Genomic DNA, 57,671 nt, shown 5'->3' on the forward strand with positions numbered 1-57,671 from the left:
TGATTGTATTTTAATTACAACCCCTAGCGGAATCAATATATTGGTTGATGGTGGGGGCACCGTTTCCTTTCGTAAGCCAAAGGATGCATGGAGGTCAAGAAAGGTTCCTTATGAGGTGGGTGAAAAAACCGTCGTTCCTTTGCTTAAGAAGCGAGGGATACATAAATTAGACATTGTGATTATGACCCATGCGGATCAAGACCATATTGGAGGTCTGCAAGCTGTGTTAACCCACTTTCCTGTACGAGCCCTAGTCAAGAATGGGAGTATAGCTCAGTCTAAAACGTTAACGAAGCTATTAGAAACAGCATTAGCTAAAGATATTCCTATTTATTCAGCATACCGAGGTATGGGTTTGGCTCTTGATCCTTTAACATCTATTGATTTTGTTTATCCTGAAGCTAAGCCCGATGGGAGTATACCTATCATTAAGGATCAAAATCATGAATCTATCGTTTTTTATTTAACGATGGATGGAGTGCGTTTCTTGTTTACTGGTGATATGGATATCGCTGCAGAGGATGCAATTATGAATTTAGAGAAATCTCCTAAGCGATTACAAGCTGAAGTCCTTAAAATAGCTCATCATGGTAGCAAAACTTCAACGTCCTTAGACTGGCTTAAGGCGATAAAACCGAAGCTTACGGTTATTCCTGTAGGTAGCCGTAACAGCTATGGTCATCCCCACCCAAATGTCTTACAGCACATTGATGAGCAAGGGATTCCAATCTATAGAACTGATCAAAATGGAGAAGTACAAATGAAGGTTGATGGTGGTCAATTGAGTTTTCGTACCTATTCCCATAAATATGATAAATAGAACATTTTTTATTGTTATGAGGAATGATGACGTTAGATGTTTTTTTTGGTATTCTTAATAGGGATTGAAGCAGTTTTATTACTATAAATATGAGATAAAACTAACAGATTTCATAAGTAAATAAAAGATTAAATAATTGTAACTCATATTGCAACATATTTCAGATTAACTACGTCTGTAAGGTTGCAAGGGAGGGGGAGCCTTTTGTGGTAGAGCAGGGACTCATCAGAGCCGCTCAAATGGGCGATCGCGACGCTCTAATCACCCTATTGCGGGATATTCAGGATCATGTATATCGCACGGCATATTATATTCTTAACAATGAACAGGATGCACATGATGCTGCTCAAGAAGCACTCATTCGGATTTATACTAAAATTGACTCTTATCAGGAAAAGGCTCAATTTAAGACATGGGTGCAGCGAATTGTTACGAACATCTGTATTGACAAGTTTAGAAAAGTAAAACCTGTCGTATCCATTGAAGAGCATGATTTAGTTTTTCAAGCGGGTGAAAATGTGGAGCGTGAAGTTATGTCAGGCTATATTGCAGAGGATATTAAAAATGCGATTGAACAGCTTCCTGAGCATCATCGTACGGTCATTACCTTAAGATATCTGCAAGGCTTTTCATACAATGAAATTTCTGATTGTTTGGAATTGCCTTTAAATACGGTAAAGTCCTATCTGTTTAGAGCGAGGCAACAGCTTCAACTTCTTCTACAAGATTATCAGAAAGGTGGTGTAACGTAGATGGGATGCCCAGAAGTGATAGAAGAGTGGATGAATCTGTATGTAGATCATGCATTGGAAGATGAAGAAGAGAAGCTTTTGCTACAGCATGTTCAGTCTTGTCCAGATTGTGCTGAGAAGTTCACATTACTCAAGGAATTGTCCGCTAGGCTGGAGCAGTTGCCTATGGCTACACCAAGCTATGATCTTGTAGATGCTATTTTGCCACAGCTTCAAGCGATAGATCAGAGACGTAATGAAGAAGCCAGTACAGTGATTCCTATGGTAAGAGATAAAGTAAAGCCTGCTTCAAAAAGAAATCGCATTTTTAGAAATGGAGTATTAGGAACCGCAGTAGCCGCAGTTATTTTTGGATTGTTTGTTTACAATCATGAAAATAAAAATATGCAGGATGCAGATGGTCAAATCGAGCAGCAAGTAGCATTTGTAGAGGAAAAGAGTAGTACCAATTCCAATTCTCAAGATCCTCAAAATCAACAACTAGGTGAAGGTGAGCAGAGTGATGCTAAGGTTTATTCTAATGAAGATAAACCTGCTGATACTAAGCAGTTAGAGGATCAATCAAAAGCTAATGATAAAGCAGTAACTAAAACCAATCCTGATCAACCTCAAAAGGATCAGGCTAAGAAGTCTACTAATTCAAATGTAGATAAGAACGATAAATCAGTTAATACAGATAAAAATTCTACTGAAAAAGCTGAAAAACAAAATAAGGATGTACAGTCTTCACCTAAAAATCAAGCTCCTTCTCGCGGAGCAGGAACTGGGGAAGCAGAGTCTAACAATCAAGATGAAGGTATAGTGACGCATGAAAATAATGACATGCCAGAAAAGCTGGATATTTTTAATGGTGATACATCCATAGGTATGGGAATTACTAGTAATATTACTCAGTGGATTTCTCCTGATGGCATGTATTCTGTAGAGCTAATTGATGCTCACGTTTATCTTTATAAGATTTCCAGTGAATCTAAGACGTTACTGATGGATCAAGCGTTAGAAGGTGCTTGGGTAGATGGAGCTTGGTCACAGGACTCTGAGAACAAGCTAACCTTCACGTATCGGACTGATATGGATGGTACAATAAAATCATCCCTCATTGACCCAAAGATGATTTCAGAAAAAAATAAATAAAATGATGCACCATTTTATGAGATATAGAATAGGTTAATATATAAACAGAATAAAGAGAAGGTAAAGCGTCGTGTATGACCGAGATAGAGATAGTTTCTAGAGCTATTTTCTATCTCGTTTATATAGATGTGACCAAGACAAAGGAATTTGGAGGCGAAATTAGTCCCTTCAGGTTCCTTTGTTGCGTAAATGAGCTTATACCAAGTATCATAGAGAAAGCGAACAATGGAACTATAAATAATTATTTTATTTTAAAAAGGTCGATGAAGAGGATGACTTTAATATGGATGTAAAAACAGCACTAAAGCAAGTACAGTCTGGAAAGGTTTTGCCAATCTATGTATGCTTTGGGACAGAAAAATATCAATTAAATCAATTTATTAAAAGGTTGCAGGATACGGTTGTTGATCAGGATGGACGTGACTTTGGTCTAGCTAATTATGATTTAGCTGAAACGCCAGTGGAGATGGTTATCGAGGAAGCGGAGATGCTGCCTTTTTTAGTGCCGCAGAAATTAATTGTAGTTAGGGATAGCAGTGTTTTTACGGCAGGAAAAGACAATCAAAAAATTGCGCATAATATAGATGCTTTAATTGCTTATATGAATAATCCTGCGCCACATAGTGTGATTGTGTTTGTGGTTAATGCTGAAAAACTGGATGAACGCAAAAAAATAGTAAAGCTTATGAAGGGGAATGACGCGGTTATTTCATTTATGCCACTTAGTGCTAATGATCTCATTACGTGGGTCGTAGCAGAGGCAAAGGCAAGAGGTTGTGTTATACGCCAAGAGGCGGCACAAGCCTTAATCCAGGCCAGTGGCGTGCACATGGGGGGACTTGCGTCTGAGCTGGACAAGCTGTGCTTATTTGTGGGACAAGGACAAGAGATTGAGGTGCAAGCGATTAATCAGCTCGTAGAGCGTAATACAGAGCAAAATGTTTTTGTAATGGTGGAGCATATTGCGAATCTCAAGTTGGATCAAGCATTGAACATATTTTATGAATTGTTAAAGCAACGTGAAGAACCAATAAAAATTGTTGCTCTAATTGCAAGGCAGTTTAGAATTATGCTACAGGTAAAAGAGCTTAGTGCTCAGAACTACTCTCAGCAGCAAATTGCCTCCCAGCTAAGTCTTCATCCCTATGGTGTAAAGGTAGCTGGAGAACAAGCACGACGGTTTGAAGCTTCTCGATTAAAGCAATTGCTCGCTAGACTGGCACAATTAGACTTTGAAATGAAAAGTGGGAAAATGGATAAGGTGCTCGGGCTAGAGTTGTTTTTATTGCACTTGGCGGCTTAGTTTGGAAGTTAACAATAATGAAGATGGCTGCTACAAAACAGAGGGTTCTTTCGATCGTTGTTAAAACCAGATTTCTATTATTAATGAGTAATTTATTGTAGCAATCTGGTTTTAAATACGAACGTTTCACTTCTCCAGAATCCCTCTGTTCCTTCGCTAGTTTAAGTGGGTTGTCAACCTCCAAAATGTAGCCTAAAGTGCATATTAAAATTAGGGACATAGGAAATTTTAAGTCCAAAAAGACCTGAACGAATTCGTTCAGGTCTTTGGGCTTAATTTATAAAAGCGACGCTTACGCTTGTGCAGTAAGGGCGTTCAATTTTTTAGTCAAGCGAGATTTTTTACGAGCAGCTGCATTTTTATGGATTAATCCTTTAGTTACAGCCTTGTCCAACTTCTTAGTAGCAACGATAAGAGCTTCTTTAGCAGCTTCTACTTCATTGCTCGCTAGAGCAGTATCAACAGTTTTAACAGCAGTACGCAAAGCAGACTTCTGAGAAGCGTTAAGCGCACGACGTTTGTCATTTGTTTTTACGCGTTTGATAGCGGATTTAATGTTAGGCATTGCATTCACCTCCTGTAAAGCATATAGTAACCCAGATGATTCACAACTTAAAATAGTTTATCATGTGGTGGCATAAAAAGCAATAAATTGATGTTAATCTTTTCAAACCTATCGTTTTTTGTATAAATGGCAGACATTTCTTGCACACTATAACCTAAGTAACTCAAATAAGGAGGTTATGGTCTGTATGACTCTTGATTTAAGCAAATATTCGGTACGCACAGATTTAGCGATAGAATCGAAAGCCTTTGCGGAAGAAACGTTAGGTGCACCCATCTCTGGATTAATGGAGGATATTGAGGAGCATGATGGAATTAAGGTAACACGCTTAGATATTCAAAATGAAGAAGCCTCCCAGAAAATTGGTAAAATAAAAGGGCATTATGTTACTTTTGAGGTTCCTGGTCTAAGAACTCAAGACACTGAACTACAGGACAAGGTTACACAATCATTTGCAAAGGAGTTCGCTCAATTTTTAAAAACAATTGGGATAAAATCTGAAGCTAAAGTATTAATTGTTGGTTTAGGCAATTGGAATGTGACTCCAGATGCATTAGGACCGTTAGTAGTTGAGAATATAATGGTGACAAGACATTTCTTTGAGTTAGTTCCCGATCAAGTTAATGAAGGATATCGTGAAGTGAGTGCCGTTGCCCCTGGTGTTTTAGGAATTACAGGCATTGAATCCAGTGAAATTGTCCAAGGCATCGTTGAGCGGACGAAACCCGATCTTATAATTGCGATCGATGCACTTGCGTCACGTTCCTTAGAGCGTGTCAATACAACGATACAGGTTGCTGATATTGGGATACATCCTGGTTCAGGGATTGGCAATAAACGTCGTGGGTTAACCTATGAGGTGCTAGGTGTGCCTTGTATTGCGATTGGTGTGCCTACCGTCTGCTATGCTTCAACGATTGTGAACAATGTATTTGATTTAATGAATCATCATTTTAGTGCTGAGACGGGTGGAAATCAGGCGCAAAGCAAACAAATTATGGGCCTTCTTACTGAACTATCTGAAAATGAGCGGTTAGGTTTAGTAAAGGAAGTGCTGGAACCGTTAGGGCATGATCTCATTGTTACGCCAAAGGAAATTGACAACTTCATTGAAGACATTGCCAATATTATCGCAAGTGGCCTAAATCAAGCATTACATCAAGCGATTAACGACGAAAATGTAGGAGCATATACACATTAAGAATACTCGACTATATGCCTAAATGTGTCAGTATCAACCAATTTAAAAAATTAAATATCATTAAAAAGAGTCGTTATTAAAAAAATAACGGCTTTTTGTTGTTGAGTCACTAAAATTTATTTCAACAGCGAGTGAAGCAACCCTCTTGAAGTAGCCACTCTCTGCACCGTAGCCTCCTACTCTATACTTTGTCAAGCACTGATTATTGTATTGAGCCTCTCTCTAATTCTCTATTTTCAGTTCTATATTTTGTGCTAGGTTCATAGATTTGAAATACAAAGACTTTAAAAGACTCACAAGTTTGATAAAGAACTAGTATTTGCACCATACCAAGGAGGCACAAATCTATGAAATTCCGCGCACTAAACATCGCCAAATTTAAAAGAAATGTTATGCATATATTAGCTATGGGACAAACCTTACTAGTATTATCGTTACTCTCTATTGTGTTTTTTGTATTGCTTGGAATAAGTGGTATTGCTGAAAAGCATTTGAATACATCTCCCGTTAGCTCTATGAAAGGACTAGCTAGCTCTCTATCAAGTCACTTTTTTATTAATATGATCGGGATGGAATTGCCTCATAGTACAACAAGTGAGGATGGCTCCGTTTTTGATGGCAAAAAAATTGCGAATGTCGTTTTTCAAATGTTAACGGATGTTAACCCCTCAGATCCTAAAAGCTTGCTAGCAAGAGAAATACCGGCGCTTGGTGCGGATAGTCCCATTTTATTACGTGCAGGCTCAGGTAATGATGGAACTTCAGCTCCAGAGGATTATCGTACAGATGAGACAGCACCACATGACATTGGACAGCAGTCAGAGGTAGACCCCTCAGATCCTACAAGTCCGACAGAACCAAAGGACCCACAGGGGAATTCGCAGCCCAACAAAGAGCCCAACACGTCCCCCCCTGGAAAAACCGACCCTACTTCACCAGAAAAAGATCCAAACCAACAAGAAGTTAAGCTTACAGGCAAAAATATAGTGATGATTTATCATTCTCACCCACAAGAATCATATAATCCATTAATAGGGAAGGAAAGTAAAAACCCTGGCTCCTCTGATCCTAAAAAAAATATCGCGGTGGTAGGAGACATGTTGAAAACAGAATTAGAGCGTAATGGTATCGACACGTTGCATAAAGTTCAAGATTACGCCTCAACGGTTAGTAATTATAACTATAACTATTCCTACAAATATTCACGAGAAACGGTCAAAAAAGCGATGGCTGAAAATGGACAGCTGGAGTATTTTATCGATATTCATCGGGATTCACAACGTCATGGTAAAACAACAACAACGATTAATGGTGAAAGCTATGCACAGGTTTATTTTATAATCGGGCATGGTAACAAAAATTGGCAGAAAAATGAACAGTTTGCTAGTTCTATTCACGAACGAATGGAAAAGGATTACCCTGGACTTTCGCGTGGAATTTGGGGTAAAACATCTAGCCAAGGTAACGGCGAATACAATCAATCCTTATCTGAAAATAGCATTTTAATTGAAATCGGTGGCATCGACAATAGCAAGGAGGAATTAGCGAGAACAACGAAAGTACTTGCAGATATTTTATCAAATATTTTTTGGGAAGCTCAAGATGCTAAGAAGGTTGATGGCAAAGGGAAATAACATTTTGAACCTGTTGAGGTTGGATGCTTAAATTTTAGACTTATAACTTTTTGGGGGTGGAAGGGATGTCAAACGACATAAAAAAATTGTTTTTGTATGGTGTGTTGCTGGTTGCAGGGGTTACCTTTGGCATGCAGCTAGCAGAGTCGGGAAATAAAGATACGTATGGTGCACCACAATATTACGTTCAGCAGGGTCAAGTTCAAACCCAGCAAAACCAGCAATCCGAGCAAACGGCTCAAAGTGGGCAACTAGGGCAAGTACAACAGGGTCAACAAGTACAGCAAGGACAACAAGGACAGCAACTGCAGGCTCAGTCACCACCTTCTACAGCACCAACAATAACAGCACCTGCAGATATTTTGCTACCACCAGCTACTAAGCCTTCAGTAGATAAGTTTGCCGATAAAACAGCTAATTTACTTCAAAAGTTGTCTAAGCAAGGTATACATTGGGTTGCTTCATTATTTGGGACTGCTGAATAATTAGCATGTTACATTGTCCCCGTTCGGTTTGATATAATAAGTGTTAGATTGTTTTAGATGAGATTGAGCCGAGCCGGAGGGAATATGAAGTGAAGAAGATTACAATGCAACAGATTGCGGATTATTTAGGCGTATCAAAATTTGTGGTGTCTAAGGCGTTATCTGGCAAGGAAGGTGTACATGAAGCTACACGTGCAAGAGTAATTGAAGCGGCAAGTCAATTAGGTTATTTTGCACAAAAAAATAGATATGCATCTGCCAAGCGATTGATGGAGGCAGAGAATTTAGAAGGTAAAAAGACTGTGCTTGTATTAATGCCTAATATTCGTTTTCAAAATAAGGATTCGTTATATTGGGGCAAAGTGCTGGAGGGGATCTCTCAGGAACTCGACAACCAAGGTCTAGGGATGATTATTATGTCTGAGTCTAAAGGAGAGCACATTATAAGTGCCTTGAATCCGCAAGGCTTATTAGGGATCATTGGTGTTGGGCAAATTGAAACCTCACTTTTACTTGAGGTGCGGGCATTGGACTTACCGATGGTATTCGTAGATCATGAAGATCAATTAATTCCATGTGACACGATATTCGCTAACAATATGGATGGAATGGCAATGCTAGTGAATCACCTTATCGGTTTAGGTCATCGCCAGTTGCACTTTTTAGGTAATTCATCCTTTTCAAGTAGCTTTCGCGATCGTTGGATCGGTTATCGACAGGTGCTAGAGGATCACGACCTTATTCCGCAGGATCGTCATGACCCCATGTTAAAGCTACGTGATATTGATAGTCGTGGATATGAAGAAGAGGTGACACTTTGGATTAAAAGACAAAAAGCCGCAGGAAAGCTTCCTACAGCCTTAATCTGTGCAAACGATCATATTGCGCTCACAGTGATACAGCTTTTAACTCAATTAGGTGTACAGGTTCCAGCGAAAATGACCGTCACTGGCTTTGATAATATTGCTGATGCTGCACTGTCTAAGCCAACCTTAACTACTGTAGATGTACCTAAAGAGCAGCTTGGTAAAGTCGCTGTCATCAAGCTGTTAAATCGTGTTGCAAATTCCTCGACAATCTTTGAAAAAACATTGTTATCCGTTGAGCTTGTCCCACGTGAATCAAGTCATGCCTTAGAGCAGATCACACAGGAGACATTATTTTAAACAAGACAAGGATATATTATTCTAAATGGCATTAGCACCTTCGAGTCTTATTGATTGTTGTGCAAGTAAGATAAATTTCTTTGAATAAAAGAGTTACGTTGCTCTACACAAGCAAAAGAGCGTAAGGCGTCTTGGGGTGTATTTTTTACGTAATCTAGCAGCTTTTTAATAGAGGTTGTCGCCACATGAATTTTTGTATCTGACGAAGCATAATAAATGTAGACCTCACCATTGTCCCTAGCGATAACTCCATTACAAAATACAACATTGGAAACGTCACCCACACGTTCCTCGTCTTCAGGTGCAAGGAGATACCCACCTGGAGCGTAAATGATACGCCACGGCTCATGCAAGTCCGTTAAAAACGAATATAACACATAACGCAAGCCAGCCGCGGTATTTCGTACCCCATGCGCAATATGAAGCCATCCCTCTGGTGTGCGGATTGGGGCAGGCCCTTGCCCATTTTTTACTTCCTTGATGGTATGATACTGACGTTCATCTATAATAATTTCTTTTTCAATAACTGCATGCTCAATGTTTTTTGCAAGTCCCCAGCCGATGCCCCCGCCTGATCCAGTACTAATAAAACCATCCTGTGGTCGTGTATAAAAAGCATATTGTCCATTTATAAATTCGGGGTGTAACACAACATTGCGCTGTTGTGGGGAAGGGGTGATCAAATCATCTAGCCGCTCCCATTCCTTTAAATCGGTTGTTCTTGCAATCCCACAAGCCGCAACCGCACTTGAAAGGTCACCACTAGGCGCATTTGGGTCTTTACGTTCTGTGCAAAACAGTCCATAAATATAGCCATCCTCATGTTTACATAAACGCATGTCATAAATGTTAATGTCAGGCTGATCGCACTCAGGCATTACAATAGGATAGTCCCAAAACCTAAAGCCCTCTGTAGGGGAACTGCTTTCAGCAATAGCAAAAAATGATTTGCGATCCACCCCTTCGACACGTACAGCTAATAAATAACGTCCGTCAATCTCAATTGCGCCAGGATTAAAAACAGCGTTAATGCCCATACGCTCCATAAAATAAGGGTTAGTGTCAGGATTAAAATCATATCTCCAAAATAAAGGGGTGTGGGCTGCAGTTAATATGGGATGCTCGTAACGTTGAAATACTCCGTTGCTAAGTGTCAGTGGGAGATTGGGACGTGATATAAGCTGTTCATAATGATTACTGAGTACATATTTACGTTGTTCAAATACAGTTGCCATCGAAGAACCTCCATTTTAAGAGTTTACTTTTTCTAAAATATAGAAAACTAGTTACTTACATCATCACATGAGATGGATAAGCGGCGCAACATCTCTATACACGCTCTACTGTTGTGATAGGGACATTTCCATGCGCTTAGTTTAGGTTCATTTGGCAACGGCTTGCCGCTTGGGTCAACACCCCATACCCATTCTCCATGTACAGGATCAACGATGTAATTTTGAATAAAATGCCATGAGTTTAGGGCAGCATCATAAAACCGTGGATCATCTGTAAGCTGAAAGGCATTATAGAATCCAACCATCGCTTCGGCTTGGGGCCACCAATCCTTGTTAGCATTTGTTATGCCGTGCTCGTTACCTTCATTCCAAATGCCACCGTCTTGGTCAACTCCTTCATGAAGTGTTGCATTCGCCATTGAAATGACAATACCTCTCACTTTGGCCAACAATTTTTCATTCCCAAGCACTTGAGCAGCTTCATATAATAGCCAGCTGCCCTCAATGTCATGGCCATATGAGATCGCATTGCTTTTGCTATTCCATTGCTCATCAAAAAATAGTAAAAAGTGATGATGATTTTGATTAATAATATGATGAAGCGTAATTTCTATTAATTCAGTTAACTTTTGCCCTAAAAGTGGAGATTTCCACACCCGATAAAGATGAGTGTAGGCTTCTAAAACATGCAGATGGGTGTTCATCGATTTTTTCTCATTCAGGTCCTTATCACTTAATGAAAAATGGTCCGTTACACTCCATTCCCTTGAGAATGCTTCAAAGTAACCTCTGTGCTCTGCATCATAGCTATGTTGTTCTAGCAAATGGAATAAAGCAATTCCGTTAACTAATGCAACCTCGCAACCCGTAGCTAAAAAATACTCTGTCAAAGCATAAATAACAAAGGCTTGCCCGTACACCTGTTTTTTGGCTTCTATTGGATTTCCTTTATAGTCGATTAGCCAATAAAAACCTCTATATTGTTCATCTGCAAATAACTCAAATAAGGAGGTATAGGCGTAGTGCGCCATGTTTAAATAGTCCTGTTTATCGGTAAAGCGATAGGCAGCGGAAAAGGTCCATAATATACGAGCAGCAAGGACGAGGCTTTTATTTGCGTCGTGAACAACGGTCATATCCTGATTGATTTGCCCAATAAAGCCGCCATGTTTAACATCTTTGGCGTGTGTTAACCAAAACGGTAAAATGTTAGCTTCAAGCTCCTTCTGTAAGGCTTGCTTCCAATTTTCAATATCGACATGCATAACAAGCTCACTCCTTTTATTGCTTGTTTGTTATTTTATTTTATTGTTGTTATATAACAATATAATTGAATTCACATTTCTTTATGACATAAAACTAATTTTTGTTAAAGGCTCAATATAGTGATCAGTGCTTGACAGTGTGATGCGAGAAGAAGATACGATGCAGAGAGTGGCTCCCCTCCGCTATGTTTGCTTATTGTCAAGTACTGATTTTAAGGCTTTTTATAAACTGATTAAAGAATTAATAATAATCTGAAATGGAGACGTTTAGCTAGATGAGAGAGCATACTTTAAATCAACAAAAACAAATGTGCACCAAATATAATGCTACCTTTTGTGAAGCTCCTAGTCATTTAAAAGTAGGAATATCTTTAAATGTAAAGGAGGGGATAATACCGATTCATGGCTTGCGTATTCAGCCTGAAAATAGTACAACGGGCTGGTATATATGGGCAGGAGAAGAGATGTCACAAGCTGATGATTTTTTTGTTCCTTTACATGTTGAACATGTTGAAGAGTGGGTGCCTGGTATTGAGAAGTATTTAGGTCTTAGTCCTGGCTGGCGATTTATAATTGCAGATGACTATGAAGATGTATGGTTTGACGAAGCGATTTTAAAATCTTAAAAAAGCATCCAACTAATTGTGATGTAAGCGATGCTTTTCCCCAGCTAGTTGGATGCTTATTCTTTTATTTATTGTAGCTATTATTGCTATTATGGCTAATGTTGCTTTCGTATTGGCTGTCGTTAGCGTATATGCTAAACCTATAAATTAGCTAACCTTGATTTTAACTTCGGAAACACGTTTAGTGCATTGGAGTAAAAAACTTCTTCCCAATGAGGTTCCGGAATTAAATTTTTAACAAATTCAATATAAGCTCCAACTGGAATCAATGGCCAATCTGTGCCAAACAATACTTTGTCATATCGCTCAGCAAAGACGAGCGCACGACGGAAATGATCGGTATATGTCTGCTCCTTCATCAGTCGCTGCACCTTAGCCGCATCGCCAACGATCCAGCCTGATAAATCTGCATATAGGTTTTCATTTTTTTCAAGCATTGCCGCTGTATCCATCACCCAAGGATCACCTAGATGACAAATCATAAACGTAATATCCCGATGCTTCATGATGGCTTCCTCCATCGCTAGTGGATGTGAGTATTTGAGTAAACCTTGATCAGAATAGGTCAATCCACCATGAATGACGATGGGAACATCATATTTTGCTGCTAGCTTATACACAGGATCATAGATGGGATCATGAACAGCGTAATGATAATATCCTGCGTATAGCTTAATTCCTACGACATGGCTCTGCTGTAGCGCTTGCTCTAACTGTACCAATTGGCCTTCCTCATGCAGTGTATGTGGATTAATGCCTACACAAGTAAAAACGTTAGCAGGGAGGGGGGCACTTAGATCAAGTCCCATCGGATTTTTGGCTGTTAGATCAGGGAAGCCACCTTCCTGTGTTTCTGTCACCCCCATACCAATCGCGGCGATCACCCCTGCCTGCTGGAATTCTGCCGCTAAGCCAGGGGCAGAATAATCAATGTGAGCTAACGATTTTGCAGTATCATGAAAGCTTGCTATATTTGAAAAATGAATATGAGCATCAATGATTTTCAAGTTGCCTTACCTCCAATATTGATTATGAGAGCGTAAATGTGATGTTTAATAAATCAGCGTAAGCTGCTTTTGATGCTTCTAGCTCATTTAGGACATAAAATTGTGGGTTGGTTAAAAAATGAGCGCCATGCTTGGCTTGATGCTCATGACCCGTAATTGAAGAAATCACTTGATTATCAATATAGCTATAGCAGTTTCCTTTATTAGGCTTGCTAACTAAAGTTAGCTTTTGCCCTCTTTCAGTGGAATAATAGTGGATCACATCATCAAAGGTAAACTCCATATCCGCTGTACCCACTTTATATTGGATATTGTCACCTTGGTCATTTTGATATAAAACTCGGCTATGACCTAGTTCCTCTGCTGTCTTAAAATAGCTCCATGTTAGCATACACAAAGGATGATAAGAAGTATTAGTCTGCTGCTCCACTTCAATGACGGTAGCCAAAACAGGAACACCTGGCAGCAATAAGAAATATTGATGATAAATAAGACCCTTATAAATCTCATTTTTTTCAATCGAAATCGTCATTTTAATGCCTGTCCACACATTCCCTTTGTTGTCATGAAGCTTAGCAAATTCAGCCCACCGTTTTTCTTCCATTAGTGAGAGGAGAGAAATATTGTTAGGTTGCGTGGAAATTCCACCAAGCCAAGGGTTCCACCACGCTTTTGGTTGTACTTTTGGAAAAGAAGCATCTAGCCATTCTTGCTCTTTATAGCGTAATGAGAACAAAGAAGGGGCATAATCGGAACTTGCTGAAATTGTAATGCTCCCATTACTTACAGTCAAAACTGGTTTTTCTTGCTCTATAATTTCTTGTTGTACAATCTCTTCCGTACCTATAGGGAAAATAACGGATTGCTTTTGTAATAGAAAGGTTTCAAAGTCCAAAGTGCTTTCTACGATATCCATTGTCATTCCCGTATCCCCATCAGAAGTTGAAGCACAAGCAATGTTCTGACGATTAGTAGAAAATTGGATCTCACTTGGATTGTTTTCAAGCTGAACAGGGTAGGTATGAGTAGCAATACTACCAAGCTTCGAGCTTATCGTAACAGCGCCAGTTAAGCTTGTTTTTTTATGTTCGTATAACTTTATTTGTAGGGTATCGCTTATAAACGGATTCCCATCATTTAAAATATACTCCATCGGTTTACTTAATGGTGGAGAAGGAGGCACTTGGGTTTTACGAACATAATCTCTAAATTCTCCCCATTCTGAAAATGTACCTACACTAAAAATGTAAGGGGCACTATCGGCATAACTACCTGCTTGTAGCGAACCTATCTTTTGATGAGTAGCATGTTGATAACCTTCCTTTTTCAAGCTACATTGCTCTGGCCAACTCATTCCATATCTTCCTGCATCCGTATACGTGAACATCCAGTTTTCTGTAAAGCGTTCAGCTTTGTAATAGTTTCTATCTTTTGCATAAGGAGGTTGTCTAAGATCAAGAAATTGATGATTATAAGGTAAAATTGAGTTCTCTATACTAAAATAAAACTTTTCCTTTAGCTCCAGCGCTTCTGAAATGGCCTGCTGAGATAAGTTATGAATTCGATAATAGAGCGTTGCGAGTCCATTATTATAAAGGCTTACATAAGCAATAAGCTGTACATTGTCATATCCTGCTAGCGCATAATGTGCTTCCAGAACAATGCTGTCACTCATTACGTTAAAGCTGACCTCAAGTGGAGGTTTTTGATCGTATTTATTGCTAAAGGGTGGACCTAGCTTGGCAAGAGGTAAACTTGCGACAACATGATTATGACGCACATCAATGATGGAGATTTCATTTTGATAGCGATTAAGGCTTGCTATGCGATTTCCGTTACCAATGACCCATTGATGGCTATTTTCACCAGAAAATACACCACTTCGCCCATAAACAAGTGTAGTTAACTCACTTTCTACCCTTGCTTGCTCATTTTCTAACTGAACTGTGATCTGAAGAGGTTCGGTATACAACCCATATTGAGTTACTAACCCTTGTACGGGAAGGCTATAACGTCCTTTGGCAGGAATCGTTAGCGTATACACTTGATCATCAAAAGCGATCAAATCATTAGTAGGTAAAGTAAAAGTAGTGACAACCTCCTCATCATAATGATTTTCTAACGTAAGCTGGAAGGTGACTTGCTGTCCTAAGTAAAATTCGCTTTGCTCTGAGCCCATCGTGAGCTTAATCGGAAAAACAGGATAAACCCCCGTTTTAAAGCTTGCTTGTAGACCGTTAATAAGAACATTTGTCTCGACAATAGGATGCGTACGCCATTTATTAATTTCCTGCTGGATTGGCTGTACCAAGAAATGCCCTTCGATCACGGTTTTATCTTGTACTTCTATCGTTTCGTTCAAATCAAACTGAATATTTTTATTAGAAATCCCTTCAAGGGATACTTGTAATGGTTTTCCGCTTTTATTGTGAATGGTATAGATGATAGGATAGCTTGTACCATAAGGTAATTTGTGCTGAGGAATATCAGCTTTAATTAAATAATCGTTAGTTTCGATTAAACGAATGCCCCGACCTGTACGCTCAAAATCCATTTTAAGCAGCTGCCCATCATGCTCCCAATGATAAGTGAAGTAATCAAACCCATTAATATGCTCCCCATCTGGCTGAACAGTAAGGTCACGTTTCCCATCTGCATACCAATCTGCAGTATCAAAATAAGCACGAACAGCCTCTGTCTGCAAAACGGTAGGAATGAAATTCATTAAATGGGTTGTCTCATCTCTTTTTTCCCAAAAGAAGCCACATTTCTTATACGTGGGTACTGCCTTCGTATTTCCTGGCCATGTGTACAAATCTACTCTTGGCCAACCAAGCTCGATTGTAGCCTTTACTGCTCTAAGTACAAGTGCCTTCCCAACCTTACGTCCATGAAAATCAGGTCTAACATTAAGTAAAGCAATATATAACGCGCCTTCATCTTCTTGATAGTAGTTAAAGCTACAGTAGCCAACAACCTCCTCACCTGCTAGTGCTAAAAAAACATGTAAATGCTTATTTTGCGCCTCGTCACGCTGAACGTCTTGCCCTGTACGTACTACATTTCCGCCACCCCAGCTCTCATTGCTTTGATTCCACATGTCTGCAATGGAGTCAGCATACTTAGGCTCATATTCTACAATCGTAATGTTTGCAGCTGTCATTCTTTACTTCGACCTCCTGTCGGATCAATAAGCATCTTATAGATTGGATGAATTTGTAATTCATTATCATCATAAACGATTTAATAGGCTAACCACAATTAACATTTACTTAACATTTTGAACAGAATCGCGGTGGATGATGTTGCCTTGCACTAACACACGTCCCAATTTAAGACTTGGGGAAGAGATCTTATCGATGATATATTTCACAGCGATACTCGACATCTGCTCAAAGTTCACTTCCATCGTAGTAAGATGAGGTGTTGCAATTGTGGCATATATATCATTGTCAAAACCAACAACGGAGCAATCCTTTGGCACAGCATAACCTTTGCTGTTAAGCTTTTGTATTAATAAGTAAGCGATTTGATCGCAGTTACACACAAATGCGGTTGGCATATTCTGAGGCGAATTAGGAAGATCAGAATTAGGCAACTCAAGCTCGATGTATTTTCCACGCTCATCTCGATCAGATATAACTAAGTTCTCATCTAACTTAATGTTATGTTCAAGCAATGATTTGTAATAACCAAGGTAACGATCCTGTATACTGCTAGTGGAATTAATATTTCCTACATAAGCAATTTTGGTATGACCTTGTGAAATTAAATAATTCGTTAGTTCGTAAGCTCCATAAAAGTTATCTGTCACAATCGCATCAATATCTGAATGCTCATCATAAAAATCAAGAAATACTTTTGGTAAATCCATTTCTTGTACGAGTTGAATGTAGCCTTTGCTGATTTGACCTAAAATGATAAGCCCATCTACCTTTTTTTCAGCATAGATTTTGGGGATTTGCAATTGCTCCTCGTCTTGATCACTTAAAATACTCAATATGCCAAAATAACCGGCTTGCTCAAGTAACAATGAAATTTGCTTATAAACGATCAGGTAAAAAGATTGAGCTAGTCCTGTGAAGCGTTCTGGAATAATGACGCCGATATTATGGGACAATCCTTCCTTCATCGCTTTTGCTGTTGTGTTGTAGCGATAACCCATTTGCGCCGCAAGCTGCTTTATTTTTAGTTTAAGCTCGTCACTTACCCCTTCTTTATCACTTAGTGCCTTGGAAACGGTAACCGTACTAACCCCTAGTTTGTTTGCAATATCACGCATCGTAATGTTATTTTTCATCATGTATCCTCCATTTATCCTATAGGTATGTGTAGTTGAATTAAGGATCTAACTAAAATTAGTGGTTGCCAATAATGGAGATGGAAGGCTACAAGACAGAGGGTTCTTCCGATCATTGTTAAAACCAGATTCCTTAGATTTTAATGATTACTTGATGGATGAAATCTGATTTTAAGAGATGAACGTTCCACTTCTCCAGAATCCCTCTGTCTCTTCGCAAAGTTAGGATGTTGTCAACCAATAATTTAAATGATGATCCATAATTCAAGGTTGAATTTAAGTAAATCTTAATGAGATGTGAACCTATATGTAATAAGTAGTATACAACATATTGACGTGTAAACGTATTCATTATATGATTAAATTGTAAGTTAACGATAACTTAATTTTAACCTAACTAATTACTTCACTGACAAAATTAAATTAACTTAAAGTTATAATTGGAGGTGATAAGAGATTCATAAACTTATTGTGAAGCATAAATTATTAATTGTTTTAAGCTTCATATATTCACTTATTTGGGTTCCAATTGGACTAATCACTTATTTGAATTTACTTTCATATATCCCTAGCCTTGCTGCTATTTCTGGAATTGCAGGAACTAAGTATGTTCTTTACTTTCTGTGGGGAGTCCCTTTGTTAGCTACTTTATTGGTATTGCTATTTAGCAAGAAGAGTGCGGTTAAGGTTTCTCTAGTGTCGTTTTCGATTGGAACTATCTTTTTCACAATGATGATTACCTTTCGCTAAAGGTTAATAATTACTTAACAAGGCTAGCTATTGTAATTTTTTAATATGAGGGGAGTTTTTATAATGTCAGAGGTACGAATTATTGGAGAAGCTTTAAAAAATATGCCATGGCAAGAAAAGCCAGCTGGAGCACAAGGCCCTGTATGGAGACATCAGCAAAATCCAGTGATTGAACGCAACCCTGTGGAAGGGATTTCTAGAATATTTAATAGCGCTGTAAATGTGTATGGGGATCAATTTGTTGGTGTGTTTCGTGCCGAGTCTCCTAACAGTCGTCCTCAGTTACACTTGGGCTGGAGTGAAGATGCTTTGGATTGGAACATTCACAAGGAGCCCATTGAATTTGTAAATGAGCAAGGGGAGTCTTTTAACCCCCGTTCTGCTTATGATCCTAGATTAGTTAAGGTGGAAGACGAGTATTACATCATTTGGTGTACGGATTTTTATGGTGCAGCGATTGGTATGGCAAGAACAAAAGATTTTAAAACGTTTGTACGTTTAGGAAATCCATTTCTACCATTTAATCGTAATGGTGTGTTGTTCCCACGTAAAATAAACGATAACTTCATTATGTTATCCCGCCCAAGTGATAGCGGTCATACCCCGTTTGGTGACATTTTTATAAGTGAGAGTCCTGACCTTGTGTATTGGGGTAAACATAAGCATGTGATGAGCAGAGGTGGTTATGGCTGGTGGCAAAACGTTAAAATTGGTGGTGGTCCTGCTCCCATTGAGACGACCGAAGGCTGGCTAATGTTTTATCATGGGGTAACTGGAACATGTAACGGGTTTGTGTATAGTATGGGTGTTGCTATTTTAGATATAAATGAACCTTCTAAAGTGAAGTATCGCTGTCAAAATTTTGTTTTGACTCCTGAAGAATGGTACGAAGAACGTGGGTTTGTAAATAATGTCGTGTTTCCATGTGCAACACTTCATGATGCGGAAACTGGAAAAATTGCGATTTATTATGGTGCGGCAGATACTTATGTTGGTGTAGCTTATACAACAGTACAGGAAATTGTGGAGTATTGTATTGCAAACCACGAGCAAGTGGGCGAGGATGCAGAGCTTGGATTGATTTAGTTCGGGAGGTTATTTTGTGATATGAATTTAGAAATGCCTTTAGAGCAATTATACCAATACAAGGGGAGTAGCCCAAAGCCAGATGATTATGACCAATATTGGGAGCGAGCCTTAACTGAGCTAGACGAACAATCGTTGGATTATGAGCTTGTGCCTGCGGAGTTTCAAAGCCCAATTGCAGAATGCTATCATTTATATTTTACAGGTGTAGGTGGTGCAAAAGTCCATGCTAAATATGTGAAGTCTACTCCTATGACAGGCGAAGGTGCTACTGCTAGTACAGATACCTGTTCTTCTGCTGGTGCTGGTGTAGTGCAGTTTCATGGTTACTCTGTCGATAGTGGAGATTGGTCTGATAAAGTGACTCTAGCAGCACATGGAATAACGGTGTTAGCGCTAGATTGTCGGGGCCAAGGTGGGCTTTCTCAGGATACTGTTTCCGTTCAAGGGATGACTTTGCGCGGCCATGTTGTACGTGGACTTGGGGATAGCGATCCAGATCGCTTATATTATCGAAACGTATTTTTAGATACAGTGCAATGTGTGCGTATATTAATGTCAATGGCACATGTGGATGAAAACAGAATTGGTGTGCAGGGCGTATCTCAAGGTGGAGCGCTTGCGGTAGCTTGTGCTGCATTAGAGCCACGAGTGAAGCTAGCGGTGTGCGTGTATCCATTTTTAAGTGATTATAAAAAGGTGTGGCAATCTAGCCTTACAGCCTCTGCTTATGAGGAACTAGCCTATTTTTTTCGGATATATGATCCCAATCATAAGCGAGAAGATGAGATATTTAACAAATTAGGTTACATTGATATTCAAAATCTTGCAGAACGTATTCGGGGAAAGGTTTTGTGGCTAATGGGCTTATCCGATCCAATCTGTCCACCTTCAACTCAATTCGCAGCATATAACAAAATTACGGCTGAAAAAGAACTTCTGTTATACCATGAATTTGGTCATGAATATTTACCAGGTCAAGGTGATCACATGCTGCAGTTTTTGTTGAAATTATAATTAAAGTAGGCTCAACATAATAAACAGTGCTTGACAATGTGATGCGAGAAGAGGCTACGGTACAGAGAGTGGCTTCAACCGCTGTTAAAGTGGTTTATGCTCTCCTCCGCTTCGTTTGCCTATTGTCAAGCACTGATTTTGAAAAACCAACTGTTACCTTGTTGTTTTACAGGGAATTAGCTGGTTTTTTATTTTGATTTTAATCTTTGTATCATTTTATCTAGCGCAAAGCCTATCAAAAACCAAAATAAGAGGGTTATGACATAAATTAAGGAAGTGGGAAAAGGGATCTTGCGTACAGCAGGAAAGTTTATGGCTAACCACATTACAGGGCTGGTCAAGGCTAGGAGGATATTGTAATCATCATGTTGAGTAAAATTAATAATAACGACGCTGACTGCCAAAAACGTAAGCCAGAAACGAAATGAATTTAACCATTTACGCATAAATCTAATCTCCAATCGAGAAAAGTTGTAAGTTTACAATAGCATAGAAGCTATTTGCTGCCTAATGAAGTGCTAATTTGTTCAGCCCTAACGCTTGGCATTGATGTGAATGACTGCAACTGCTATAATGAATTGATTGTACTTCTTATGATTTTTGGTGGGGGTAAGGAATGACTGATATTAGAGCAAGACAAGAAAAAATTCGTAATTTTTGTATCATCGCACATATAGATCATGGTAAATCAACATTAGCAGACCGTATTTTGGAATATACCGGCGCGTTAACGTCACGTGAAATGCAGGAACAGGTCCTCGATCACATGGACTTGGAGCGTGAACGCGGAATTACGATCAAGCTACAGGCGGTTCGCTTGACTTACCGTGCAGATGATGGTGAAGAGTATTTACTTAATTTAATTGATACCCCAGGGCATGTCGATTTTACGTATGAGGTTTCAAGAAGCTTAGCTGCTTGTGAAGGTGCTTTGCTTGTTGTAGATGCGGCACAAGGGATTGAGGCGCAAACATTAGCTAACGTCTATTTGGCGCTAGATAATGATCTTGAAATTTTGCCTGTCATTAATAAAATTGACTTACCCAGTGCGGACCCTGATCGTGTAAAACAAGAAATTGAAGATGTCATTGGCCTAGATACCAGTGATGCTGTCCATGCTTCTGCAAAAGCAGGAATTGGCATTAAGGAAATTTTGGAGCAAGTGGTGAAGCAAGTCCCAGCACCTACAGGTGATCCGGACAAGCCGCTTAAAGCACTTATTTTTGACTCGCATTATGACCCGTATAAGGGGGTTATCGTGTACGTTCGTGTTATTGACGGAAAAATAAAAGCAGGCTCTAAAATCAAAATGATGGCAACAAACAAAACGTTTGAGGTCATAGAGGTAGGGGCATTTAAACCTCGGATGACAATTGTCGATGAGCTTAATATTGGTGATGTAGGCTTTATCGTTGCGGGGATTAAAACTGTCGGTGATACGCGTGTCGGGGATACAGTTACAGACGCTAAAAACCCTACACCTGAGGCATTACCGGGTTATCGTAAAATTAATCCAATGGTGTATTGTGGACTCTACCCAATTGAGTCCTCTGACTACAATGATTTACGTGAAGCGCTTGAAAAGCTTCAATTAAATGATGCCTCTCTTAGCTTCGAACCTGAAACCTCAAGTGCACTTGGTTTTGGTTTCCGTTGCGGTTTCCTTGGACTATTGCATATGGACGTTATTCAAGAGCGGATTGAGCGTGAATTTAATATTCCATTGATTACTACTGCGCCAAGCGTTATTTATCATGTTACCTTAACAAATGGGGAAATGATTGTCATCGACAACCCTTCAAACTACCCTGAGGTTGGAAAGATTGACTTTGTTGAGGAGCCATTTGTGAAGGCAGCGATTATTGTACCAAACGATTATGTAGGAACAGTGATGGAGTTGTGCCAAAATAAACGTGGTGAGTTTGTAAACATGGAATATTTAGATACAACTCGTGTTACGATTACGTATCAAATTCCATTGTCTGAAATCGTATATGATTTCTTTGATCAGCTGAAGTCCGGAACAAAGGGCTATGCTTCATTTGACTATGAGCTATCTGGCTACAGACGTTCCAACTTAGTGAAAATGGACATCTTGCTTAATAGTGAGCAGGTTGATGCGTTGTCCTTTATCGTCCATAAGGATCGTGCTTATCAACGTGGACGCGTCATTTGTGAGAAGCTACGTGAGTTGATCCCACGTCAAATGTTTGAGGTTCCAATTCAAGCCTCTGTGGGCACAAAGGTTGTTGCGCGTGAAACGGTTAAAGCGATGCGTAAAAACGTACTTGCTAAATGTTATGGCGGTGACATTTCACGTAAACGTAAGCTATTAGAGAAGCAAAAGGAAGGTAAAAAACGGATGAAGCAGGTCGGCAGTGTAGAAGTTCCTCAGGAAGCATTTATGGCTGTGCTGAAGCTGGACGAGTAGCTTTAATCCTAACTCAATTTTTTATAATTCTAGATCCCTACTTGTTATGCTCATTTTTTATGAAATGGACATAGCAGGTGGGGATTTTTTAATTTTTTGAAAAGTTACGCCTTTCCCTATCATTTTTTTAGAATTATATATAGTTTGAAGCTAGTATTAACTGCAATGAATAGAATAGTATATTTAATAAGTACAACAGGATAGATACATGTATATTAAAATCAAAATTTATGCAATTACTCTTATTTAATATTTTATGTAAGCGTTTTAGTAGAACGGAGGTATTCATAGATGAAGCTTTGGTACGACAAACCTGCAGGAGCTTGGAACGAAGCCTTGCCACTTGGTAATGGAAAGTTAGGCGCCATGGTGTATGGCAGTGTCAATGTTGAGCAGGTTCAACTGAATGAGGATAGTGTGTGGTATGGAGGCCCAAGAGATCGAAACAATCCAGATACACTGACGCATTTGCCACAAATCCGTGACATGATTTTTAACGGGCAAATTAAAGAAGCCGAAAAGCTAGCTGCTTTTGCATTAACAGGTGTGCCAGAAGGACAACGTCATTATGAAACGTTAGGCAATTTATTTCTCTTTTTTGATGAAGAAGGAGAGGCGGAAAACTACCATAGAGCGCTTGATTTAGAGACAGCAACAGTAACCAGCTCATTTACTAAAAATGGGGTGACATATCATCGTGAAGCTTTTACAAGCTTTCCTGCTGGGGTATTTGTTTTACATTTAACTGCCGATCAATCCGGATGCTTATCTTTTCATACCCAACTTGCTAGAGGCAATTCAATCTGGAATCGTGATCCCTTTTCAAAATATACGTTTAAATATCAGGTTGGCTTTAATGCCTATGTGGATGAAAATAGAGCATTGTCACAGGACAGTGTATATATGAAGGGAAGATGTGGTGGGGAGGACGCGGTTTCCTTTGCAAGTGCGATGAAAATAAAGGTAACAGGTGGAACTGTACAAACGATTGGAAACTCGATTATCGTCGAAGGTGCAGATGAGGCAACTATTTATTTAGCGGCGGCTACGACGTATAGAGAATCTGATCCTTTAGGTTATGCCGTAAAAGTAATAGAGCATGCAGCTTTACAAGCTTATGATGAGCTGAAAAGGGAGCATATCGCAGATTATCAAGCTTTGTTTCAGCGTGTACAGTTTAAGCTAGGGACTTGTGGAAATAGTGAAGATGGTCGAAATGATCGAAACGATCTGGATCTGAATCAGTTACCAACAGATGCTCGTTTGGAACGTGTGCGAGCAGGAGAACGTGATGATGGTCTCATTCCATTATATTTTCAATATGGACGTTATTTGATGATTGCAGGGAGTCGTCCTGGTTCTTTGCCATTAACACTACAAGGCATCTGGAATCAAGATATGTTACCTGTGTGGGATAGCAAATATACGATTAATATCAACACACAAATGAACTATTGGCCTAGTGAAGCATGTAATCTAGCGGATTGCCATCTACCTTTATTTGATTTAATAGAAACAATGCGTGAGCCTGGAAGAGTAACAGCTAACAAAATGTATGGGTGCAACGGCTTTATGGCACATCATAATACAGATATATGGGGAGATACAGCGACACAGGATGTATGTCTAAGCTCTAGCATCTGGGTAATGGGGGCGGCATGGCTTTGTCTACATTTATGGGAGCATTATGAATATAGTCGGGATTTGGAGTTTTTAGCTCGTGCCTATGAGACGATGAAGGAAGCGGCCATTTTCCTTTCTGAATATCTGATCGAGGATCACGAAGGAAGATTGGTCATTTGCCCCACGATTTCTCCTGAAAATGAATATGTGTTACCTAATGGAAATGTTGGTGTATTGTGCTCAGGTGCATCAATGGATGCACAAATTGCTACAGCTTTATTTGAAAGCTGTATTGAAGCCGCAGAGGAGTTAAGCATCCAAGATGCATTTGTTTCTAAACTAAAGCAGCAGCTTCAAAAAATACCACAACCTCAAATTGGGCGTTATGGTCAAATTCAGGAGTGGGCGGATGATTATGAAGAGGTGGACCAAGGCCACCGACACATCTCCCATTTATTTGCTTTACACCCTGGGAAGCAGATTACAATGAAGAAAACCCCTCAGTTAGCACAGGCTGCGCGTGTCACGTTAGAGCGGCGGTTACAGCATGGCGGTGGGCATACAGGGTGGAGTCGCGCATGGATCGCAAATATGTGGGTGCGTCTACAAGATGGACAACTTGCTTATGAAAATATTGTGGCTTTGTTAGGGCATTCCACCTTACCTAATCTTTTTTGTGATCATCCTCCTTTTCAGATTGATGGAAACTTTGGGGGAACCGCGGCCATTACGGAAATGCTTATGCAAAGTCATGGAGGCGAAATTCATTTATTACCTGCGATTCCTTCTCATTGGACAGAGGGTAGTGCAAGTGGATTAAGGGCTAGAGGTGGTGTTGAGCTTAGCTTTAGCTGGAAGGATAGTAGACTTGAACAGGTAAGCATTAAAGCCTCTAAGACAAGCACAATTTGGATACGCTGTGGGCAAGATGCTGCTCAATTGCAGGTGGTCTCAGGTGAAACCTATGAATTAAATCATTATTTAGAGCTGATAAAGTAAACTGTTGCTTGTTGAATCGACCTTTTGCCTAATGATATTGATTTCATTTTAGGTTAAAGGTCGCTTTGTTGACGACATCTATTAAATCCATTATGCTAATCAAGTCTTTACACAGTTATATAGACAATCAAATTAAAGACAAGATTGGAGGCATAGCCATGGATAATACAATTCACCTGCAAAGTGAAAAGCAACAAATTACAACAGAAACAAATCGTCATGACTCGCAATACACATCGGCTGCGCCTAATGCAGTTTATATACACATTCCTTTTTGTACAAATAAATGCTTCTATTGCGATTTTAATTCCTATGTGCTGAAGGATCAGCCTGTAATGGATTATTTACGTGCTTTAGATCGTGAAATGGAATTAACGGTTGCTCAGAATCCTCCTGAGCGAATTGATAGCATCTTTGTTGGTGGAGGTACGCCAACGGTGCTTAATCCTGAAGAAATGGACTTTTTCCTTACGTCTGTGCGTAAGCATTTTTCTCCATGGGCAAAGGATATGGAGTTTTCGATGGAGGCAAACCCAGGAACAACGGATTTAGAGAAGCTAAAGGTCATGAAGGCGGGCGGAGTTAATCGCGTTAGCTTTGGTGTACAAGCCTTTCAAAATAAATTATTATCGGATATTGGCCGAATTCATAATACAGATGATGTGTATCGTAGTCTTGATAACGCACATAAGGCAGGGTTAACTAATCTTTCGATTGATTTGATGTTTGGTTTACCTAGGCAGACGGTTGAAATGTTAGATGAAAGCATTACGAAGGCACTTGAGCTGGATTTACCCCATTATTCGATTTACAGCTTAAAGGTGGAGGAAAACACCCTTTTCCATACGTTATATAATAAAAATCAACTGCCTCTCCCTGCCGAGGAAGATGAGCTTAAAATGTATTTGCTGCTGATGGAACGGATGCAGGCGGCAGGCAGAATGCAATATGAAATTAGTAATTTCGCGAAGCCAGGTAAAGAAAGTCGTCATAACATTACGTATTGGCGCAATGAGGATTATTATGGCTTAGGTGCTGGCGCACATGGTTATGTAGGTAGACAGCGGCATATTAACGTGAAGGGAGTTAACCCTTATGTGAAGGCATGTGCTGAGGGTTTGCCACGTATGCAGCAATTTGAGGTTTCACAAAACGAAGCGATGGAGGACTTTGTAATGGTTGGTTTACGTATGCTTAAAGGGATGCGTAATGACGACTTTAGAAAGCAGTTTGGTCATTCGTTAGAGGACATATTTGAGGCTCCCTTACGTAAGATGCTCAATTTGGGACTCATTCAGCAGCATGAGGATCAAGGTGGCTATCAGCTAAGCCCAAAAGGGATATTATTTGGAAATGAAGTCTTTGCCGAATTTATTGGGATTTTAACAGAAGAGTAGAAGAGTAATGGAACATTAAAAGATTAAGATTTATAGGCTGTATGCTTCTGTAAAGGGAGCAACAGCCTTTTTTGTTGTTGATATAAACTTTAGTTCCGTTCATTTCTAAATTTTTCTGCACGCTTTAAATAAGCAACAATAAGTGGATGCGGATGTTCAGGTGTGGAGCTTAATTGAGGCTGAAAAAGTGTGGCAACACCTGACCTCCTTCACTTCAATTTTATAATTCTTTCATGATCGTTTTAATTCCTTTTTTAATATCCTCCGAAGCTACTCGGGACACGTTCAATTTCAAATAATGCTCGGGCTGAGTACGTCCAATATAATGGGAGTCCATCATATCAATAATAATATTGTGTTTCTTTAAACGGGTACGTAATTCACCTATAGACACATTAGGTGCCAAGGTTAAGCAACTATGGATACAAGGGATCGATGGAGCAACATATTTTATTTTGTCCTCTACAAATGAATTACAGGAGCGTAATTCACGATGCAACACTTGACTTCTTTCCTGATATTGCCCAACTATTTTTCCAATATGACTCTCGAACATTCCACTTTTTAAATAAATTTCAAGTGCACCTTGAGATAACATCGAGCTGTCAATATCATGCACTAGCTTGTAACGCTGGAAGGCATCGATAAGAGCGTTAGGGATAACCGCCGTTCCAATTCGCAAGCCCGGAAAAATAACTTTTGAATAGCTTTTTAAATAAATGACATGCTCATGTTCATCATAAGTATATAAAGGATCATTTTTACCTGTATCTAGGTCTGCTAAATAATCATCCTCCACGATATAAACATCATATTTATGGGCTAATGCTAAAATATCCAGCTTTTGCGCCTTTGTAAAGGAAGAACCAAGTGGATTATGAAAACGTGGCATCGTATAAAAAAATTTGATCTCCCCTGTGCTAAATAGAGCTTCTAGTTGCCCCATATCAATCCCTGCTGCTGTACGCTGAATCGTGCGATAAGGTAGACCACTTGCTTCAATATATTGAATAAATAAATGATAACTTGGCTGCTCCAGCAAAATAAATGATTTTTCATTTGGAAAAGGTAAGGTGGATAAAAGCGCTAGTGCTTGCTGTACCCCTGACATAACAAAAATATTGCGTGCATTCGTAAACACTTGATATTCCATTAGTAATTTACGCATAACTTCAATTAAAGCAGGAAGCCCTTGTGATGTCCCATAAGTAAATAAATCTTCTCGGTAAATATCAATGGCTTTATTAATGCAATGTCTGAAATCCTCGTAAGGAAAAATAGATGGATCGGGGGATGAGGCAGAAAAATCGATCAAGCTTCCGGGTAAATTACAAAAAGGAGAAGGAGATTTAACAACGTAATAGCCGCTTTTTGGAACGGAATAAATGACGTGGCGACGCTCCAATTCCATTAGTGCACGTATAATCGTATTTTTTGTATAGGGATATAGTTCGGTTAGCTGACGGATAGAGGGCAAACGTTGTCCATCTTTATAAGGTGTAGTCTGGATTAACTGCTCTAATTGCTGCATGAGGGCTACATATTTTAGCATAAGCTTGAGATCCTTTCGTGAGTTTGGCAACCACTAATTTAAATAATGAGACATTTATAGTTAGGATTGCTAACCTTATTCTGTACGGGTACAGATTACTCTTTTCATGATTGTAGCACAAGGAGAGTTGGTTTACGATAAAGTTACATTCATCAGTATGAATTATAAGCTACATTGAATAAGAAGGGATGATCGTTTATGACGAGACAAAATTATAAATCATATTTGGCCGCAATCTCTTATAGTTTCATTATTGGTTTTTCATTTTTATTTATCAAATTTACGTTAGTAAGTGCACACCCGCTAGATACGTTAGCACATCGGTTTACAGTTAGTATGGCTGCAGCAGTTTTAATCTTATTATTTTTTAAAAGAACGCGCTTCTCAGTAACGTGGAAACAAATTATGGCGATTTTGCCGTTAGCTATCCTTTATCCGTTGATGTTCTTTTTATTTCAGGTATTTGGATTGAATTTTAGCTCGACGACAGAAGCTGGCATTTTTCAAGCTATGATTCCGATCTTTACGATGTTTTTAGCCGCAGGTTTTTTAGGAGAACGTCCAAATCTTTATCGAAAAATTGGAATTGGGTTATCGGTATGTGGGGTTATTTTAATTTTTGTGCTAAAGGGTGTAAACATCGGTTCAGCGAGTATGCTTGGTGGTGGGTTAATTTTAATATCAGCTTTCTCCTCTGCTGGCTACAATGTTTTTGCGCGTAAGCTGGTACAAAATTATAACGTTTTTCAGATGACCTGTGTTATGTCGGCGATTGCCTTTATATTTTTTAATGTATTTGCAGTAGGAAGACATATGGTGGTTGGTGACTTAAATCTATTTTTCCAACCATTTTTAGACTTGAAATTTACACTATCCATTTTATATTTGGGTATTCTTTCTTCATTATGTACCTCCTTTTTATCCAACTATGCATTAATTGAGTTAGAGGCTTCACAAATGAGTTTGTTTGCCCATCTAGCTACACTTATTACTTTAGCAGCCGGGGCGTTTATTTTAGGGGAGCCATTAAGCTACTACCACATTATTGGAGCATTATTGATTATAGGTGGATTAATATTTGCGAATTTGCAGGTGAAAAATAGTTCAACACAAAAATCGTAAAAAAGCTGACATAAACCTCTTGCAAACTTATACACTATAATGTATATTTATTCGTATGAATTTGCGTCTTGGGAGGAATGTGTGATGAGTATACCTGCTGTAGTTGTATGTAGAAAGGCAAATCTAAATGATGTAGAGCCTTTATTTGTGATGATTGATGATTATGCCAAGCGAGGTATTATGCTCCCAAGGTCACGTGAAGTGTTACAAAGACAAATTAATGAGTTTGTTGTTGCCGAAGTGGATGGAAAAGTAGTTGGTTGTGGTTCGTTATGCCAGTTAGGTGATGATCTCGTTGAAATTCGCTCCCTTGGTATTATGGAAGGTAATAAAGGACGTGGATTAGGTTCCATGATCGTAAACGAACTAACAGAGGAAGCACGTCGTAGGGGCTTATTAAAAATTATGGCGTTAACCTATGAGGTTTCCTTTTTCCTGAAAAATAATTTTGCTGTTGTAGATAAAGAAATTTTCCCTGAAAAAGTATGGACAGATTGCGTGTTTTGTCCAAAGCAACATGCCTGCGATGAAATTGCGGTGTACAAAGTATTAAACTGACATAAGTTAGAAAAATCAATTACTACCTTAACTGACATGATTCAAAATGTCAGTTCAACATACTACACCTAAATTTAATATGGAATTGTGAATGAAATATTAAAATTGAATTGATTAAGGGAACGGAGAAAAATTTTAACTTTGAAAGTTGCACTTAATTTCTGCTTTAACTTCGGCAGGAATACTAAGCGAAGTGTAGAGGGATTGTGGATCAATGGAATGGTCGCATTTAAAAATTTATTTCTACCTTGAAGTATTTTGTTTAATATAGAAATTAATTTTTAACAGCGAGAGAAGCAACCCTCTACATGAGCGACACGTAATTTTTCGTAGTTCCTTGCTCTTCAATTTTATTTCATCCACAATTGCCCTCGCCTAAAATACCGAACTGACTTGACAATGCTCATGTCAGTTTGGTATTTTTGTATTAGTGATTAGCACTCATTAGAGTTGAGTGCTAACGAGTGAAAAAATCTTAGTCTTTAGGAGGGAAACCTGCGATGTTAACAGAGCGCCAAAGAATGATTTTAACTGCAATTGTCGATGACTATATTACTTCAGCGGAGCCTGTCGGCTCAAGAAGTATCTCGAAACGTGGAGACGTAGCATTTAGTCCAGCTACCATTCGTAATGAAATGGCGGATCTGGAGGAGCTTGGATTTTTAGAGCAACCTCATACTTCAGCAGGACGTATTCCTTCACATAAAGGGTATAGATATTATGTTGATCATATTAAGCCAATCAATTTAATTTCACCAGAAGAAGTGATTACATTAAAATCCTCTTTTGCAGAGAAACTAAATGCAATTGAACAAGTGATTCAACAAGCCGGTTCTATTTTATCGCAAATGACAAATTATACTTCGATTTTGCTTGGACCTGAAATTTTTCATACCTCATTACGGCATTTTCAGTTGTTGCCGTTAAATGAAAATCATGCCGTAGCGATCATCGTGACGAATACGGGACAGGTTGAAAATAAGACCGTACCGATTCCACCAGGTGTCTCCATCTCCGAAATGGAGAAGGTGGTGAACCTACTTAACCATAAATTAGTAGGTGTACCGATCTACAAATTGAAATCAGCAATTTATAGTGAAGTTGGTCAAGAAATGCAGCGTTATATTGATCATTATGAGGATTTAATGCACATGGTTGATCATGCACTAGACGGTAGTGGCTCAGAGGGACAACGCTTATTTTTAAGTGGTGCAACTAATATGCTGACACAACCAGAGTTTCGTGATGTTGAGAAGGTAAAAACGATTTTAGATTTACTTGATGAAACACCTACCGTTTTAAAAATGCTGACCTCAGCATCTACAGGAAGTGGAATACAGGTCAAGATTGGTACTGAAAATGATCACGAAGCATTTTCAAATTGTAGTTTAATTACAGCAAGTTATGCAGTTGAAGGTGAGGCAATCGGTACGATTGGAATTTTAGGTCCTACTCGGATGGATTATGGTCGTGTTATGGTGTTGCTGGATTTATTATCTAAGGATTTACCTAAAATATTAGCACGTCTTAGCTAAGCTAAGCTTTATAGATACAAACTTTTGCAATCTAATGAACACTTGTAGTAGGTTAAGGAGGTGAACAGCTTGAAGGACAAACAGAAATCTATGAATATCAATAGTGAGGAAGAAACAATGGAAACGATGAATGCGAATCAAGAATATACAGATTCTGATGCTGTGGAGGATGTTAATGAGTCAACTACAGTGAATCAAGAGGAGCAAGCAGTTGATATGAAGGATAACTCCGAGTTATCAAAGCTGCAAGCAGAATTAGAAGAGCAACAGCAGCGTGTGCTTAGAACACAAGCTGATTTTGATAATTTCCGTCGCCGTACACAAAAGGAAAAAGAGGATTTAGCTAAATATGCATCTTCATTATTAATTACAGAGCTTTTACCTGTTATTGATAATTTTGAAAGAGCCCTTTCCACTGGAACAGACAATCCCGAAGTTTCATCTTATGCTAAAGGTGTTGAGATGATTTTTCGTCAACTAGAAGGGGTGCTTAAGGCAGAAGGTCTAGAGGAAATGAATTCCGTAGGTCAGCCATTTAACCCTGAGTTTCACCAAGCAATTATGCAGGTGGAATCTGACGAATATGAAGAAGGTATTGTTGTTGAAGAAGTACAAAAGGGTTATAAGCTTAAAGATCGTGTGCTTCGTCCCGCAATGGTTAAAGTTAGTAGCTAAGACATAAAGCGTTTTTTAAAATGTCCAGTACTAAAAAATATACATTTGTACAACCCACATACTTATAAGATTTCAAGGAGGAACTATCCATGAGTAAAGTAATTGGTATTGACCTTGGTACAACAAATTCCTGCGTTGCCGTAATGGAAGGCGGCGAAGCGGTTGTTATCCCTAACCCAGAGGGTGCGCGTACAACCCCTTCAGTTGTAGGTTTCAAAAAAGACGGAGAGCGTGTTGTTGGTGAAACAGCAAAACGTCAAGCGATCACCAATCCTGATCGTACAATTAGCTCCATTAAAAGACATATGGGTACAGCACATAAAGAAAGTGTTGATGGTAAGGACTTCACACCACAAGAAATTTCTGCAATCATCTTGCAAAAATTGAAAGCTGATGCAGAAGCTTATCTTGGGCAAACTGTTTCTCAAGCCGTAATTACTGTACCTGCTTATTTCAACGACAGCCAACGTCAAGCAACTAAAGATGCTGGTAAAATTGCAGGTCTTGAAGTATTACGTATTGTCAACGAGCCAACTGCGGCTGCGTTAGCATATGGTCTTGAAAAATCCGAAGACCAAACAATTCTTGTTTATGACCTTGGTGGCGGTACATTTGACGTATCCATCCTAGAGCTTGGCGATGGCTTCTTCGAAGTTAAAGCAACTAGTGGTGACAACAGCCTTGGTGGTGACGATTTTGACCAAGTGATCATTGATTATTTGGTTGCTGAATTCAAAAAAGATCAAGGCATCGACCTTAGCAAAGATAAAGCTGCTGTACAACGTTTAAAAGATGCTGCTGAAAAAGCGAAAAAGGAATTGTCTGGCGTGTTAACAACTACAATTTCCTTGCCGTTTATTACCGTTGCTGATGGCGTTCCTCAGCACTTAGAATTAAACTTGACTCGTGCAAAATTCGAAGAGCTTTCTGCTGATTTGGTAGAACGTACACTTGTTCCAACACGTCGCGCACTTAGCGATGCAGGTTTAACTTCTGCTGATATTAATAAAGTTGTATTAGTTGGTGGATCTACTCGTATTCCAGCTGTACAAGAAGCAATTAAGAAATTAACGGGTCAAGAGCCACACAAAGGCGTAAACCCTGACGAAGTGGTTGCCCTTGGTGCAGCGGTTCAAGCTGGTGTATTAACGGGTGATGTTAAGGACGTTGTATTGCTTGACGTTACTCCATTGTCTCTAGGTATTGAGACAGCAGGTGGCGTATTTACTAAAATGATCGAGCGTAATACTACGATCCCTACAAGTAAATCTCAAGTATTCTCAACTTATGCTGACAACCAACCAAGCGTTGAAATTCACGTCTTGCAAGGTGAACGTGAAATGGCAGCAGGTAACAAAACACTTGGACGCTTTATGCTTGGTGATATTCCACTTGCACCTCGTGGTGTGCCACAAATCGAAGTTTCCTTTGATATTGATGCAAACGGGATCGTTAACGTTTCTGCTACAGATAAAGGCACTGGGAAGAGCCAAAAAATTACAATTACCTCTTCTAGCGGTTTAAGTGATGAAGAAGTTGAACGTATGATGAAGGATGCAGAACTTCATGCAGACGAAGATAAGAAACGTAAAGAAATGGTTGAAGCTAAAAATAACGCTGACCAATTGATCTATAGTGTTGATAAAACAATTAAAGATCTTGGTGATAAGGTAGATGCTGCTGAAACTGAAAAAGCGGAAGCTGCAAAAGAAGAGTTGAAAAAAGCAGTTGAAACTGATAACTTAGATGAGATCAAAGCTGCAACCGAAAAATTAACAGAGATCGTACAACAGCTTTCTGTTAAACTATATGAGCAAGCTGCGCAAGAAGCAGGGGCAAATGGTGCTGCTGATGGTAATGCTGCAGGTGGTCCTGGTAAAGACAATGTAGTGGATGCAGATTATGAAGTTATTGACGAAGACAAGAAGTAAGCTACGATAAACATGTAAATGAACTGGTGAGCCGGGAAGGTCAAAGTGCGGGCGCTCCGCGCTTTGACTTTCCTTTTGCCGGATTAAGGGGACTTAATCCATATGCCAGTGATATAGACATATGGGGGTGGAAGAATGGCTGATAAACGTGATTACTATGAGGTGTTAGGACTTAGTAAAGACGCTTCTGATGATGATATTAAAAAAGCGTACCGCAAGCTTGCACGCCAATATCACCCTGACGTGAATAAGGCTGATGATGCGGAAACTAAGTTTAAAGAAGTAAAAGAAGCCTATGATGTGCTAAGTGATTCAGGCCAACGTGCAAGATATGATCAATATGGTCATATCGATCCAAATCAAGGAATGGGCGGTGGCTTCTCAGGTGGAGACTTTGGTGGCTTCGGCGATATCTTTGATATGTTCTTTGGTGGTGGCGGGGGTAGACGTGACCCAAATGCACCACAACGTGGAAATGATCTGCAATATACGATGACCGTGGAGTTTAAGGAAGCGGTTTTTGGTAAAGAAACAGACATTACGATTCCAAGAACAGAAAATTGTGACACATGTTCGGGTACTGGAGCGAAGCCAGGCACGAAACCACAGACTTGTGGCGTATGTCATGGTTCTGGTCAAGAAGAGGTTGTACAAAACACACCATTTGGTCGTATGGTGAACCGTCGCAGCTGTAGCAATTGTGGAGGCCGCGGTCAAATCATTAAGGAAAAATGTACGACGTGTCAAGGTAGCGGTAAAGTTCGTAAGCAACGTAAAATTCATGTGCGTATCCCTGCGGGTGTAGATGATGGAGCACAACTTCGCATGACAGGTGAAGGTGAAGGCGGATTACGTGGCGGCCCAGCAGGTGATTTATACATTATTATTCGCGTGAAGAGTCATGACTTCTTCGAGCGTGAAGGTGATGATATTTATTGTGAGGTTCCACTTACCTTTGCTCAAGCTGCACTTGGAGACGAAATCGAAATTCCAACACTTACAGAGAAGGTTAAGCTTAAAGTACCTGCAGGCACACAGACAGGAACCTACTTCCGTCTAAAAGGTAAAGGCGTTCCTCGTTTACGTGGTATCGGTCAAGGTGATCAACACATTAAAGTTGTGGTGGTTACACCTAGCAAGCTAAGTGATGAGCAAAAGGAATTAATGCGTCAATTTGCTGCATTGGATGGAGAGCAAACGCATGAGCATGAGCAATCATTTTTTGACCGTATGAAGCGTGCGTTTCTAGGAGATTAAACTTTGCTAATTTATATAATATAGGTCTTAACCTTATTAACAGGTCGACATCTTTCGATGTCGACCTGTTATACTATATAATGCAATATAGAGACATAACAAAAATTGTCTAGTAAGGGTGGTTTCCCTAAAGTAGAAAACCGAGGAATGGGGTCATATTTAGTGATGCTTAAAAGGAACCTATTTTATGATTAAGGTAATGATTGTTGAAGACGATCCGATGGTGGCTCAATTTAATCAGCATTATTTAGAGCAAATTGAAGGTTATCAATGCGTTTCGATGGTTACCTCAGTGGATGAGGCGATCGTAATGATTCAGGAGGTTAAACCACAGCTTATTTTACTTGACTTATATATGCGTAAAAAGGGAGGGTTTGATCTACTACGTTTATTGCGAAGTAATGCTGAAAATGTAGATGTCATTATCATTTCCGCAGCTAGAGATCCTGAAAGTATAAAGAAGGCATTGCAGTATGGTGCTGTTGATTATTTGATTAAGCCGTTTCATTTTTCTAGGTTTAAAGAGGCTTTAGAAAATTATAGAGATAGATTTGATAAGATGATTGGGATGGAGCATGTGGGCCAAGAAGATGTAGACCATCTCATTAAACGTTCCCACAACATGCAAACGACGGTTCATGAGTTGCCTAAGGGGCTTACGTTAGGAACCTTAAATATACTATGGGAAGTCATTAAGCAATACCGCCATGCGCTTTTTTCAACCGATGATATTTCAGCTAGCAGTGGGATTTCCCGTGTATCTGTCCGTAAATATTTATCCTTTATGCTTGAGATTGGTGTTTTAGAAAGTGAAATTTCTTATGGAACAGGTGGCAGACCTTTAGATCAATTCCGTGTTGTACCTGGGCAAGAAAATTGGATTCATCAATATAAGAACTAGGGTGAGTTTGAAACCGCCCTAATATTTTTGGCTGTTTATTGGCATTCTATTCCTTTAGAGGGGTTCACACCGCTGGAGCGACTGTTTTCTGTGTAGGAACCTTCTTATTATCTAAATGAAAGGGAAGAAAATGACATGGCAGAAAAAAATATTTTAGCTTATTTTAGAAGTCCAGAGGAAGCTGAAAATGCTGCTCGCAAGCTCGAAAGTATTCGAGTACAATCGTTATCCATCGATCGCTTTAGCAGGTATGGTGGCAACAGCTACGATTATAGTAATGTTATATCGGATACAATGAGAGGATTAGGATATGCGTCCTATTCAGGTTTTTTTGGGATCGCTAGCCAAGGTGTATTATCTGCTGCTGATCCATCCTCTAGTGGGATGAGTCATGGTGGAGCCGGTGGCCCTACGGGATACGATATATTACTCACTGTCATTGTTGACGATGCTTACCACCACCAAGCCTTACGTATTATCGAAGAAGCTGGCGGGAAAATATAAAATCCTCAAGGAGGGTTTTTACCTTTTTAGACTATGGGGTAGAGATCCTCTTATTTTCTCAAAATGCTAGTTGTTTTTTTGTCACTGCATGTATTCTATAGTACAATAGTAGTCATGCAAACATATAATGGAGGCGGAATTTTAATGATTTGGACTGAGATTACTATACATACAACTGAAGAAGCAGTTGAGATGATATCGAACTTTTTACATGAATCGGGTGCTGGTGGGGTTACGATTGATGAGCACGTAGATAATAGCAAACCAAGAGATACCTCGCTTGGACAATGGTTTGAAATTCCGCCTAACGATATTCCAGAAGGTGAAGCAAAAATTAGTGGATACTTTCGAGAAGGTATAAATATCGAAGAAGTGATCCAGGTGATTACGGAACGTATTGCAGAACTGAAGGATTACAATATCGATGCTGGTAAAGCAACCATAACTTCCAAGCCTGTGCATGAGGATGATTGGGCGAACAATTGGAAGCAATATTTCAAGCCACTTCGTGTATCTGAGAGGCTTACGATTAAGCCGACGTGGGAGGAGTATACACCTGAGAGCCCAGAGGAAAAAATTATTGAGCTTGATCCTGGGATGGCATTTGGGACAGGAACACACCCAACGACTTCACTATGCTTGCGAACATTAGAAAGTGTTATTCAAGAGGGTGACGAGGTCATTGATGTTGGTACAGGTTCAGGTATTTTGGCCATTGGAGCTTGTCAGTTAGGAGCATCACGTGTGCTTGCCCTTGATTTGGATCCTGTAGCGGTATCTAGCGCGACTGAAAATGTAAAGCTAAACAATTTAGAAGATGAGATCACTGTTATTGAAAGTGATTTATTGTCTGTAATTAAGGGAGAAGAGATGTCTTCTTCATTAGGCGTACAGTTGCCTGTACGTGTAGTTGTCGCTAACATTTTGGCTGAAATTATTTTAATGTTCCATGGCGATGTATATGAGGCGTTACAGCCAGGTGGGTATTTTATTGCATCAGGGATTTACAAAAACAAGGTTGAGGTTGTTGAAGCAGGCTTAACAGATGTAGGTTTTGAAATTGTTGAAATTAATCGTGATGAGGATTGGGTCGCTTTTGTAGCGAGGAAGAGGTAACTAGCGTATGGAGTTTTTAGATCGTCTTTTGTATTATCCTGTAGCACATATGCCGTTTTTTTTAATCGCAATTTTAATTGCATTTTCTGTACATGAATTTTCTCATGCTTATTTTGCCAATAAGTTTGGTGACCCAACTGCAAAGCTTTTGGGGAGAGTCACTTTAAATCCAGCATCACATATTGATTTTTTTGGTGCCTTTTTATTAGTATTTGCTGGTTTTGGCTGGGCTCGTCCTGTTCCCGTAAATAGAGAAAATTTCAGCAATCCACGTGTTATGAGCTTAATTGTAACTGCAGCGGGTCCGATAAGTAACCTCCTGCTTGGGATTGTTGGTACTTTTATTTATATCGGTTTAAATCATTTTGGCGTTATTTCTAATGTAAGTGGAGATACATTAAGCTCGTCATTAATATTGTTTTTCTACTATTTTAATTTTATGAACTACTTTTTATTTGTATTTAACCTTATCCCATTACCACCACTTGATGGTTATCGTATTTTAGAGGAGCTTGTTCCACGTTCAGCATTAGCTTCCTTAAAAAGAATTGAAAACTGGGCAATGTTTATTTTTCTATTAATATTAATCGTTCCTCAGATTCAAATGTATACGATTAGTCCGTTACGCAACTTTGCAATTACGTTGTATTCCGGGTTTGTTAATTTAGCTTTTAACTTATTTTCATTATTTTAGCGTTTTTGTTTGCTTATTATGATGATTAAGAAGTTTAGGATGATTTAATGAGATAAGGATGGATGACAGTTGCAACGTTATTTTGTACAACCAGAGCAATTTGGTGAGGAAATCGTGAGTATAACGGGTGAGGATGTTAAGCATATTGCTCGTGTCATGCGCTCACAAATTGGTGATAAAATTATTGTTAGTGATGGCGTCTCTAAAGTAGCTATTACTGAAATTGTGATGCTGGAGCAACAGGAGGTGCAGTCACGAATTATAGAGTGGCTCACCTCGAAAGCGGAACCTGAGCTACAAGTAACCATTGCTCAAAGCTTGCCGAAAGGCGATAAAATGGAGATTGTCATTCAGAAATGTACTGAAATTGGCGCGGCTACTTTTCTTCCTTTTTTATCAGAGAGAACCGTTGTTCAATACGATCAGAAAAAAGAAGCAAAGCGTACAGAGCGCTGGCGTAAAATTGCCAAGGAAGCGGCGGAGCAAGCACACCGTGATGTTGTTCCACAGGTATTGTCCCCTGTATCATGGAAGCAACTATTAGCTTCGTTAGCTGACTTTGATTTAGTATGTTTTTGTTATGAGAAGGAAGATGGGCAGCAGCTTAGGGATATTGTTGCTCCATTTGTGAATAGTATGTTACCTGATCAACAATATCGTGTGGCAATTGTCGTAGGCCCAGAAGGTGGCTTCAGCGAAGCAGAGGTGCTCGCGGCTGAGGCAGCAGGAGCAATATCTATTGGCTTAGGAAGAAGAATTTTAAGAACAGAAACAGCTGCAATGGCAGCTTTAACTTGTATTATGTATGAATCTGGAGAAATGGGAGGAGTCTGAAGCTATGCCGTCAGTTGCATTTTATACATTAGGTTGTAAAGTTAACTTTTATGATACGGAAGCGATTTGGCAGTTATTTAAAAATGATGGGTATGAGCAGGTTGATTTTGAGCAAACGGCGGATGTGTATTTAATCAATACATGTACCGTTACAAACACAGGGGACAAAAAGAGTAGACAAATTATTCGTCGTGCCGTGCGTAAAAATCCGGATGCGATTGTTGCTGTCACAGGTTGTTATGCACAAACATCACCTGCTGAAATTTTAGATATTCCTGGCGTGGATCTTGTCGTAGGAACGCAGGATCGGGATAAGCTCATGGATTATGTGCAGCAAATTCAGCGTGAACGCCAACCTATTAATGCGGTTCGGAATATTATGAAAACAAGAGAGTTTGAGGAATTGGACGTGCCTAATTTTACAGGACATACACGTGCATTTTTAAAAATTCAAGAGGGCTGTAACAACTTTTGTACATTTTGTATCATCCCTTGGTCTCGTGGTCTTTCTCGAAGCCGTGATCCGCAAAGTGTTGTAGCGCAAGCGAAGCAACTTGTTGCCTCAGGGTATAAGGAGATTGTGTTAACTGGGATTCATACTGGTGGTTATGGCGATGATTTAGAAGACTATAGCTTGTCTGATTTACTAGTAGACTTAGATAAGGTAGAAGGCTTAGGTCGTATTCGCATTAGCTCAATCGAAGCAAGTCAAATTGATGAAAAAATGCTGAATGTCCTTAAAAACTCATCTAAAATGTGTCGGCACTTCCACATCCCATTGCAGGCGGGGAGTAATGAAGTGTTGAAGCGCATGCGTCGTAAATATACGATTGAGGAATATGCTGAAAAAATTAAAATGATTCGCGAGTTTATGCCAGAGGTGGCGATTACTACGGATGTTATCGTTGGTTTCCCTGGTGAAACGGAAGAGATGTTCCGTGAAGGTTATGAAGCGATGAAGGCGATTGGCTTCTCAGAAATGCACGTATTCCCTTATTCTCAACGTACAGGTACTCCTGCGGCGAAGATGGATAATCAAGTGGACGAAGAGGTTAAGCACGCAAGAGTGCACGAATTGATCGAGTTATCAGAGAAAATGCAGCTTGAGTATGCCAAAGGCTTTGAAGGACAAGAATTGTTAGTGATCCCGGAACGTGATGATAAAGGGGTTGCAGGAGATGGTTATGTAATGGGCTTTAGCGATAACTATTTACAGGTTCGCTTCCCTTGCTCACAAGATGTGACAGGCAAGTTATGTCGTGTTAAATTAACCAAAGCAGGAATTAATACATGTGAAGGTGAACTGCTAGCTGTGAGTGAAGAACGTACACAGGCTGTCATATAATTAATAATCTATATCGTTTGAAATTAGTTTCTTTAACCAAGGATTTCGTCCTTTGTCAATAGAGTTGCGTATAAAGTCGTAGCTGTTGGCTTAGTGACCTGAAATCCTTGTTGTTAATTATAAGGAGATGAAGGATATGAATCATAAAGAAATTTCAGCGGGTGGTGTTGTATACCGCTATAACGGAGACCAACTCCAAATCCAATTAATTAAAGATCGTTATGGCAAAATGTCGTTTGCAAAGGGCAAGCAAGAGCCAGGGGAAAGTGTAGAAGAAACGGCTTTGCGTGAAATTGTAGAGGAAACAGGCATCGTGGGTGTCATTATGCAGCCAATCGATATTATCGCTTATCAATATCAACATCCAACCTATGGCACCGTAGACAAAGAGGTTCATTATTATTTAGTAAAAAGTGAAGGTGGGGAGCTTCGTCCACAGGTTGAGGAAATTCGTGATGTGGAGTGGTACGCTCCATTAGAGGCTTGGGAAAAGCAACAGACTGCTGGATACGATAATAATGATTTTATTTTACAAAAGGCGTTACACCTGCTTGGCATCGAGGCGTGACCATAGAGGTAAATAACAGATTGGCAAGGCTATGAGTGAGCAAACCACATTAAAAATCGTTTGAATATGGGCAATTTGACTGGATGGATCGGAAGAGAGCCATACAGCAATATAGTTTAGTGCAGGAATAAGTGGTAGAAATAAAATTGCCCCTGCAACATTTAAAATGACATGTGACCAAGCGACAAAGGAACCCGATCTTGTCCCCCCGATGGAAGCGATGAGCGCAGTGATGCATGTACCAACATTGGAGCCAAGCACCATTGCGATGCCAAGGCTCATAGGAAGAAGTCCCGTTCCTACAAGCCCCATCGTAATTGCAATTGTAGCTGCACTGCTGTGAATTAAGGCGGTAATGACAATGCCTGCAAGCACGCCCCATAAAATGTTGTCTGCCGCATGAGCAGTTAGCCATGCAATCGTGCCTCTTGCTTCAAGAGCAGGCGCAACGGATTGCATCCATTGGATGGCGATCATAATGAGGCTGAAGCCAGCTAGAGCAAGGCAGCCCAATTGCAGTGAACGAAGCCAAGCATAACTCTTTGTAAACGTTGGCATGTATGTATCCAGAAGCACAAGAACAACCCATACAAGCATACAAAGATAAAAAAGTGTGGGTCCCATACTAGCTAGATTGAGGGCAATCAGCTCAGTAGTTAAGCATGTACCAATATTTCCGCCTAAAATAATACCTAAAGTTTGAGCATAACTCATGATGCCTGCGTTGACTAAGCCAATGGTCATGACCGTGGTCGCCGTACTGCTTTGCAAAATCGCTGTAATGAGTGTGCTAAAGCATAATCCCCTCCAAGGGGTATGGGTGGAAACCTCAAGGATTTTTATTAAACGGGGTCCCGCCCATGCTTGTAATGAAACCTCCATCACCTTCATGCCAAAAAGAAAGAGGGCAAGTCCCATTGTCACTGGTAAAATGATGTCAGAAACCATTAACTCGCCCTCCCCCTTGGAATGGTGTACAAGTTATATGTATGTCAGTGGATTAGAAAATATATGTAGCAAAAAAATATGTAGGAGTGTGTGACTAAACGTGCCAGCTATACTTTTAAATAAAAATCGCAAAAAGAGACTAGAGCAAGCTCATCCTTGGGTATTTAACAATGAAATCGATGCAGTAGAAGGTGAACCAGCAGCAGGTAGTCTTGTGGAAATTCAAGACCATCGTCGTCGTTTTTTAGGTGTAGGTTATTATAATCCTGCATCACAAATTACAGTTCGTCTTGTTTCCTTTACACCGCTTGAAGTGATGGACACTGCCTTTTTTGTGGAGCGCTTTACTGCCTGTTTGCAGCATCGTAAACGTTTTGTTAAAGAAACTGCGTATCGCTTTGTGTATGGCGAAGCGGACTTTTTACCCGGTTTGATTGTTGACCGATTTAATGACACCGTAGTTGTACAGTTGCTAACATTAGGCATGGATCAATGTCGTGCTCAAATCGTGGAAGCATTAGTACAAGTATTAAAGCCTGTTCATATATATGAACGCAGTGATGTTTCCATTCGGGCGATGGAAGGGCTAGAGGAAGTGCAAGGGCCTTTGTATGGAGAGCGTACTCACCATGTGGTCATTGAGGAAAATGGGTTAAAGGTTTCTGTTGATATTGAGCAAGGACAAAAAACAGGTTATTTCTTTGATCAACGTGAAAATCGTGCATCGATTGAACCACTGATGTTAGGCTGGGGAGAACGAAGTGGGATTGCGATCGCGCCAATGACAGATGAAGCTGGCAATGTACGTCACGTCCCTGTGAACAACAAGGGTAAAGAGGTTACTTTCCCTTATTGGGATGGGGCAACGGTATTAGAGTGCTTTTCACATACGGGTAGCTTTACTTTACATGCTTGTAAGTATGGGGCCAAGAAGGTATCTTGTCTCGATATTTCTGAGCATGCCATTGAAAGTGCAAAAACAAATGTGGAGCTAAATGGCTTTGGTGATCGTGTGGAGTTTATCGTTGCTGATGCCTTTGAATATTTGCGTAGTCAGGTGAAGGGTCTTCAGGAGCGTAAGGCTCGTGCCGCAGGGATCTCCAAAGCGGATACCTCCGTACCTATGACAGCTAATGGTGGACGGACATGGGATGTTGTCATTCTTGATCCACCAGCCTTTGCAAAAACAAAAGGTGCTGTCAAAGGCGCGATGCGTGGTTATAAGGATATTAACTTACATGGGATGAAGCTCGTAAATGAAGGTGGTTATCTTGTAACTGCAAGCTGCTCCTACCACATGCAGCCAGAGTTGTTCCTGCAAGCGATTAAGGAAGCAGCGGAGGACGCTGGTAAGGTGCTAAGGCTGATCGAATGGAAGGCTGCGGGCAAAGATCACCCGCAAATTTTAGGAGTTCCTGAAGGGCATTATTTAAAGTTTGCAATCTTTGAAGTACGTAGTAAGAGCGAAATTTAAGTGTGAAAAGCAGATACATGTAACGTCAAGTGTATTCGTAAAAATAAGAATGGAGGGATGAGATTTATGCTGGAAAAGGCAACATTTGCTGGGGGATGCTTCTGGTGTATGGTAACCCCATTTGAGGAGCTACCAGGGATTCATAGCATTGTATCTGGATATAGTGGTGGGCATGTTGAAAACCCAACTTACAAGGAAGTAAAAACAGGCACGACAGGACACTATGAAGTGGTGCAAATTACTTATGATCCTTCCCTTTTTTCATATGAACGTTTGCTAGAGTTATATTGGCCACAGATTGATCCTACAGATGAAGGTGGACAATTTCAAGATCGAGGGCCGCAATATCGTACGGCGATTTTTTATCATACAGAAGCACAAAAGCAAGCGGCACTTGCTTCAAAGGAAGAGGTAGCTGCAAGTCAAAGATTTCCGGGGCCTGTCGTGACAGAAATATTACCTGCGGCTGTCTTTTATGAAGCGGAGGAATACCATCAGGATTTTCATAAAAAAAATCCGAAGGAATACAAAGAAGATCGCCGTCAATCTGGGCGTGATGAATTTATTGATAAGCATTGGTCTTAATATATAAAACGTAAAGTATATGCAGAAGTAATTTCCACAAAGGATATTGCTTCTGTTTTTATTTTTTTTAAGGCTCTATTTATAAATTAGTCCATGACAACGCTAGGAGTCTGATAGCTACGATCCAGAGCGATTTGAAGATTGTTGTTTTAGATTGAGCCCTTTTTAAAGTTATTTAAAGATTTATTGGATTGGTTTTTGTAATGGAATTGAAATACATACGTATTAACTTTTGAATTGCTTGGCCGAGTGATATCTTGGCGAAAGGAGAGTCTACAGTAATGTCAGAGCATGTAACCGTGTTTCCTTTCAAGCTGGAGGAGATAAAAGAAGAATTAGATATACCATTACAATTTACTGATATTTATGAAGCTTATTATAAACGGATTTTCAACTACGTTAGTTATCGTGTCAGTGGCATACACACCGCAGAGGATTTAACAAGTCTTGTATTTGAAAAAATACTAAATAAACTAAGTACCTATTCAAAGCAAAAAGCACCATTTGAGGTGTGGATGTTTGCAATAGCACGAAATGTCGTAAATGATTACCACAGAAAACAAAAAAAACGACAATGGTTTTCACTTGATGTTGTGCAACAGTTTGTATCAAGTAGAAAAGATCCAGAAATGCTGTTTTTAGATGAAGAGCGAAGTGACAAACTGATTACGGCACTTAATAAGCTGAATGAGCGAGAACGAAATTTAATCGCACTAAAATTTGGTGCTTGTTTACGTAATACTGAGGTTGCAGAAATTACTGGGCTTTCTGAGAGTAATATAGGAGTCATTCTTTACAGAGCGATGAAAAAACTGAAAAATGAACTTGGGAGTGTGGAACATTTATGAGTGATAAGGAGAGATATGTTCAGTTTCTGCAGGATTTAGAAGCGATGGAGCAGGGGAAACCACTTAGTAGCCTAAACAGAAATTTAGAAAATACACTGGAAACCCAGCAATTGTTGGAGCTAGCCACAGCACTTCATAATAAGGATTTTAGTACCACCTCAGACTGTAATAAAGTTTTATTAAAAGTACAAAAAATGACCAATAATCAGGAGGAAAATGGTATGAAAAATAAAAATAGATTTAAAACGCCGGCTATTGTACTTAGTGCAGCACTTTTTATGGGCTTACTTAGCATTACCATTGCGGCACCTTCATTTGCACAAAATATAGTAGATAAAGTATTAGCTTCCTTTAATTTAGGGCATATTCAGGTATCTCAAATGGAAACGCCAACTTCTTTACCTTCATTGTCTCAAGTAGAGCAAGAAAACGATAAAATCAAAATGATGAAAGCTGGAGAAAAAGATACAGATGATGATACTCTTAGCCTTAATAACTTTTCTGATTTAGCTAAATATACTGATTTTGATGTTTTACTTCCCACATATTTGCCAGAGGGATACACTTTTGAGCAAGCAAAATTATACAAGGATGCTGAAGGACAAATAAGTGGTAAGTATGTTAGTCTTTATTTTGCTAATAAAGTAACAAAGGGAACTATCTATATGCAACAACGGTTTCCAGATGAAGAAACTGCTTATGAAACAAGTACAGATGGAAAATTGGAACAATTAACGATTAATGGCGTTACAGCTATATTAATGGATGAACATAAACTCAACTGGGAAACAAAAACTGCTTTGTATAGTCTTTCGAGTAAAGATATAACTAAAGCAGACCTAATTCGTCTGGCAGAGTCCATTCGTTAGTAAAGCTTCATAAGTACAGCCTCCTACACCATAATTATATGGGCAGGAGGCTTTTTCTTGTTTTCATACACATTGAAGCCTCTTGTTTATGTTGTTCATGTTGTGTATATTGTTATGGTCAAAAATATTAATATTAGAAAGGCTCAATCTTGAAATTGGTTCTAGACCGCTAACCCAAACTAGCGAAGAGACAGAGCGATTCTGAAGGTTGTCTCTTAAAATCCGTACTTGACAATAAGCAAACATAGCGGAGGGGCAGGGAGATGGTGGAAAAGCGAAAGCGGCCGCCTTTAAGGTCACATTTCTAACTAAACTCATACACGTTATAAAAGAAATGGGAGCTTAACAGCGGTTGAAGCCACTCTCTGCACCGTAGCCTCTTCTCGCATAATATTGTCAAGCGCTGATTACTATGTTGAGCCTGATTTTAAGGACTAATTTCGAACTAGAGCCTTAAAAATTCCTTTAAATAATCATCAATGACGATGGAATCCTGCTCATTTTCGCCGATACCAAAGCAATGTCCCCACTTGGACTCAATAGGCTGATAAACTGCATTTGGCATATGTTGCACCTCAAAGGCATTATCCTCTGCTGGGAAAAATAAGTCGGAGGAGCCAGGCATAACAAGGGCGGGCATCTTGATTTTATTTAAAGCTTTTATGAAATCGTCTTTATCCTGCGGGTTATCGCTAATATCTCCATATATACCTGTACGTAGCATCGTAATTAAATCATTAGCATCAAACGATAGAAACACCTTGTCCCAATAATCCTCTAAATATGACTGTAATGTAGGGTATCCTCCGATTTTGTATAACTCCTCTAAATAATAAGCCTGTGAAAACCCCCAAGGCGCATAGCTACGTCCCATCGCAGCAAGTCCTAACGTCGGTGGCGTTTCATAAAAACCATTGTTCCATGCCGCATCTGCTTGTAATGCTGTAATAAGCGATTGAAATACAAGCTGTGCATGTGGTCTTGCTTTGGCTGTGCCACCAAACGGGGCAATTCGCTCAACCATGTCGGGATAACTTGTTCCCCATTGAAAGGTTTGTAGTGCACCTAATGACCAACCGACAACTAGCTTAATCTTCTTTATTCCAAACTTTTGTGTCACTAGCTGATGTTGGGCTACGACATTATCGTAAATAGAGACGTGTGGAAAATTAGCTTTATTAAAAGGAGCAGGCATATTGCTTGGTGAAGCAGATAACCCGTTACCTAACATATTAGGGATAATGATAAAATATTTGCTAGGATCAAGTGCTTTTCCTAATCCAATTAGCCATTCGTTATCACTGTGAGTTCCTGCAAACCAAGTAGGATAAACGATGACATTATTTTTTTCCTGATTCAAAGTTCCATACGTTTTGTACGCTAAAAAGGCTTGGGGAAAAGCTTGTCCTGATTGTAATATGAAGTTTTCAAATGGGAAAATCTCATAATCCTCCATTATGTTGTGTCCTCCTGTAATTGACTATTTACATTGATATAAGCTGTTCGTTGTTTTTAGTAGCGCTTGCTTTTACAGTAATCTAAGTTTAAGATCAAATCAACGAAACGTTTTTGAAGGATATATTCATTTTTTTTGAATTGATAGTAAACTAAGCTTATATATTCTCAACAATACATAGGGAATCAACAATAAAGGAGGGGATCGCTTTGGAGATTCGTCAATTAAAAACATTTTGGACGCTTGCGTCTACACGAAGTTTTAGTCAAACAGCTCAACTATTAAACTATGTCCCTTCTACCGTCACAATGCAAATTAAAGCATTAGAAGAAGAGTTAGGTGTGAAGCTATTTGATCGTTTGGGTAAAAGTGTGGCTTTAACAGAAGCTGGAGCTCAATTTTTGCCATATGCAAATAAAATTTTAAATGATGTAGAGGAAGCAAAATGTGTCTCTGGTAACAGTGGTGAGCTTCGGGGGACGGTGGCTATCGGGGCAGATGAAACGCTTTGCACTTATTTGCTACCAACGTTGCTTCGCCGCTTTCGAGAAGACTATCCCAATGTCCGCCTGTTGTTCCGACCTTTACCTAGCCAGCATTTAAGACAAAGTGTGCGGGATGGACTTGTAGATCTTGTTTTTATGTTAGACGAACCGATCGTTTCAAGTGATCTACATGTTGAAGAAGTAAGGGAAGAGACGTTTCTCATGGTGGCTTCCCCTGATCATCGGTTAGCTTCACACAATAGCATAAATGTTGCAGACCTGCATAATGAGCATATTTTATTAACGGAAAAGGGCTGCTCTTACCGCACTTATTTTTACCAATCGTTATTAAAAAAAGGAGCAGACAGCTTAACAGAGCTAGAATTTTCTAGTATAGAGGCGATCAAGCAATGTGTCATGGCACAGCTAGGTATTTCATTGTTACCTGAAATGGCGGTGCGTCATGAGCTTCAAGAAGGAAAGTTAGTTTCTTTACCGTGGGACATATCAGAAATTAGATTTTGTACTCAATTGTTATGGCATGAAGAGAAATGGATTTCTCCAACTCTACAGGCGTTTATAGATTTAGCGCTAGCAGAGTTGAAGAAATGAGAGAAGATAACAGGGTGATTATTTATTGTTTTGTAAAATGAACTCCAGTGCTAATCGGTGGGCTTCACGTTCAAGCTTGACGATTTGGTCTATGGCATCTGCCTGTTCATGTCGCTTGACTGATGTCCAAAATGTTCTGTACTCATCATCTTTAAGTGGCGCTCCAGTCTCTAACTCCTTATGGATGTCCTCAGCAATCCTATGAATTTCTGCGAAATGTTGTGCAATTTGTGGAAGGTGCGGATCATTTTCGAATAGGTGGTGTGAGCTATTTAGATAAGAGCTAGCAGACCTACGTGCATCAAATAAGGATAACATACAAAATTGATTCACTAAAAAGCGATGTGTTAGTTGCTTAACATCACAGTTTGCATAGAACCCATCATCTCTAAGGTCGGATGCCCATACTTCGTAAGCTTTAAACCCAATAAAATAGCCGCTATTACTTACTTTTGTCATGCTGTCTGTAAATACTTTGAGCGAGTTGATTAAGTTTTCTTTTTGGGTTGGTTGTTTTCCGTTTTCGTTAAAATACATAATTAAGAAAGGCCAGTTGTCAACATACAGATAGCTATACGGATTGCCAATTTTGCTAGGATCAAATGGTGGAAAGCCTTTTGTGAACACAGGATCATTTTCAATGGTTTGGCGATCATATTTGGTACGACAATATAAGTCTTCACCATCGTTGCCATATCCGCAAATTACGCCCCATTCGGGAGCAACACGTAAATTAATGGCAAGTACAGGCTTGTTAAAGGAGATTTCCTTTATTATCCTTTGCCGATGTATACCTCTGTCAGCTTTCTCAATGTGTGCATAATGTTCAGGCGTATATCCAAAAGCAGCAAACCCTGGTGTCGCATAGTCATAAGCAACTAAACCGTCTACCGAGCTATAATCCCAGTTAGGTGAACAAAAGGCAATGCGGTAACATGCCCCTGAAACACCCATCACTTCCTCATAAGTTGTTTCTACCTTCATGGCTTGTAGTGCAGATGTTAATGCTGCTCCCCACGAGCAGTCCATGCCAGCCCCAAATGGCGGTAATTCCGGTACGTCAGGGATATAATATTCCTTGCTTTTGGAACGTCTAATAAATGTAGTTTTAGTATGGTCATACTCTAAGCTTTCTCCTTCAGCACAGGTAGCCATATGAATCCCGCTATGATTAACATAAATAAGAGTTAAATATTCGATTTGATCGTTAGCTGGATCGCTAGGGAAAGTTTGATGGTTTGCGGGATACGCATTCCAGTTAAATGTTTTGTAGTGCTTCATTTTTGGCATAACATCATAATTATAATTTTTGGTGCCATATCGACCAGCGACGATGGATAACGCACTGTTATTATCAGGAAGCTCAATGGGGATGTCGTTTTGATTAAGGACTATAGTTTCTCCTTCAAGAAATACTTTGTGGCAGATCCCATGTGAAGATTGATATTTTAGTGTGAGATAGGCTACGCGCTCTTCTGAAAGGGTTACACCTAATATCGATGATGAAGCTAACACACTTAACTTATTGTTTTCAATTAAACGATTAAGGCGTTTAGTAACCTGTATTGCTTCTAGTCCATCCCCAAATATGGCTTCAATAATGATGAGATTCCCGTCCCTAAATAAATCATCTATACTAACATCAAAAATACGAGCAAGGTGAGGCAATAAAGCAGTTTCGGGCAAAGAGTGTCCATTTTCCCATTTAGATATCGCTTGGGGAGAGACATGAAGCTGTTTTGCTAAATCCTCTTGTTTCAAATTAGATTCCTTACGAAGTAATGCAAGCTGTCGAGCGAATTGTTTTTCATCCATGATTGTAGTTTGCCAACAATTTCAGCAAACGACCTCCTTTCAAATTTGAAGGCGCCTTCTGAATTTATTATACAAAGGAGAGTTACATAACAATAGAGTGTGTTAGATGAAGTTAGGAGAATGTCTACTCAACTGTAGGTTGAGTAGATGTAGAAACGTATGCAATTAACTAATTAATATAACAAAGATTAACAGGATATAAAGAAAGTGAACAACAATTTTATAATTGAAGTTCACTTTCCTAAGAGCACTCTTATGTAAGAGTTAGCTTCTTTATATAAATCAATCTCACTTAAAAGTCTAACTTAAGGTCTGCCATTTTTAAATATCACAAGACTCATCTGTACAGGTATTACTGTCATCTGATTTCATAATCAGCGGGGACTCTGCATGTGTCTCATCCCACACTTGGTTTAATACTTCTGTAAATACGTGTGGGGGTTGAGCGCCCGACACTGCATATTTACGATTAATAACAAAGAAAGGTACGCCTTGTACACCGATATTTGCTGCTTCTTGCTCATCTGCTTTAACTTCCGCTGTGAATTGATCGCTATTTAACATTTGTAATGCTTGTTCACGATCAAGTCCAATCTCCTCAGCAAGCGTAGCTAACGTGTCAAAATCACCGATATGCTGTGATTCTACAAAATATGCTTTGAAAATACGTTCAGACATTTCAACCATTTTACCCGATTGAGCGGCAAAATGGGTCATGCGATGTGCATTTAACGTATTAGTAGGAATCATCGTATCAAATTGATAATCAAGTCCTAGCTCATTGGCTTGAGCGGTTAGCTGGGCATGCATCGATTTTGCTTGCTCAAGAGGAATTCCTTTTTCATCTGAAATGACTTGATGGATGGACTTGCCAAGATCTTTGCCGAAATGAGGCATCAATTCAAAGCTTTTAAACTCGATTTCTACCTGATCATGATGTTTAAAGTTTTGTAGGCCTTGTTCAAATCTACGTTTTCCGATATAACAGAAAGGACAGACGAAATCTGACCAAATTTCAATTTTCATTATATATACCTCCAGTAGGTAATTAGATTAAATTGTATAATCGTTATTTTAAACTATACACTATAAAAAAGAAAGTTACAAATAAAAATAGCGTGAAAGGAAGTGTTACGATGAAAAAACGATATGTAAGTCTCATTATTTTATTTTTTGTACTTACACTTGTTGGTTGCAGTGAGAGTGAGGACATATCTAAAGAATCTTTTACATACCTACCTAAGAAACAAGCGATTGAGCAATTTGTGAAACACGAGGGTTTAAACATTACTGATCTATTAAAGCTTGAATTAAGAGATGGAATTAATTTAATTCTAATTCGAGCAGCCAATAAGCAAATATATTTTGTGGGACAATTGCATGAGAGCCAAGGGAACTATGCCATTAACCGAATAACACCGGGTTGGGATGTAAGTGAATTATCAGGGAACTGGTCTATCCCTATTCATATTAAGGAAAAGGATTATACTTTGTCAGTTCATCCTGCTAATAAGGCTGAGGATCATTTTGTCATTGATGATTATGGAATTGCGGTGGACGTACTACAAGAAAATGATAATAAAGAGGATGAATCACTGCTTCAAGCTTATGAAGTTTGGTATCAAAAATAGATGACAGCAGTACCCTGGTAGCTTTCATCTAGATTATAGAGGTTAGAAAAAGAGGTTCCTCCGAAGCTTAGAACTGTGACCGATAGAGGACACATTTTTCATCGTGTCCATCTTACAATCACATTTCACTTATGGAAGATCCTCTTTTCTTTTATTCCTCTAGCCAAACCCCTTGTCCAGCCTTAAGACTAGCCGCCACATCCAACACACGTTGGTTTTCTGACCCTCGCCAGCTTAATTTTAAGTTGCGTTGCTCTAAAACAAATTTTCCATCTATTAATACATCACAATGAGATAACAGTAATCGTTTAGGCTCATCTGCCAAAATTTCTTCCAACGTATATCCCGACCAAATCCAGATGTTTTTATCTTGACATTCCGCTTCAATTCGCTTCACAAGCTGCAACAGCTCTTGGGGGTGCTCAAACGGCTCTCCACCTAAAATCGACAAACCTGCAATGTGAACATCCTTCATGTTTAAGTCTGCAATAATTTGATCTTCTAGCTCCTGCGTATAAGCCGTGCCGTAATTAAAGTTCCATGCGGCTGCATTAAAGCAACCCCTGCAAGCGTGTAAGCAACCAGAAGTAAACAAAGAATGTCTTAACCCACGACCATTAATGACGTCAAACCGTTTGTAATCAGCGATGTTCATCATTACATATGCTTAACGCGGGACAATACTTCTTTTTGCTTGCCTGCATTAAATGGACGTTGACTTGGCTCTGACAAATAACCACAGCAACGGCGAATCACGGATGATGTTTTTGGATTGCTATTGTTACAGTTTGGACATTTAAAGCCTTGGTTGGTGGCTTCAAATTCACCTTCAAATCCACATTCTAAGCATTTATCTGTGGGTGTATTTGTACCAAAGTAAGGCACACGCTCATAAGCATAATCCCATACAGCTTCAAGTGCTTCAGGATTTTTAACTAGTGAATCAAATTCACAATACGTAATAAAGCCACCATTTGCATACACAGGGTATTGCTTTTCAAACTCAATTTTTTCAAATGGTGTTGCTTTTTGATTGACATCTAAATGGAAGGAGTTTGTGTAATAACCTTTAGAGGTTACATCCTCAATTTCTCCATATTCCTTCTCATCTAAATCACAAAAACGGTAACATAGGGATTCAGCAGGAGTGGAGTATAGGCTAAAGCCGTATCCTGTTTCCTTTTTCCACTGCTCTGTTTTTTGACTTAAATATTTGACGATGTTTAGACCTTTTTCACGTAAAGTCTCATCCTCAAAAATCGCCTTACCATACAAAGCACGAATCGTTTCGTGAATACCGATATAGCCAAGTGAAATGCTAGCTCGTCCATTTTCTAATAGGTGATCAATCGTATCCTCAGGATGTAAACGACTTCCTGCTGCACCCTCCATATATAAAATAGGTGCTACTTTTGCTTTAACTCCCTTTAAACGTTCAATTCTAAACATCAAAGCTTCATAAGAAATATCTAATACCTCGTCTAGCAATTCATAAAATTTAGTCTCTGAGCCTTGGGCTTGAATGGCTAGTCTAGGCAAGTTGGCAGTGACCACCCCCATATTAAATCTACCATCGTGTAGTTCAACGCCGTTTTCTTCATATACGCCTAAGAAGGAACGGCAACCCATTGGGAACTTGAATGAGCCGGTAATTTCTTTAACCTTAGGCACTGAAATAATATCAGGGTACATCCGTAGTGTGCTACATTTTAATGCTAATTTCTTAATATCGTAGTTCGGATCCTCTGGTCTAAGGTTTACGCCTTCCTCCATTGCAAAAATTAGCTTAGGAAATACAGGTGTTTTCCCGTCCTTACCAAGGCCACGAATGCGGTTTTTCAAAATGGCGATTTGAATTTGGCGTTCACTCCAAGAAAGGCCACGTCCAAAACCAAATGTACTAAACGGAGTTTGACCATTTGCGCTTACTAACGTATTAATCTCATATTCTAAAGATTGGAACGCATCAAAGGTTTCCTTTTCAGTGAGCTTTACTGCATAGTCGAAGGCTTTTGGGTATGTAAGTCGTAAAGCTTCATTTTCATAATTAATATCTTCGTTTGCAATTGATTCTTCTAATTCAGGATACAACCACTCAAGACCTGTTTTAAAGTGCTTACGGAACGATTGAGCGACATAAGGCGCTAAAATAATATCAATTTCATTAATCGTGTTTCCACCGTAAATGTGGCTTGCAACCTGTGCAATAATTTGTGCTGTAATTGCTGTTGCGGTTGTAATAGATTTTGGTGTTTCAATTTGTGCATTACCAAGCTTAAATCCATTTTCTAGCATTTCCTTCAAGTCGATCAGCATACAGTTGTAAATCGGGAAATAAGGGCTGTAGTCTTGATCATGGAAATGAATGCTGCCACGGTTATGCGCTTCTACAACACGTTTAGGCATCATATAGGTTTGAGCAAAATCTTTTGCTGTAATTCCCGCCAATAAATCACGTTGTGTAGGAATTGTTGCACCATCTTTATTGGAGTTTTCCTTTAAGACCTCTTCATTGGTTTGATCTAGCAAGCCTTGTACCTTTTTATCTAAGTCGCTACGCTCACGACGTTTAAGAGTACGAATCTCACGATAACCGATGTAAGCCTCTGCCACATCTTGACGTGGACTGTTCATTAAATGATGTTGAACTAAATCTTGAATATGTTCTATGTCAACTTTATCAGCGGTGGAAATATCATTTGTAACTTGGACGGCTACTTGCTTCGCAATCGCCATATCTACTTTTTTTTCTGTGGCTTCCATGGCAGCACAAATCGCATCAATTATTTTTTGCAGATCAAATGCTACCTCGGATCCATCGCGTTTAATAACTAACGTAACAATCACCTCATTATAAAATTGCTTACAATAGTAGTGAGTATAGCATAATTAAAATTGCAAAAAACGTGATTTGAAACACTGTCATCTGTTGTTAATGAAAATTTGAAGAAATGATGAATTTTTGTCGTTACCTCTTTTCAAATACTATATATTGGTGGTATGGAGTGTTTAACTATCTATATGTTGTTAGATGCTTAAGCATACATATTACTTTTTTTACTACAGCTATGACTTCGTTTTACCAAAAAGTACGCTTCAGCGATACATAAAAAGCACGCTACTATTGTGATATACTGTAAGACAGATCACATTGATCGTTATAGTCGTTATATAATATTTTACGTCAATTTAAAGGAGGGCTTTCCTTGTCATTACAGCTTATTATTGGACGTGCCGGCAGCGGAAAAAGCCATCATGTATTACAGCAAATTACAACTGCTGTTTCCACCAACCCATTAGGTTCGCCATTAATTTTAATTGCACCTGAGCAGGCAACCTTTCAAATAGAAAGAACCATTCTACAGACCCCAGGCATTTCTGGTAGTCTTCGTACTCAAGTATTAGGCTTCCACCGGCTTGCTTATCGTATTATGCAGGAGACGGGGGGAGCGGCTTTAATTCCCATCAGTGATGAAGGCAAAAAAATGCTGCTCTATAAAGTGATGGCTCGGCATAGGGATGAGCTAGAGCTATACGGGCATGCTGCAGATCAACTAGGTTTTATTGAAGAAATAAATACGTTGTATACGGAATTTAAGCGTTATAAGTTGGATAGTCAGGAATTACAGCGTTCACTAACTGTGCTGGAGCAAGGGGATCATTTAACGCCTCTATTTAGAGATAAGCTACATGATTTGGCGCTCATTTATCGTGAATTTGAAGCTGAATGTGCTTTGTTGTATATTGATGCAGAAGATCATCTTGCAAAATTAGTAGAGGGTACGCCTTTTTCTACATATATAAAGGAAGCTGAGATTTGGATAGATGGCTTTTATAGCTTTACGCCTCAGGAATTTGACGCAATTGGAGCATTGATGAAGCAGGCGAAAAAGGTCACTGTATGCTTGACGCTGGATCGTCCTTACGATACTGAGCCACCTCAGGAACTGGATTTATTCCATGGTACTGGACTTGCTTGCTACAAGCTAATGGAAATGGCGAAGGAGCAGGGAATAGAAGTTAAGCCAACGATCATGCTAGAGCCGAATACGTTTCCACGTTTTATACAAAGCCAAACCTTAGGTCAGCTAGAAAAGTTATATGCGAGTCAGAGTAGGAGAAAACGGGCTGATGTTGTTAATCCATCTGAATTATTACAGTCGTTATCCCTTCGTGCTGCGGCAAATCGTCGGAGCGAGGTCGAGGGCGTAGCACGTCGTATGGTAAAGCTTGCGCGTGATGAAGGGGCAAGATGGCGAGACATGGCGATTTTTGTCTCTAATCTTGAAGACTACCAGCATATATTTGAAACGATGTTAGAACAATTTGAAATTCCTTATTTTATAGATAAAAAGTTTAGTATGTTATCCCATCCTCTTGTTGAATTTATGCGTGCGGCGCTTAACGTTGTGCTGAAAAATTGGAAATATGAAGATGTTTTTCGCTGTGTAAAAACAGGTTGTCTGTTTCCTACGGATGATAGTTTAACATGGGGAGATATGGACGATTTAGAAAACTATATTTTGGCGAGTGGAATAAGTGGCTATCGTTGGTATGATGGTACACCATGGAATTTATCATCTCACGCCTCACTAGAGGAAGGAGAGCCATCTACAGCCACACAGGAAGCACATGCAACTAGGCTACATAAGCTAGAATTGTGTCGTGCTGCCATTGTACAACCTCTTCATGCTTTTGGTAAGAAGCTTCAGGCTGCTAAAAGCGTGACAGCGATGTGTAGTGCAGTTTATGAACTACTTATGCAAGTTGAAGCTCCACAACGTTTAGACTTATGGGCGCATGAGGCGTTGGGGCAGGGGCAGGCACAACAAGCGTTAGAGCATAGACAGCTCTGGAAAAAAATATTGGACGTCCTTGATCAGATGGTAGAGATGATGGGAGAAGAACAACTAGATTCACTGTTATTTGCAGGTGTACTAGAAACAGGGTTAAAATCACTTCATTTATCGTTGGTCCCTCCCTCTTTGGATCAGGTTTTAATTGGTACGATCGATCGAACAAGAAGTAATCATGTTAAGCATGTGTTTTTGTTAGGACTTAACGAAGGAGTTCTCCCAGCGGCAAAACAAGACATGACGATTCTAAATCCGATTGAACGTGAGGTGTTGGATAAAAATGGTGTCGTATTGGGACCTAATCTATCCAGACAGCAATTGGACGAAAGATTTCTTATTTATAGCGCCTTAACCTCAGCAAATACTTCATTGTGGTTAAGCTACCCCAAAGGGGATGAAGAAGGCAAAAGCTTATTGCCATCAGAAGTGATCCGACAGGTAAAGGGGTATTTTGCACCCTATTTAACAGAAGTTACGCTTGGTGGTTATACAGAGCAGGAGGATGAAGAAGCTGTTTTAAATCTATTAACTCATCCGCAAGCTGAACTGCCACAGCTTATTGCTAGATTACGAATGTATCAGGCGGGTATTCCTATTGCACGTGCTTGGTGGGAGGTGCTTGGCTGGTACAAGACCCAACCCGACTGGTGGGATCAGACCGCTTCCTTACTACAATCGCTTGGCTATAAAAATAAAACGATAAC

47 protein-coding genes (2 of these 47 cut by a window edge) are annotated in these 57,671 nt (G+C 39.5%); 34 read left to right on the top strand and 13 right to left on the bottom strand.

What is annotated here, in order from left to right:
* The 4 genes from J2Z32_RS04325 to holA all read left to right on the top strand — a co-directional run.
* Positions 1–820 carry the final stretch of a DNA internalization-related competence protein ComEC/Rec2 gene (locus tag J2Z32_RS04325; RefSeq protein WP_342453913.1) on the top strand. 1,739 nt of this gene lie to the left of the window's left edge, so only the last 820 of its 2,559 coding nucleotides appear in the window; its start codon lies off the left edge, out of view; the stop codon is at positions 818–820.
* Positions 821–1,026: 206 nt separating this feature from the next.
* Entirely contained in the window at positions 1,027–1,572 is a 546-nt protein-coding gene (locus J2Z32_RS04330; protein WP_210087951.1) for an RNA polymerase sigma factor, read from the top strand.
* A complete protein-coding gene (locus tag J2Z32_RS04335; protein WP_210087952.1) occupies positions 1,573–2,706 on the top strand; it encodes an anti-sigma factor in 1,134 nt (377 codons plus the stop codon).
* A 283-nt stretch (positions 2,707–2,989) separates the two neighbouring features.
* Positions 2,990–4,009 (top strand): DNA polymerase III subunit delta, encoded by a 1,020-nt coding sequence (holA, locus tag J2Z32_RS04340; RefSeq protein ID WP_210087953.1) that lies wholly within the window; start codon positions 2,990–2,992, stop codon positions 4,007–4,009.
* A 292-nt stretch (positions 4,010–4,301) separates the two neighbouring features.
* On the opposite strand, the gene rpsT is transcribed toward holA, so the two are convergent.
* Positions 4,302–4,574, bottom strand: a complete 273-nt coding sequence (gene rpsT / locus J2Z32_RS04345; protein WP_210087954.1) for a 30S ribosomal protein S20 — start codon at positions 4,572–4,574, stop codon at positions 4,302–4,304.
* A gap of 187 nt (positions 4,575–4,761) precedes the next feature.
* Here rpsT and gpr point away from each other — a divergent pair, with 187 nt between their 5' ends.
* From gpr to J2Z32_RS04365, 4 genes are all read left to right on the top strand, one after another.
* A complete protein-coding gene (gpr, locus tag J2Z32_RS04350; RefSeq protein ID WP_210087955.1) occupies positions 4,762–5,775 on the top strand; it encodes a GPR endopeptidase in 1,014 nt (337 codons plus the stop codon).
* Between the two features lie 347 nt (positions 5,776–6,122).
* The gene (locus tag J2Z32_RS04355) at positions 6,123–7,409 is read left to right on the top strand and encodes a stage II sporulation protein P (protein WP_210087956.1); all 1,287 of its coding nucleotides are present in this window, start codon (positions 6,123–6,125) and stop codon (positions 7,407–7,409) included.
* Positions 7,410–7,474: 65 nt separating this feature from the next.
* Positions 7,475–7,894 (top strand): DUF3679 domain-containing protein, encoded by a 420-nt coding sequence (locus tag J2Z32_RS04360; RefSeq protein WP_210087957.1) that lies wholly within the window; start codon positions 7,475–7,477, stop codon positions 7,892–7,894.
* An 89-nt stretch (positions 7,895–7,983) separates the two neighbouring features.
* Positions 7,984–9,060, top strand: a complete 1,077-nt coding sequence (locus J2Z32_RS04365; protein ID WP_342453914.1) for a LacI family DNA-binding transcriptional regulator — start codon at positions 7,984–7,986, stop codon at positions 9,058–9,060.
* A 47-nt stretch (positions 9,061–9,107) separates the two neighbouring features.
* On the opposite strand, the gene J2Z32_RS04370 is transcribed toward J2Z32_RS04365, so the two are convergent.
* A complete protein-coding gene (locus tag J2Z32_RS04370) occupies positions 9,108–10,295 on the bottom strand; it encodes a glycoside hydrolase family 130 protein (protein ID WP_210087958.1) in 1,188 nt (395 codons plus the stop codon).
* Between the two features lie 47 nt (positions 10,296–10,342).
* A complete protein-coding gene (locus J2Z32_RS04375) occupies positions 10,343–11,560 on the bottom strand; it encodes an AGE family epimerase/isomerase (protein WP_210087959.1) in 1,218 nt (405 codons plus the stop codon).
* A gap of 275 nt (positions 11,561–11,835) precedes the next feature.
* Here J2Z32_RS04375 and J2Z32_RS04380 point away from each other — a divergent pair, with 275 nt between their 5' ends.
* Positions 11,836–12,186, top strand: coding sequence for an immunity protein Imm33 domain-containing protein (locus J2Z32_RS04380; protein ID WP_210087960.1), 351 nt, complete (start codon positions 11,836–11,838; stop codon positions 12,184–12,186).
* A 140-nt stretch (positions 12,187–12,326) separates the two neighbouring features.
* Here J2Z32_RS04380 and J2Z32_RS04385 read toward each other — a convergent pair whose 3' ends face one another.
* The 3 genes from J2Z32_RS04385 to J2Z32_RS04395 form a co-directional block, all read right to left on the bottom strand.
* The gene (locus J2Z32_RS04385; protein ID WP_210087961.1) at positions 12,327–13,193 is read right to left on the bottom strand and encodes an amidohydrolase family protein; all 867 of its coding nucleotides are present in this window, start codon (positions 13,191–13,193) and stop codon (positions 12,327–12,329) included.
* A 22-nt stretch (positions 13,194–13,215) separates the two neighbouring features.
* Positions 13,216–16,356 (bottom strand): GNAT family N-acetyltransferase, encoded by a 3,141-nt coding sequence (locus J2Z32_RS04390; protein ID WP_210087962.1) that lies wholly within the window; start codon positions 16,354–16,356, stop codon positions 13,216–13,218.
* Between the two features lie 105 nt (positions 16,357–16,461).
* Positions 16,462–17,493: a substrate-binding domain-containing protein gene (locus J2Z32_RS04395; protein WP_210087963.1), complete on the bottom strand. Its 1,032-nt coding sequence runs from the start codon at positions 17,491–17,493 to the stop codon at positions 16,462–16,464.
* A gap of 813 nt (positions 17,494–18,306) precedes the next feature.
* Between J2Z32_RS04395 and J2Z32_RS04400 the strand changes: the two genes are divergently transcribed.
* The 5 genes from J2Z32_RS04400 (at position 18,307) to hemW (ending at position 26,796) form a co-directional block, all read left to right on the top strand.
* Positions 18,307–19,329: a glycoside hydrolase family 130 protein gene (locus J2Z32_RS04400; RefSeq protein ID WP_210087964.1), complete on the top strand. Its 1,023-nt coding sequence runs from the start codon at positions 18,307–18,309 to the stop codon at positions 19,327–19,329.
* Positions 19,330–19,350: 21 nt separating this feature from the next.
* A complete protein-coding gene (locus J2Z32_RS04405) occupies positions 19,351–20,346 on the top strand; it encodes an acetylxylan esterase (protein ID WP_210087965.1) in 996 nt (331 codons plus the stop codon).
* A gap of 616 nt (positions 20,347–20,962) precedes the next feature.
* Positions 20,963–22,777 carry a translation elongation factor 4 gene (gene lepA, locus J2Z32_RS04410; RefSeq protein WP_210087966.1) on the top strand — a complete coding sequence of 605 codons (1,815 nt, stop codon included), beginning with the start codon at positions 20,963–20,965 and terminating at the stop codon, positions 22,775–22,777.
* Between the two features lie 291 nt (positions 22,778–23,068).
* Positions 23,069–25,399 carry a glycoside hydrolase family 95 protein gene (locus J2Z32_RS04415; RefSeq protein ID WP_210087967.1) on the top strand — a complete coding sequence of 777 codons (2,331 nt, stop codon included), beginning with the start codon at positions 23,069–23,071 and terminating at the stop codon, positions 25,397–25,399.
* A 197-nt stretch (positions 25,400–25,596) separates the two neighbouring features.
* Positions 25,597–26,796 carry a radical SAM family heme chaperone HemW gene (hemW, locus tag J2Z32_RS04420; protein WP_483414183.1) on the top strand — a complete coding sequence of 400 codons (1,200 nt, stop codon included), beginning with the start codon at positions 25,597–25,599 and terminating at the stop codon, positions 26,794–26,796.
* 220 nt (positions 26,797–27,016) lie between these two features.
* Here hemW and J2Z32_RS04425 read toward each other — a convergent pair whose 3' ends face one another.
* Positions 27,017–28,348 carry an aminotransferase-like domain-containing protein gene (locus J2Z32_RS04425; protein ID WP_210087969.1) on the bottom strand — a complete coding sequence of 444 codons (1,332 nt, stop codon included), beginning with the start codon at positions 28,346–28,348 and terminating at the stop codon, positions 27,017–27,019.
* A gap of 198 nt (positions 28,349–28,546) precedes the next feature.
* Between J2Z32_RS04425 and J2Z32_RS04430 the strand changes: the two genes are divergently transcribed.
* The 13 genes from J2Z32_RS04430 to J2Z32_RS04490 all read left to right on the top strand — a co-directional run bounded on the left by J2Z32_RS04430 (position 28,547) and on the right by J2Z32_RS04490 (position 41,388).
* Positions 28,547–29,470 carry a DMT family transporter gene (locus J2Z32_RS04430; RefSeq protein ID WP_210087970.1) on the top strand — a complete coding sequence of 308 codons (924 nt, stop codon included), beginning with the start codon at positions 28,547–28,549 and terminating at the stop codon, positions 29,468–29,470.
* A gap of 84 nt (positions 29,471–29,554) precedes the next feature.
* On the top strand, positions 29,555–30,028 hold the full coding sequence (locus J2Z32_RS04435; protein WP_210087971.1) for an N-acetyltransferase: 474 nt from the start codon (positions 29,555–29,557) through the stop codon (positions 30,026–30,028).
* A 500-nt stretch (positions 30,029–30,528) separates the two neighbouring features.
* Entirely contained in the window at positions 30,529–31,563 is a 1,035-nt protein-coding gene (gene hrcA / locus J2Z32_RS04440) for a heat-inducible transcriptional repressor HrcA (protein ID WP_210087972.1), read from the top strand.
* Between the two features lie 69 nt (positions 31,564–31,632).
* Positions 31,633–32,238 carry a nucleotide exchange factor GrpE gene (grpE, locus tag J2Z32_RS04445; protein ID WP_425342980.1) on the top strand — a complete coding sequence of 202 codons (606 nt, stop codon included), beginning with the start codon at positions 31,633–31,635 and terminating at the stop codon, positions 32,236–32,238.
* 89 nt (positions 32,239–32,327) lie between these two features.
* Positions 32,328–34,169, top strand: coding sequence for a molecular chaperone DnaK (gene dnaK, locus J2Z32_RS04450; RefSeq protein ID WP_210087973.1), 1,842 nt, complete (start codon positions 32,328–32,330; stop codon positions 34,167–34,169).
* Positions 34,170–34,304: 135 nt separating this feature from the next.
* Positions 34,305–35,426: a molecular chaperone DnaJ gene (gene dnaJ / locus J2Z32_RS04455; RefSeq protein ID WP_210087974.1), complete on the top strand. Its 1,122-nt coding sequence runs from the start codon at positions 34,305–34,307 to the stop codon at positions 35,424–35,426.
* Between the two features lie 187 nt (positions 35,427–35,613).
* A complete protein-coding gene (locus J2Z32_RS04460; RefSeq protein ID WP_210087975.1) occupies positions 35,614–36,327 on the top strand; it encodes a response regulator in 714 nt (237 codons plus the stop codon).
* 135 nt (positions 36,328–36,462) lie between these two features.
* Positions 36,463–36,831 carry a hypothetical protein gene (locus tag J2Z32_RS04465; protein WP_210087976.1) on the top strand — a complete coding sequence of 123 codons (369 nt, stop codon included), beginning with the start codon at positions 36,463–36,465 and terminating at the stop codon, positions 36,829–36,831.
* A gap of 144 nt (positions 36,832–36,975) precedes the next feature.
* The gene (gene prmA / locus J2Z32_RS04470; protein WP_210088179.1) at positions 36,976–37,947 is read left to right on the top strand and encodes a 50S ribosomal protein L11 methyltransferase; all 972 of its coding nucleotides are present in this window, start codon (positions 36,976–36,978) and stop codon (positions 37,945–37,947) included.
* Between the two features lie 7 nt (positions 37,948–37,954).
* Complete coding sequence (locus tag J2Z32_RS04475; protein WP_210087977.1) at positions 37,955–38,641, top strand: site-2 protease family protein; 687 nt, start codon at positions 37,955–37,957, stop codon at positions 38,639–38,641.
* Positions 38,642–38,710: 69 nt separating this feature from the next.
* Complete coding sequence (locus tag J2Z32_RS04480; protein WP_210087978.1) at positions 38,711–39,475, top strand: RsmE family RNA methyltransferase; 765 nt, start codon at positions 38,711–38,713, stop codon at positions 39,473–39,475.
* 4 nt (positions 39,476–39,479) lie between these two features.
* A complete protein-coding gene (mtaB, locus tag J2Z32_RS04485; protein WP_210087979.1) occupies positions 39,480–40,820 on the top strand; it encodes a tRNA (N(6)-L-threonylcarbamoyladenosine(37)-C(2))-methylthiotransferase MtaB in 1,341 nt (446 codons plus the stop codon).
* A 136-nt stretch (positions 40,821–40,956) separates the two neighbouring features.
* Entirely contained in the window at positions 40,957–41,388 is a 432-nt protein-coding gene (locus J2Z32_RS04490) for an NUDIX hydrolase (RefSeq protein ID WP_210087980.1), read from the top strand.
* Here J2Z32_RS04490 and J2Z32_RS04495 read toward each other — a convergent pair.
* Positions 41,362–42,336: a Na/Pi cotransporter family protein gene (locus J2Z32_RS04495; RefSeq protein ID WP_210087981.1), complete on the bottom strand. Its 975-nt coding sequence runs from the start codon at positions 42,334–42,336 to the stop codon at positions 41,362–41,364. The two genes, J2Z32_RS04490 and J2Z32_RS04495, sit on opposite strands and share 27 nt — an antisense overlap.
* Before the next feature lie 100 nt (positions 42,337–42,436).
* Here J2Z32_RS04495 and J2Z32_RS04500 point away from each other — a divergent pair, with 100 nt between their 5' ends.
* The 4 genes from J2Z32_RS04500 to J2Z32_RS04515 all read left to right on the top strand — a co-directional run bounded on the left by J2Z32_RS04500 (position 42,437) and on the right by J2Z32_RS04515 (position 46,112).
* The gene (locus J2Z32_RS04500) at positions 42,437–43,810 is read left to right on the top strand and encodes a class I SAM-dependent rRNA methyltransferase (RefSeq protein ID WP_210087982.1); all 1,374 of its coding nucleotides are present in this window, start codon (positions 42,437–42,439) and stop codon (positions 43,808–43,810) included.
* A 69-nt stretch (positions 43,811–43,879) separates the two neighbouring features.
* A complete protein-coding gene (msrA, locus tag J2Z32_RS04505) occupies positions 43,880–44,395 on the top strand; it encodes a peptide-methionine (S)-S-oxide reductase MsrA (RefSeq protein ID WP_210088180.1) in 516 nt (171 codons plus the stop codon).
* A gap of 281 nt (positions 44,396–44,676) precedes the next feature.
* Positions 44,677–45,243 carry a sigma-70 family RNA polymerase sigma factor gene (locus J2Z32_RS04510; RefSeq protein ID WP_210087983.1) on the top strand — a complete coding sequence of 189 codons (567 nt, stop codon included), beginning with the start codon at positions 44,677–44,679 and terminating at the stop codon, positions 45,241–45,243.
* On the top strand, positions 45,240–46,112 hold the full coding sequence (locus J2Z32_RS04515) for a DUF4367 domain-containing protein (RefSeq protein ID WP_210087984.1): 873 nt from the start codon (positions 45,240–45,242) through the stop codon (positions 46,110–46,112). The genes J2Z32_RS04510 and J2Z32_RS04515 overlap by 4 nt, the downstream gene beginning before the upstream one ends.
* A gap of 445 nt (positions 46,113–46,557) precedes the next feature.
* Here J2Z32_RS04515 and J2Z32_RS04520 read toward each other — a convergent pair whose 3' ends face one another.
* Positions 46,558–47,568, bottom strand: coding sequence for an alpha/beta fold hydrolase (locus tag J2Z32_RS04520; RefSeq protein ID WP_210087985.1), 1,011 nt, complete (start codon positions 47,566–47,568; stop codon positions 46,558–46,560).
* Between the two features lie 209 nt (positions 47,569–47,777).
* On the opposite strand from J2Z32_RS04520, the gene J2Z32_RS04525 reads away from it, so the two are divergent.
* The gene (locus tag J2Z32_RS04525; protein ID WP_210087986.1) at positions 47,778–48,665 is read left to right on the top strand and encodes a LysR family transcriptional regulator; all 888 of its coding nucleotides are present in this window, start codon (positions 47,778–47,780) and stop codon (positions 48,663–48,665) included.
* Between the two features lie 18 nt (positions 48,666–48,683).
* Here J2Z32_RS04525 and J2Z32_RS04530 read toward each other — a convergent pair whose 3' ends face one another.
* Together J2Z32_RS04530 and J2Z32_RS04535 are read right to left on the bottom strand one after the other, a co-directional pair.
* Positions 48,684–50,480, bottom strand: coding sequence for a helix-turn-helix transcriptional regulator (locus J2Z32_RS04530; RefSeq protein ID WP_210087987.1), 1,797 nt, complete (start codon positions 50,478–50,480; stop codon positions 48,684–48,686).
* 321 nt (positions 50,481–50,801) lie between these two features.
* Positions 50,802–51,506 (bottom strand): DsbA family oxidoreductase, encoded by a 705-nt coding sequence (locus tag J2Z32_RS04535; RefSeq protein WP_210087988.1) that lies wholly within the window; start codon positions 51,504–51,506, stop codon positions 50,802–50,804.
* A 110-nt stretch (positions 51,507–51,616) separates the two neighbouring features.
* On the opposite strand from J2Z32_RS04535, the gene J2Z32_RS04540 reads away from it, so the two are divergent.
* Positions 51,617–52,111, top strand: coding sequence for a hypothetical protein (locus J2Z32_RS04540; RefSeq protein WP_210087989.1), 495 nt, complete (start codon positions 51,617–51,619; stop codon positions 52,109–52,111).
* Between the two features lie 151 nt (positions 52,112–52,262).
* On the opposite strand, the gene nrdG is transcribed toward J2Z32_RS04540, so the two are convergent.
* Both nrdG and nrdD read right to left on the bottom strand, forming a co-directional pair.
* On the bottom strand, positions 52,263–52,769 hold the full coding sequence (gene nrdG, locus J2Z32_RS04545; protein ID WP_210087990.1) for an anaerobic ribonucleoside-triphosphate reductase activating protein: 507 nt from the start codon (positions 52,767–52,769) through the stop codon (positions 52,263–52,265).
* Complete coding sequence (gene nrdD / locus J2Z32_RS04550) at positions 52,769–54,958, bottom strand: anaerobic ribonucleoside-triphosphate reductase (RefSeq protein ID WP_210087991.1); 2,190 nt, start codon at positions 54,956–54,958, stop codon at positions 52,769–52,771. The genes nrdG and nrdD overlap by 1 nt, the downstream gene beginning before the upstream one ends.
* A gap of 359 nt (positions 54,959–55,317) precedes the next feature.
* Here nrdD and addB point away from each other — a divergent pair, with 359 nt between their 5' ends.
* A protein-coding gene (gene addB, locus J2Z32_RS04555; RefSeq protein ID WP_210087992.1) for a helicase-exonuclease AddAB subunit AddB crosses the window boundary here: on the top strand, positions 55,318–57,671 show its 5' portion. 1,180 nt of this gene lie beyond the right edge of the window; the window shows 2,354 of its 3,534 coding nt (coding positions 1–2,354); its start codon is at positions 55,318–55,320; the stop codon falls past the right edge of the window.

It is taken from the genome of Paenibacillus turicensis (assembly GCF_017873435.1).
In the GTDB taxonomy this organism is placed as follows: domain Bacteria; phylum Bacillota; class Bacilli; order Paenibacillales; family Paenibacillaceae; genus Fontibacillus; species Fontibacillus turicensis.

What these genes read in the sequence shown, in the direction of transcription:
- J2Z32_RS04335 (WP_210087952.1), top strand. Translation starts at nt 1,573, where the DNA reads ATGGGATGCCCAGAAGTGATAGAAGAGTGGATGAATCTGTATGTAGAT.
- holA (WP_210087953.1), top strand. Translation starts at nt 2,990, where the DNA reads ATGGATGTAAAAACAGCACTAAAGCAAGTACAGTCTGGAAAGGTTTTG.
- rpsT (WP_210087954.1), bottom strand. Translation starts at nt 4,574, where the DNA reads ATGCCTAACATTAAATCCGCTATCAAACGCGTAAAAACAAATGACAAA.
- gpr (WP_210087955.1), top strand. Translation starts at nt 4,762, where the DNA reads ATGACTCTTGATTTAAGCAAATATTCGGTACGCACAGATTTAGCGATA.
- J2Z32_RS04355 (WP_210087956.1), top strand. Translation starts at nt 6,123, where the DNA reads ATGAAATTCCGCGCACTAAACATCGCCAAATTTAAAAGAAATGTTATG.
- J2Z32_RS04360 (WP_210087957.1), top strand. Translation starts at nt 7,475, where the DNA reads ATGTCAAACGACATAAAAAAATTGTTTTTGTATGGTGTGTTGCTGGTT.
- J2Z32_RS04370 (WP_210087958.1), bottom strand. Translation starts at nt 10,295, where the DNA reads ATGGCAACTGTATTTGAACAACGTAAATATGTACTCAGTAATCATTAT.
- J2Z32_RS04375 (WP_210087959.1), bottom strand. Translation starts at nt 11,560, where the DNA reads ATGCATGTCGATATTGAAAATTGGAAGCAAGCCTTACAGAAGGAGCTT.
- J2Z32_RS04380 (WP_210087960.1), top strand. Translation starts at nt 11,836, where the DNA reads ATGAGAGAGCATACTTTAAATCAACAAAAACAAATGTGCACCAAATAT.
- J2Z32_RS04390 (WP_210087962.1), bottom strand. Translation starts at nt 16,356, where the DNA reads ATGACAGCTGCAAACATTACGATTGTAGAATATGAGCCTAAGTATGCT.
- J2Z32_RS04395 (WP_210087963.1), bottom strand. Translation starts at nt 17,493, where the DNA reads ATGAAAAATAACATTACGATGCGTGATATTGCAAACAAACTAGGGGTT.
- J2Z32_RS04400 (WP_210087964.1), top strand. Translation starts at nt 18,307, where the DNA reads ATGTCAGAGGTACGAATTATTGGAGAAGCTTTAAAAAATATGCCATGG.
- J2Z32_RS04405 (WP_210087965.1), top strand. Translation starts at nt 19,351, where the DNA reads ATGAATTTAGAAATGCCTTTAGAGCAATTATACCAATACAAGGGGAGT.
- lepA (WP_210087966.1), top strand. Translation starts at nt 20,963, where the DNA reads ATGACTGATATTAGAGCAAGACAAGAAAAAATTCGTAATTTTTGTATC.
- J2Z32_RS04415 (WP_210087967.1), top strand. Translation starts at nt 23,069, where the DNA reads ATGAAGCTTTGGTACGACAAACCTGCAGGAGCTTGGAACGAAGCCTTG.
- J2Z32_RS04425 (WP_210087969.1), bottom strand. Translation starts at nt 28,348, where the DNA reads ATGCTAAAATATGTAGCCCTCATGCAGCAATTAGAGCAGTTAATCCAG.
- J2Z32_RS04430 (WP_210087970.1), top strand. Translation starts at nt 28,547, where the DNA reads ATGACGAGACAAAATTATAAATCATATTTGGCCGCAATCTCTTATAGT.
- J2Z32_RS04435 (WP_210087971.1), top strand. Translation starts at nt 29,555, where the DNA reads ATGAGTATACCTGCTGTAGTTGTATGTAGAAAGGCAAATCTAAATGAT.
- hrcA (WP_210087972.1), top strand. Translation starts at nt 30,529, where the DNA reads ATGTTAACAGAGCGCCAAAGAATGATTTTAACTGCAATTGTCGATGAC.
- dnaK (WP_210087973.1), top strand. Translation starts at nt 32,328, where the DNA reads ATGAGTAAAGTAATTGGTATTGACCTTGGTACAACAAATTCCTGCGTT.
- dnaJ (WP_210087974.1), top strand. Translation starts at nt 34,305, where the DNA reads ATGGCTGATAAACGTGATTACTATGAGGTGTTAGGACTTAGTAAAGAC.
- J2Z32_RS04460 (WP_210087975.1), top strand. Translation starts at nt 35,614, where the DNA reads ATGATTAAGGTAATGATTGTTGAAGACGATCCGATGGTGGCTCAATTT.
- J2Z32_RS04465 (WP_210087976.1), top strand. Translation starts at nt 36,463, where the DNA reads ATGGCAGAAAAAAATATTTTAGCTTATTTTAGAAGTCCAGAGGAAGCT.
- prmA (WP_210088179.1), top strand. Translation starts at nt 36,976, where the DNA reads ATGATTTGGACTGAGATTACTATACATACAACTGAAGAAGCAGTTGAG.
- J2Z32_RS04475 (WP_210087977.1), top strand. Translation starts at nt 37,955, where the DNA reads ATGGAGTTTTTAGATCGTCTTTTGTATTATCCTGTAGCACATATGCCG.
- mtaB (WP_210087979.1), top strand. Translation starts at nt 39,480, where the DNA reads ATGCCGTCAGTTGCATTTTATACATTAGGTTGTAAAGTTAACTTTTAT.
- J2Z32_RS04490 (WP_210087980.1), top strand. Translation starts at nt 40,957, where the DNA reads ATGAATCATAAAGAAATTTCAGCGGGTGGTGTTGTATACCGCTATAAC.
- J2Z32_RS04495 (WP_210087981.1), bottom strand. Translation starts at nt 42,336, where the DNA reads ATGGTTTCTGACATCATTTTACCAGTGACAATGGGACTTGCCCTCTTT.
- J2Z32_RS04510 (WP_210087983.1), top strand. Translation starts at nt 44,677, where the DNA reads ATGTCAGAGCATGTAACCGTGTTTCCTTTCAAGCTGGAGGAGATAAAA.
- J2Z32_RS04515 (WP_210087984.1), top strand. Translation starts at nt 45,240, where the DNA reads ATGAGTGATAAGGAGAGATATGTTCAGTTTCTGCAGGATTTAGAAGCG.
- J2Z32_RS04520 (WP_210087985.1), bottom strand. Translation starts at nt 47,568, where the DNA reads ATGGAGGATTATGAGATTTTCCCATTTGAAAACTTCATATTACAATCA.
- J2Z32_RS04530 (WP_210087987.1), bottom strand. Translation starts at nt 50,480, where the DNA reads ATGGATGAAAAACAATTCGCTCGACAGCTTGCATTACTTCGTAAGGAA.
- J2Z32_RS04535 (WP_210087988.1), bottom strand. Translation starts at nt 51,506, where the DNA reads ATGAAAATTGAAATTTGGTCAGATTTCGTCTGTCCTTTCTGTTATATC.
- J2Z32_RS04540 (WP_210087989.1), top strand. Translation starts at nt 51,617, where the DNA reads ATGAAAAAACGATATGTAAGTCTCATTATTTTATTTTTTGTACTTACA.
- nrdG (WP_210087990.1), bottom strand. Translation starts at nt 52,769, where the DNA reads ATGATGAACATCGCTGATTACAAACGGTTTGACGTCATTAATGGTCGT.